Origin of the sequence: Mesorhizobium sp. M1334, from assembly GCF_040317995.1 — a bacterium.
GTDB lineage: Bacteria > Pseudomonadota > Alphaproteobacteria > Rhizobiales > Rhizobiaceae > Mesorhizobium.
The window spans coordinates 1-51,901 of sequence record NZ_JAMYLM010000029.1 but is presented as its reverse complement, the minus strand read 5'-3'; the positions used below and the strand labels follow the sequence as shown (position 1 = coordinate 51,901).

Below are 51,901 nucleotides of genomic sequence, written 5' to 3'. Positions count from 1 at the left end.
TGCCGGGCCAGCGCTTCGATACGGTCGGTGTCGAACCGCTCATCCAAGGCCTCTCCTTCGGCGCTCTGATCGCCGACAAGGCCTTCGACAGCAACACCATCATTGCCGATCTGAACGAGCGTGGCGCCAAGATCGTCATTTCCCAGCATCCGCGCCGAACAAAGCCGATCCCGCTCGATGCCGAGATGTACAAATGGCGTCATCTGATCGAGAATTTCTTCTGCAAACTCAAAGAGTTCAAACGCATCGCCATGCGCGCGCCGACAAAACCGACCAGAGCTTCAATGCCATCATTCATCTCGCTGCTGCCGTCATCAACTCCAAATGAATCTCAACAAGCCCTAATCCGACCGGGCCATCTCGGGAACATCCTTATCCGCTCCGGTATTCAGTCGGTTCTTGCCGATGCTCAGGCGGGCCGTTTCGACCTGGTTCTGTCGGAGGCGCTGGATCGCATCAGTCGCGATCAGGACGTGGCAGGTGTCTTCCGGCGCCTGAGTTTCGCAGGGGTGACGATCGTCACCCTGTCCGAGGGCCAGAAAATGGCGGCGGTCGAAGGGCAGCACGGAATCGCGCGCGTCGAGGGTTCGGCCTGTGTAGCGACGATTTAGCATTCTGGGGTTTTTGGAGGTTGCCCTGTTACTGCCTCGTTTCCCTCTGGCGGGCGCCCGACACTAGCGGAAAGCCCGTATATTCCGGAACAAAGGAGTCTCGCGGATGACCACCACCGTCACCACCGCCGCCGTCTTGAAAAATTTCGGCGCCTATCAGGATGCCGCGGTGCACGACCCGGTCACCAAGAACGGTCGCCCGCACACGGTGCTGCTGGCCTACGAGGATTTTGTCCGGCTGTTGAAGCGCGACCGGCGGGTCGAGCTGACAGCAGAGCTCGGCGCGGACGAGGTCGCCGCGCTCGAAGCCTCTGAAATGGAGCCGGAGTCTTCATCTTCCTGATCTCAGGGAAGCAGACGGGCGGACGCTACATGCAGATGGACATATTCGTGCCTAGCGGCGGCTCGCCGCCGCAACCGGCGCGACTTCGAGGAATGTTACTTCAGCAGTTTGATCAGCACTGCGAAAGCCGCGTCAATGTCGGCGCGAACCGCCGCCCGAACCGCTTCCGCATTGCGGTCTCGCAGAGCTGCAAACATCTGCTGATGGTGCTGGTTGGCGGTCGAATAGTTTCCAGAATCGTGCAGCATGTTGAAATAGGGGCTGATCTGCAGCCACAGGTTCTCGATGATGCTGAGCATGTTTTCCGAGCCCGCGGCCCGGTAGATGGAAAAGTGAAAAGCGTAATTGGCCCTGAGATAGGATTTTACGTCTCCGGCGGCATTGGCCTGCTCGAGTGCCTCCAGATGCTGGCCCAGCAGCATCACGCCGTGATCGTCAATGCGTTCTGCGGCCCATGCGGCGGCGATCGCCTCGATTTCAAACCTGACGTTTCTGAGATCGATGAGTCGCGCACGACTTAATGCCGGGATACCGATCGAACGGCCCGAAACCACCATCAGGGCGTTGGCGGCGCTCAGACGCCGCAGTGCCTCCCGAACCGGCATCGGGCTGACGCCAAAAGCGTCGGCAAGGCTCTGCACCGTCACCATTTCACCTGGAACGATACTGCCATCGAGGATCAACTCGGTAACGTGCCGGTAGACCCTGTCCTGCAGGGTTTCCCTGGAAAGTGGCGTGATTTCGACGCCCGGCTTCCTGAATGCCGCCCCAGCCATTTCTGTTAACCTTCCCCCATTCGGGCGACGCTCTTGTCATACCCGGCGCCTGTGCCCGGAATGCAAGGTTCGAATTGCCGCGTCAAGCGCCCGCGTGTCCAGCTTTGCCTCTCAGGCATTTCATCATTGATCTTTGATCAAATAATGATACGGTCAGCCGCATCGAATGACAAGGCGTACGTCTCGTGCCCTTGGGAGGCATTCGGTCGTCTGAACTGGGAGGAGTTTCGAATGGGTATCGGATGGAAAGCCCGGCGGCTTGCGCTGCTTGCCGGCATGGCTGTTTGCGCTTTTGGGATGTCCGGCGCAGAAGCGGCCGGAAAGCACAAGATATTTCTCAGCATGAGCTTCATCGGCAATGATTGGCAGGCCGAGGCCGCCAACATGGTCAAGGCAATGGCCTCGCACAAGAGCATGGTCGACAAGGTAGACCTTCAGGTCCAGGTGGCGGGGCCGAACGCACAGCGCCAGATCCAGCAGATCAATGCCATGGTCCAGGCCGGCGCCGAAGCCATCGTGATCTTCCCGATTTCGCCGACAGCCCTCAACCAGGTGGTGAAGAACGCCTGCGATAAGGGCGTGAAGGTGTTTGCCTATGATGCCGAGATCACGGAGCCTTGCGCCTACAATGTCCATATCGACCAGGAGGAGGCTGGCCGCGTAACGGCGGAGTGGCTGGTCAAGAAGCTCAATGGCAAGGGCAACATCATCGCGGTAACCGGCGTTCCTGGCACCTCGGTCGATGATCTGCGCACCAAGGCCGCGAAGGAGGTGTTTGCCAAGCACCCCGACATCAAGATCGTCGGCGAGGCTGTCGGCATGTGGAGCCAGGCGGTGGCGCGTACCGAACTTTCCAAGATATTGGCGACGCGCAGCTGGGACGACATCAACGGGTTATGGATGCAGGTCGGCTGCTTCACCGCCAATTCCATGCAGCTCGAGGCCGGCAAGAAGAGCAGCGAACTCCTGCCTTGCGCAGGCGAGGGTTCGAATGGCGGGCGTATCCAGATGCTGCCGGAGGGCACGGAGGTCGAGGGCGCGACCTCTCCCTATGCGCCGCTCGGCGCGTCGCGCATCTCCTACGCCTCGCCGCCATATTCCGGGGCGCTCGCTCTCAAGCTTGCCGTCGAAGCACTTGAAGGCAAGGACGTTGCCAAGAAGACGATCCTGCCGCTGCCGGTCGTCACCAACGAGACGATAAAGCTTTGCGACGAGGGCACCTGGGCGGAGATGAAGGCGGGTTGCAACGCGTTCAAACCGTCGCTGGTCTCGAACCCAGGCTGGTTCGCCTCGATCTTCTCCGATCAGACACCTGAAATCGGTCTCGCAGCAGCCCTTGTAGGCCAGCCTGAGGAGTAGGCACTCCGAAAGTGGGGGTGGGGTGCTTTCGAGGCGCTCCACGCACCTTTCATGCAGGCCGGGACTGGGATCATGATGTCAGCGCATTCGACAGCTGTCGGCATAGAGGGCGTCCGCAAGGCGTTTGGCGCAACAGTCGCCCTTGATGGCGTTTCCTTCGAGATCGCTTCCGGCAGCGTGCATGCCTTGCTTGGCGAGAACGGTGCGGGCAAGTCCACGCTCGTCAAGCTGCTGTCGGGGCTAGTGCGGCCCGACGACGGGCAAATCACCCTGTCAGGCGAACCGGCGCCACTGGGTTCGCCGCGGGCCGCGCATGCCAAAGGCGTCCAGACAGCCTTCCAGGAAATGACCTTGGTACGCGATCTCAGCGTTCTCGATAACATGTTGCTGCCTTACGCGCCCGTTGGCCCAGTCGGCCTGATAAGGCGGTTGAGCGCGCGTAGGGCAGTGCGCAAGCACATCTCCGATCTGGGGTTTACGGTCGATCTCGATGCCGAAGTAGCGACTCTCGATCTCGCCATCCGCCAGAAGATCGAAATCGCGCGCGCGCTCTATCGCAAGCCGCGCATCCTACTGCTCGACGAGCCGACCTCGACGCTGTCGGGTGGCGATGTCGAGTGGCTTGCCGCGATCATCGCGCGGTTGAAAGCGGCCGGTACCACGGTCGTGTTCATCACCCATCGCATGCGCGAGGTGCGGGCTTTCTGCGACACGCTGACCATTCTCAGGAACGGCCACCACATCGTCACCGCGCCGGTTGCCGACGTTTCGGATGGTGAGGTGATTGAAAAAATCATCGGCCGCAGCATCGCCCAGACCTTCCCGCCGAAACCAGAAAGCGAGGCCGCCTTTGGTCCGCCGGTGCTCGGCGTGCGCGATCTCAAAGCCGGGAGGAAGCTCGACGGCATCGATTTCGACCTGCGCAAGGGCGAGATCCTCGGCGTTGCCGGATTGCAGGGCATGGGTCAGCTCGACCTGTTCCTCGCCTGTTTCGGCATGGCCGAGATCGAGCGCGGCCACATCCTGGTCGACGGGCGCCAAGTGTGGCTCGGCTCGCCCGCGGATGCGCTCAAGCCCAATATGGCAATCGGGCTGGTGCCGGAGGACCGCAAAACCGAAGGCCTGTTCCTGAAACTCTCGGGCCGGCAGAATGCATCGCTGCCGGTCGTCGCGCGCTTCACCCGTTATGGCCTGATCAGAACAGACGAGGAGGCAAGGGCCGTACAGTCCGCCTTCTCGACCGTGGAGGTCGACCGCAGTGCCTTGTGGACAAGGGCAGGGGCCTTCTCGGGCGGCAACCAGCAAAAGATAGCCATTGCCAAATGGCTCGTCGCCGAAAGCCGGATCCTGCTGCTTTTCGATCCGACCCGGGGCATTGACGTGGGGACCAAGCACGAGCTCTACGTGATGATGCGCGACTATGTGGCGGCCGGCGGCTCGATCCTTCTGCATTCAACCGAAATTCCCGAGCTGGTCCATCAATGCGACCGGGTGCTCGTCCTCTATGACGGCCATCTGGTGGCTGAGCTTGCCGGCGACGAGATCACCGAAGGCGCGATCATGCGGCCGGCGCTTGGCCAGCGGGACGTGGTTCGGGAGGCGGCGGAATGAGTGTGACGAGCTCGGCCGCCGCGGCACCGACCGCGACATTGGCGCGGCTCCTCGCGCGGCATCACGGCGCCATCATCGCGGCGATCGTCTTTGCCCTGCTCCTGCTGATCGTCGATCTGGTCAGTGCCGGGCGGCTCACCTATTTCGACATTTCGTTCCTGTCGAGCGGCGGCGCCACTTCCGCATTGGCGGCGATCGGCCAGACCCTCGTCATCCTGTCCGGCGGTTTCGACCTGTCCGCCGGCGCGGTGATCTCGCTGGTCAATGTCGTCCTGGCAAACGGCATGGATCCGATGGCGACCGGCACGAGTGTCGCGCTGTGGACTTTGGCCGGAATTGGGGTCGGCATGCTGGTCGGCGCCTTCAACGGCTTCTTCATTGCCGTCCTGCGCATGCAGCCTATCGTCGTCACGCTGTCGACCATGTTCATCCTGCAGGGGGTAACGCTGCTGGTCATGGACAAGCCCGGCGGCTTCGTCTCGCCCGATCTTGGCGCCTTCTATCTCGGTGATGCTATCGCCGGCTGGCTACCGATGCCGCTGGTGGTCATCGGCGTGGTCCTGCTCGGCTGGTTCTGGCTCGAAGGCACACGCTTCGGGACGGCGCTTTATGCCGTCGGCAGCGATCCGGACGCAGCCGCGTCGGTCGGCGTGCGGGTCGTTCTCGTACGCTTCCTGGTCTATGTCATTGCCGGCGGCTGCTATGGGCTTGCCGGCGTTTTCATCAGCGCCCAGACGGGCAGCGGCGATCCGCTGGTCGGCAACCCGTTGTTGCTGTCGATGTTCGCGGCGGTCGTCGTCGGCGGTACAAGGCTGGGCGGCGGTCAAGGTGGGCCCGTCGGCACTGTCTTCGGGGCCTACATCCTGATGATGGTCGTCAATATCCTGCTCGTGCTCAACGTCTCGGCCTACTATTCGACGATTGCCGAAGGCACGATCCTGATCCTTGCCGTGCTTGCCGGCTCGCTGTCGCATGGCTCCATGCTTGCCCGTCAACTGCGTGCGCTGCGGGCGCGGCTCGCCGCGTGGCGGGCCGGAATGCTGCCCTCACAGATCGATCGCACCGACCGGCGACTGCGAATTGCGCGGGGCAGCGCCGGCGGGCAGCAGGCGCCGCAGCCGGCCTTCCATGTCCGTAACGCAGAGACGCTGCGCTATGCGCTGCCGGCCTATGTCTGTCTTGCCATTGTCGTGATCGTCACCCAGATCTGGCTCGGACGCGCCATCGTCAATTTTGGCTACTGGAATTCGCTGTTCGTGCTGTCGAGCTTCCTTGCCATCCTGGCGCTTGGGCAAGGCAGCGTGATTCTTACCGGCGGACTTGACTTGTCAGTGCCGTGGACGATCGGCCTGTCGGGAATCCTGCTTGCCGGTATGGTCAACGGATCCGACGCTGCACTTGCCTATGCGCTGCCGGCGGTGCTCGCTGTCGCTTGCCTGATCGGTCTCGCCAACGGCATCGGTATCGTTTTTCTCGGCATCTCGCCAATTGTTATGACGCTGGGCACCAACGGCATTCTGCAAGGTTTCGCTTTGCTCTACTCGCAAGGCACGCCGGCCGGCTTCTCCTCGCCGATGCTGCGCTGGTTCATGACAGGCAAGGTATTCGCCATCACGCCGGTGGTGCTGTTCATGATCGCCTTCGTCGTCTTTGCCGTGCTGCTGCTCGGCCGCACCGCTTTCGGCCGCCGCGTCTACGGCATCGGCAACAGCCTGCGCGCAGCCCAGCTCTCCGGCATAGCGGTCGGTCGCACGCTCATCCTCGTCTATGTGCTGTCGGCAGTCTGCGCGGCACTGGTCGGCATCATGCTGACCGGCTTTTCCGGCCAGGCCAGCCTCGGCATGGGCGACGATTATCTGCTGCCCTCCATCGCCGTCGTCGTGGTCGGCGGTGCGCTGATCACCGGCGGGCGCGGCCATTATCTCGGCATGCTGGGCGGGGTGCTGCTCCTGACCGCGTTGCAGATGCTGCTCGCCGGCACGACGCTGCCTTATGCGACGCGGGCGATCCTGTTCGGGCTGGTGGTGCTCGGTGCCGTCATGGCGCTGCGTGAAAGGCGGATTCAGTGAAAGGGATGGAACAATGAGCTCAAGCGCACCGGCATCGGCGGACGAATTCCTGACCGGGCTCAAAGGCCAGCGCGTGCTGGTCACGGCGGGCGCCGGCGGCATCGGCTTTGCCATTGCAGAGACACTGTCGCGGCTCGGCGCGCGTGTCGTGATCTGCGATATTTCGGACGAGGCATTGGCGTCCGCTCCGAAAAGGATTGCCCTTGCCGCTGCGGTCAAGGCCGACGTTTCGCGCGACGACGATGTCGACCGGCTGTTCGAGACTATCAAGGAGAAGCTCGGCGGGCTCGACGCCCTGATCAACAATGCCGGCATTGCCGGGCCGACCGGCGGCGTCGATGAGATCGATCCGGCAGACTGGCGGCGTTGCATAGATATCTGCCTGACCGGCCAGTTCCTGTGCGCGCGTCGTGCCGTGCCGCTGATCAAGGCGGCGGGCGGCGGCTCGATCGTCTCGATGTCTTCGGCCGCCGGCCGCCATGGCTACGCGTTCCGAACGCCGTACTCGGCTGCCAAGTTCGGCGTTGTCGGCCTGACCCAGAGTCTTGCAAAGGAACTCGGACCGCATGGGATCAGGGTCAATGCCATCTTGCCCGGCATCATCGAAGGGCCGCGCATCGACAAGGTCATTGCCGACCGGGCAAAGCAGCTCGGCGTTTCAAACGAGGAGATGACACAACGCTATCTGCAGAACATCTCGCTGCGCCGCATGACCAGCCCATACGATGTCGCGGCGATGGTGGCCTTCCTGCTTTCCGAGGCGGGCATCAACATTTCCGGCCAGTCGCTCGGCGTCGACGGCAACGTCGAGACACTCTGAGGGGGAGATCATGGCGAAGGTAGCAATTGTCGGAAGCGGCTTCATCGGGCGAGCGTGGGCGATCAGCTTCGCTCGTGCCGGCCATGATGTGCGCATGTGGGACCAGGCGCCGGCCGCGGCCAGCGGTGCGCAGGACTATATCGCCAGCGTGCTCGGCGACCTTGCCGCCAACGATTTGCTGCGGGGACAGGCGGCCGATGCCGTGCTTGGCCGCATCACTATTGTGGCGGAGCTTGGCGAGGCCTTGGCCGATGCCGTCCACGTCCAGGAGAACACGCCGGAAAACCTCGAGGTGAAGCGGGAAGTGTTCTCCCGGATCGACGCCGTTGCCGGTCCGCAGGCGGTGCTCGCTAGTTCCACCTCGGCGCTGTTGCCGTCGAAATTCACCGATCATCTTCAGGGGCGCCATCGCTGCCTCGTCGTGCACCCGATCAATCCGCCCTATCTCATCCCGGCAGCGGAAGTCGTGCCGGCGCCGTGGACCTCCGCCGAAACGTTGGAAAGGACGCGTGCATTTCTTGTCGAGGCGGGCCACGCGCCGCTGGTGATGAAGCGCGAACTCGACGGCTTCATCATGAACCGCTTGCAGGGTGCGCTGTTGGAGGAGGCGTTCCGGCTCGTCGCCGACGGCTATGCCAGCGTCGAGGACGTCGACATGGGCCTGCGCGAGGGGCTGGCGCTGCGCTGGTCGTTCATGGGTCCGTTCGAAACGATCGACCTCAACGCGCCTGGTGGCGTGCGCGACTATGTAGAGCGCTACCAGACGATCTATTCCAACATCTTCCCGCAGATGCTGCGTCGGGTCGACTGGGCCGGCGAAGTCATGGAGACGGTCGAGGCCGAGCGCCGCAACCGGCTGCCGCGGGAAGAACTTGGCGAGCGGCAGGTCTGGCGCGACCGCCGACTGATGGCGCTGGCGGCGCACAAGAAAAAAGCGGATCAGGAGTTTGGACGATGACGGAAACAAGCCGCAAGCCCGGCGCCCAGCAAGCCAAGAAGGTCATCATCACCTGTGCGGTGACGGGGGCAATCCATACGCCGACCATGTCGCCCTATCTGCCGATCACGCCGGACCAGATCGCCTCGGAGGCGATTGCGGCGGCCGAGGCCGGTGCAGCGATCCTGCATCTGCATGCCCGCGACCCCGAGACCGGCAAGCCCGACCAGACGCCGGAGGCGTTCGGGCGTTTCCTGCCGCGCGTCAAACAAGGCACCAATGCCGCCATCAACATCACCACCGGCGGCAGTCCCTACATGAAGCTCGAGGAGCGTGTGCGCCCCGCCGCGCAGTTCAAGCCGGAAGTCGCCTCGCTCAACATGGGATCGATCAATTTCGGGCTCTATCACCTCGTAGACAAATACGAAACGTTCAAGTTCGACTGGGAAAGGCCGCACCTGGAAGCGACGCGTGACCTGGTCTTCCGCAACTCGTTCAAAGACATCGAGTACATACTGGAGACCTGTTACGACAACGGCACGCGCTTCGAGTTCGAGTGCTACGACATTGCCCATCTCTATAACCTCTCCCATTTCGCCGATCGCGGGCTGGTGAAACCACCGTTCTTCGTGCAGTCGGTGTTCGGTCTGCTCGGCGGCATCGGCACGCATCCGGAAGACGTGGCCCATATGAAGCGCACCGCCGACCGGCTGTTCGGCGAGCAGTACCGCTGGTCGGTGCTGGGGGCTGGCGCCAGCCAGTTGCGCATCGCTGCACAATCGGCAGCGCTTGGCGGCAACATCCGCGTCGGGCTTGAAGACAGTCTTTGGGCCGGCAAGGGCAAGCTTGCCAAGTCGAACGCCGAGCAGGTGGTGCTTGCCCGCAAGATCATCGAAGGACTCGGGATGGAAGTGGCGACGCCCGACGAGGCCCGCGAAATCCTGTCATTGAAGGGCGGCGACCAGGTCGCGTTCTGACCGGTTTCTGCAAGTTCGAACAGAGGAGGACGGAATGAAGATCGAGGTCGTGGTGGACGTGAAGACCACGCTGGGCGAGGGACCGCTGTGGGACGTTGAACAGGAGCGCCTCTACTGGATCGACAGTTTCGACGGGCGCGTGTTTCGGGCGACCGCCGACGGCCGCGAGATCCGTTGCTGGGACGTGCCGATGAAGATCGGTTCGATGGCATTGCGCAAGGACGGCGGTGGCGCGGTGGTGTCGCTGCAGCGCGGCTTCCATCTGCTGGATTTCGCCACCGGCGAGGTGACGCTGATCCACGATCCAGAGCCGGACAGGCCGATGAACCGGCTCAATGACGGCAAGGTCGATCGGCGAGGCCGCTTCTTCGCCGGCTCAATGGACACCATGGAAGAGGGACCCTCCGGCGGGCTCTACCGGCTCGATCCGGATTTCTCGGTGACCCGAATAGATTCCGGCATCATCTGCTCCAACGGTCCCTGCTGGAGCCCCGACGATCGCACTTTCTATTTCGCCGACACCTGGACCGGTGAGATCTGGGCATACGACTACGACATCGCAACCGGTGCCGCCGCCAACCGGCGCACTTTCACGCGTGTCGATACCAGCCGGGGAGGGGCGGCCGACGGCTCGACTGTCGATGCCGAAGGATTCCTTTGGAACGCGCTGGTCTATGATGGCAGGCTGGTCCGCTACGCGCCTGACGGCAGCGTCGACCGTGTTATCGACATGCCCGTCAAGAAGATCACCAGCGTCATGTTCGGCGGGCCAAAGCTCGACATCCTGTACGTTACATCGATGGCCAAACCGCCGCTGCCGCGCTTTCCGGGCGACGGAGTTTTACGCGGCAGCCTTTTTGCCATCACCGGCCTCGGCGTGACGGGAGTTCCCGAGCCAAGATTTGCCGCGTAAAACGGTGCGTAGTGGCGGTCATCCTTCCCGCCTGCTTGGTGCCAACCCCAACGTCCCGCCGCAGGGCAACCGGCGCTGGAACCTCGTGCCGGGCGGTTCTGATGGAACCCACAATGACAGGCTTGGGGCGCTTCGTCTGAAGTGTGCGCGAACATGTCCCTGGAAACCATCAACCGAGCCTTGGAGACCTGCTCGGAACAAGAAATCCATCCATTAGCAACTCCAATGCCTCGAGTGCCTCTTCGTCCCGCAAATTGGTCAGAGCTACGCCGTCCACGAAGACGACCTTTTCATCGTCTATGTCGTAGACCTCCCAAAGCCCGTCCTTGATCCTTCGGATGGCGTGCCGACGCTCCATAAGCAAAATCTGATACTTGAGTCTCGGCGACGTTGGGCAGAAGATTCGGGCACGAGCCGATCAAAATAGTGGAAAACCCCAAGCCTCTGACGATGCTCTTGAAAGTTCTCGGCGACTTCCGCCGTCGGCACACTGCGGCAGTCGCTCGCGCGCTGTTTACTTGCACGAAGCAAACCTCGGCGACTGATTAACGCTTGGCACTCTCGCTCTCCGTCTCGGCCCGCGCCAGGAACTGCTCGGTTGTCGAGGGAATATGGCTTTTCAGCCAGTCCGCCATCGCGACTTCCTCTTGCAGGTTCTGCTCGCAAACCTGCGCGACCTCCGTTTCACCGACCGATTTAGCAGCGGCGATAAGGATCGTGTAGGAGGCGATTTCCATGTGCTCGAACGTGTAGCTCGCAAGTGATCCTTTCATCACCTCGTCGCCAGCGAAGACACCGCTCAGCGACTGCGCCATCGCGGTCAGCTTGCCGCCGGCATCCTTCAACGTCGAGGACCCTTGCCCGATGCGGTCGAGACAGGTTTTAAGCCGAGCCGCCTGCTGCCTGGTCTCATCGAGATGCTGCCGGATTCGGTCGCTCAATTCAGGATAGTTCTCAATACGGTTCAACTGCCCACTCAGCATAGTCTCGGCCTGCTCCTCCATGGCGTGAGCATCCCTGAGCCACTGGACAAGCCATTCACGTGATTCTGACATTTCACTATCTCCTTGATGATCTTCCAGAACTTTCAAAAGAAGATATTGTTCCTCGTTGGTTTTGGCTGCGGAAGAGACATAACAGCCAGCCGCCAGCTTTATGTTGGCGGGCTTTTGCTCGTCCACACTGCCTTTCAACGAGACAGGCCGGGACCGCAAGACAGCGCGCGGCAAGCCTCACCGGTTGCGTCAGACGGGGCATCGCCGGCGATGACCATCGTTGCATATGTTCTCCAAATCGCCGGGCACCCTATGCGTGCTTGGTGCTGTCGCTCACGAGGCGGGCCAACCCGCAAAGATCAAGATACGGGTCGAACTGGTACTGGCCCGAAAAGCGGAGTGCTCCGGTGGGCCCCCGGGCAGGTCCGCATCGGACAAGAATTCGGCGCGATCCAAGAGACGCGCCGGCGTCGGCCTTACGGCGGAACTTCTCCGCCTGTTGTTTGTCTTCAGCGTGGACAAAGGCAGGTTTCGCTTCCAGGTTCGCCCTATCCGCCATGGCCGAGCAAAGCGCTGCGATTTTCTCTTTCGCCTTTTCATTCGCGGCCGCGTACAGCTTCGCGCCTTCCTGGCAGAAATTGCGAATGAGGGAAGCGTATTCGAAGCCATGCTGGGATGTGACCTTGGCGGTAGAGCGGCCGCAGGCCTGCAGGCCGATCTGGCGCGCCTCAAGAACCGCGACCCTCAGACCCGAAGCTACGCAGCAGAGAAAGGCCGCCTGCAGTCCCGCAATGCCTGCGCCGACGATCGCGACTTCGAAGTCATGATTGCCCTGCAAGGCACCAAATGAAACCTCACGCTCTCGATCGAGCCAAAATGGGATTGGCTTCATCGGCCCGGCCCTCTCTCGCGCCTTTCCAAGGCTGAAACTTTGGCATCCGAAGGTCTGCCGAACGCTTCGGATTCGGCGGCTTCCAACTCGTTGAGAGATTTTGCGAGCGCGGTACCCCAGACCATATGCACGGCGATCATAAGCAGATTTCGCTGTGCAGGATGACGCCATGCGGGAGCAAGAATTCGCGCTGCAGGAATCCAGCCCAGATAGCTCGCGGCCCACACTCCGAGGCCATAAAGCGTCCCGCTGCCGCGACGCCGTGGCAAAAGTGCGAAAATAGCACCTGTGATGGCGCCGAACCCAAAGTGTGCCAACAGAGTATTCGTTCGCGCCTGCCGTTCATCGCCGTGCATGTCCAGGTGATCGACAATTTCGCGGGGCGGCAACGGGTAGCGGCTCGTCTCGTTCAGCAACGTCTGGAGCTGTCGCATGGCGCCGGTCATCGCCATCGTTGCCGCTAGGCCGGCCAGAGCTCCCAAAATCATCCGCCGCACAACAGCCTCCTGAGGCAATCTTGCCCAACAGGGCTGCGGGTCGATTGTTCCGTGGAGCGCTATTCGAGCTTGGCGGTGTAACCTCTCCGGCAACATCTTGCAGACCGATAGGATGGCAAAAAAGCCACGCGGCACGCCTTTCCACCGCAGCGACACGGTAGCCGCTGTCACCAAGGTCATCGAGCATGCGCCGCGTGCTGCCGGGTAATGGGGTAGCTCCAACGTCGGGAAGTTCGACGGTCTTGCCTCGTCCATCTTATTGGTTGCTGACCACCCGGACAAACTCGGCCGCAGGCTCACGCCGGCCGGCTTTTGCTTGAGCCGGAGTATCGTCGTCCCAACGAGTCGCCGCTCTACCCATGATCCCTCCAAGCCTCTGGCTCACTCCCACCGCAAGGTGGCGAACCTCTTTGTCTCTGCTTCTAAGGCATCCATGGAGTTCGCTGATGGGCGATATCAACCGGACCGCATGACACCAGGCTCCTCGGCAGGCGGTTCATCTCGTCTCGGCTGAAGTTCCGGATATTCCCTCATTACGTCAGCGAAATTGACCGTCGCGATCAGATAGCCAGCTTCATCGTAGACCTTAGTCGTGGACCCGGATTGATCGACGGCGTCCGGAAGGCCCGCGACCAGCGCAGTTCGCACTCTTTCAATGGCTTTTTGGTTGGCTGCTTCGACGCTGGCGAGTTCGATCTCGAAGGCGTTCGTCTGTCCGAATTCAGTATTCTCGAAGCGAAATCTGGGCATGGGCACCTCCTGCTACCCGGAGCAATGCTCACTGGGTAATTCCGTTCCGAGGAACACGGCCCGAGAGTACGTCACTGCCCGATGGGTAGCAGCCGCAGAGCGTACCAACCGCTCTTTTTCGACCGGTGGGTCCGCGCAAAGCGCCACGGATGAAGCGTTCGCGTTTGAGCGCAGGGACGGCTACGCTCCTATTTCTGCTCCCGCCTCGCTTTCGCGGCTTCTGTCATGCGGGCACAGTCGAGTGGAGAGGACGGCGATCCATTCGCCATCCCCGGCACGGCTGCTATTCCTCTTAAGAGCGAGGGCCGGCGCGGCAGGATTGGTATCCGTGACCATCGAAGTGGGCGGGCGCCAGTATGGAGACGTAGCCAAACACACCAGACGCTTGGCCCCGATCCGGCTTTTTCGAAGCCTGGGAACAAAGATTGGGCCCAGGAGTTGGGCCAAGTCCACGCCACAGGCGCTTAGACTTTCTTGTCGGGAGGGGATATGTCACGTGTCTTCAACTTCGGTTTACCGGTCTTTCTTGGTGCTGCGGCGTTGACGCTTAACGTTGCTTCGGACCCGCTGCCGCCGGATCTGACCTATCGTCCATTGCCAAGCCTGCCCTTTTCTGCGGTGAAGGAGAATGACCAAGCGCAAAAACCCGCCGTGATCGAGCGGCAGCGCAAGTTGCTCGAGAGCCGTTACAACCTGGCGGACCGGCCGATGCGGGGCGTCATGATGTCGGGCGGCCGGAAACTGGTGCAGGAGGGCGTCAGGGTCAAACTCCCGGCAGGTGAGACCTGGGACAGCCTGGCCGCCAAAACTCCCCAAGAAATCCGCGACCGCGGTTTGTTGCCGAACGGCTTCCTGCCGCTGCCGCACGTCAAGCAGGCGACCGGAGGCCAGGTCTTTCCGGAAAACCAGATCAGAGAGATCGGCGCCGATGAAGGGCGCGATCTGCGGCGCTTCGACGTCGATTTCGACCTGCCCGATTATCTTACGCCGGAATTCCCACCTCCGATATTCCTCAGCACCCACCCCGAACTGGGGGATGTGTCGCGCGGGGATCTGCTGACGATCCGCAACTTCTACGAATATATGAACGGCATCATCACACCCGTACAGATGGAAGGACTGCGTCTGCTGCTGACGCCCTTCCCACAGGAGGAATTCAATCAGACCGAGGATAGAAAGGTCGCGATGCAAAGCATGGGTGTGGCATGCCTCGACTGCCACGCGAATTTCCATACCAACGCAGCCTTTCACCTGACGCCGGACGTCCGGCCGCAAGCCGAGCGCTTTCGGCTCGACACAACCAGCCTGCGCGGCCTGTTCAATCAGCAGATTCATGGCTCCAAACGCTCGCTGCGCTCAGTCGAGGACTTCACGGAATTCGAGCAGCGTACCGCCTACTTCAACGGCGATCACGTGAGCGCCACCCGCAAAGGGGTGAATCTGCCGGACCGCACGAACCAGGTGGCGATGATGGCGCAGATGCAGAACATCATCGATTTTCCGCCGGCGCCGAAGCTCGACCCGTTCGGGCGGCTTGACCCGGCCACCGCAAGTGCGCAGGAGCTCAAGGGCGAGCAGGTGTTCATGGGCAAGGGCCGCTGCGCCGAGTGTCATGTTCCAGGGTTGTCATTCATGGACAACAACATGCACGACCTGAAGCTCGAGCGGTTCTACAAGATCGGTAAGACCTTCAACGACCAGGTCGCCATACCGGATGGGCCGATCAAGACCTTCACACTGCGCGGGATCAAGGATTCTCCGCCCTATCTGCATGACGGCCGCCTGATGACGCTTGGCGATACGGTTGAGTTCTTCAACTTGGTGCTCGGAACGAAGCTTGACCAGCCGGAAAAGGATTCACTCGTGGCTTACCTGCTCACTCTCTGAGCGAGCGAAAAAGCCGCTGCCGGGGGGCCCGCCTTCGGCGCAGAATGGAGGACATCATGCGTGCTGCCGCAATCACCTTCGCCCTGGCGCTGTCGCCTTGTTGTGCGTTGGCGCAGATCGGCAATCCGGCCGGCCTTGCTCCCGACACGAGGATGGAGAAGCCTGGAGTTCCAGCGCCGAACCAGACGAATTATCAGGATCGGCTTTTCGCCCAGCTGGTCACGGCTGGCGGCAGGGCCGAGGTGGAGCTGGGTCGGCTCGCGGCTGGAAAGACAAGCCATGATGGGGTGAGGGAATTTGCAAATCGAATGGTCGAAGACCACGACAAGGCAAATAAACAGCTGAAATCCATCGCGGACAAGAGCGAGATTCCGCTTCCCGAAGAGCTCGACCCCGATCATAAGAAAATCCGCGCCGATCTCGAAAAACTGGACGGCGCTGCATTCGAGCTGGATTATCTGGCCGCGCAGATCGTCGACCACCAGAAGGCGGCGCAGCTTCTGGTCTGGGAGATTGGCTCCGGCGAGGATGCAGAGCTTCAGCAGTTCGCCTCCGACAAGCTGCCGACGGTGCTGGAACATCTCGACATGGCTCGCACGTTGCACGCGGATCTGGCAGGGAAAGCTTCGCTTGGACCGGAGTCGCAAAAGAATAAATAACGCCGCCCATTTCCAACGCAGCCCCTGAAAGTTCGTGGCTGCCGTCGCCCGGAACTCGACGGGGCGAGAAGCGCGTCGGGTCGCGGAAAGATCAATCCCCCTGCTGATTGGAAAAGTGACGCGATAGCGGAACTGCGGCTCGCCGCCGCGCTTAGTTTGGCGAAGGAGCTATCGCATGAGCGCGACCAAAGAGTTTTTTGAAGCCTGGCTACAGGAGAATGTCAGCACCCTTCCCGGTGAAGAGGAAGTGAGTGTCGCCGTGCTCGCGCAGCAGTTCGAGCAGGATGCCGAAGCGGCCGGCTATGGTCGCGAGGTACGTGAGGACGAGCTCGGAAATACCGAAGATGCGATCGGGCAAGCGCTGAAGAATTCCGTGCCAAGTGTGCATACCGTCCGCGCCGAACAGAGCGATCTGGGACCTGTCATGGATGCGCTGGAGGTCGATGATTCCAAGAGCGGGCCATAGCTTCAGGATATACGCCCTATCCAGCTGTCAGAGTTTGCCCGAGGAAACCGTATGGAGCAGTTTCGCAAGGACATCGCCGCGTTGCTACACAGCATCACGCCTGAACTCGCCAATCTGCGGCTTGCGACGTCAATGTCGTGTACTTCGGTGTGCCTGTGGCCGCGATCACAATTGGTGCTGATCGATGCCGCGGTGCCAAATGTCCGGAAAACATCATCGATGTCGCCGAGAGACCTTTTGGCAGTGGCGCCCGACCGGCTGCCATCCTGTTGACCCACGGCCATTTCGGACAGGGGCGACGGCAGAGAAGGAGGACAGGGGTAGTGCCGGTCAATCATCACGTCGGTTCTGGCCGGCAGATGTCGACCTCTCTGTCCGCGCAAGGCCCCGCACGGCGGCCACTCCGCGTGGGAAGCCGCTGCGGTTGCTAAAATCCCGCGGTTGCGCGCGGCCGCGAGCGTGGCGGGCGCTTACCTTTTGGGCGCTCAACCAATCGACGAGCGTCACACTGGCGACGAGGACCAGAGCAAGGCCGACATTGTCACGCTTTGGATTGCTGCGCCGGAACGCCGGCAAGAGTGTTGCTATGTCGAGCGCGTCACCGCCCAAACGGCTCCAAAGCCCTGCCTGTTTGTCTACCGACAAGGAGAGAATGCCGCTGCTGACCTCCCGCGCCCCGTAGGCACGGATGATGCTCTCCTTGCCGCGCATGCCGAGTGCGCGGGCGATCCGCTCGGAGGCCACAAGCTCGGCGACACCTAGCGCTATGCTGAACCAGCCCAGTCTGCGGGTAAGCATATCGGAGGCTGCCAGCGCAGTCGGGCCAGACTTTACGACCTTGGGGTCGCTTGGCGATCTGCTGAGATTCCCGAATTTGGTAAGCATGTTGATGGCTCTCCTAGGGCTTCAGTACGACTTTGACGCAGCTATCCTGCTTGTCGCGGAATACCCTGTACATCTCGGGTCCTCGTTCGATCCCGACCGTGTGGGTGATGACGAAGGAGGGGTCGATCTGACCTTCTTCGATGCGGCGCAGCAGGTCGTCGGCCCAGCGATTCACATGCGTCTGGCCCATCCTGAAAGTCAGGCCCTTGTTCATGGCTTGGCCCATCGGGAGCTTGTCGACGAACCCGCTATACACGCCCGGGATTGAGATGACGCCGGCTGGCCTGCAGACATAGATCATCTCCCGCAGCACGTGTGGGCGATCGTTTTCCATCAGCATCATCTGTTTCGCGCGGTCGTAGAGAGTGTCTGGTTGCCCAAGTGACACATGGCTTTCCATCCCGATGGCATCGATGCATTTATCGGGCCCTTTGCCACCTGTAAGCTCATTCAGCGTCTCGATAACCCTCGCGTCCTTGAAGTTGATTGTGATGGCGCCGGCTGCCGCGGCCATGGAAAGGCGTTCCGGCAGGCAGTCGATCGCCACAACCTGCGCGGCCCCGATGAGGACCGCGCTGCGTATGGCCATCTGCCCCACCGGGCCACAGCCCCAGATCGCGACCGTGTCGGACGGCTCGATGTCGCACTGAACAGCAGCCTGCCAGCCGGTTGGAAAGATGTCGCCGAGGAAGAGGACCTGCTCATCGGAGAGGCCGTCCGGAACCTTGATATGCGTGGCGTCGGCAAACGGCACGCGAACATATTCGGCTTGTCCGCCCGGGTAACCGCCGGTGAGATGGGTATAGCCAAACAGCCCGGCCGTGGTGTGCCCGAATGCTTTGTCGGCGATATTCTTGTTGCGGTTGGTGCGTTCGCAAACCGAGAAATTCTTGCGCTTGCACTGCTCGCATTCACCGCAAATGATTGTGAAGGGAACAACGATGCGATCTCCGTTCTTGAGGGCGCCGTTTACGCCGGATCCAACTTCCACCACCTCTCCCATCATCTCGTGGCCCATGATGTCGCCAGGCAGCATCGCCGGGATGAAGTTGTGATAGAGGTGCAGATCCGAGCCGCAGATCGCGCAGCTGGTCACCTTGACAATGGCGTCGCGCGGATCCTCGATTTCGGGATCGGTAACCTCGTCGCAACGTATATCTTCTTTTCCATGCCAAACGAGAGCCCGCATGCTTCATCTCCTGTGGATGCCCGTCTGCAGCGCCGCCGGCAACGCCCTCGGCCGAACTGACGTCGCGCAAACGGGTGCTGAGAACGGCTGCTTCCTTCATTCCGGAGCCAACCCCGGCCGCTTTCCTTCGGACTATGGAGTTTCTTGCGCCGAACCCGTGAGGCAGCATCGATGTTCCCGCATCTTTAAAAAACTCCGGTCCCGCACTATCAGAAGGGTCGGCTGACAATTTTCGCAGAGGCACCAGGGTCTTTTCACAGCCGTCGCTGCCCGGTCGGAACATGGACTCCGGCTCAGCGGTTTGTTTCACCGGGTGTTCGGCTTCAGGCCGAAGGCCTTGCCCTGATGCCGCCGAATAAGGGTCAATGGTCTGCCGGGACGTCAGTGATCTTCTCCTATGTACCCACAGGACCAGGCAGGCCCATCTGACCTTCACATCCAGCAATCACAGTTAGGGTCAGGACTCATTGATCCAGAAGATGAAGGCTGCAGCGAAGGCGATCGCCGACAAGAAGGTGTGAGCACATCGGTCGTATCTGGTGTGGATGCGTCGCCAGTCTTTGAGGCGTGCGAACATGTTCTCGATCCTGTGGCGTTGTCGGTATAGGACAGGATCGTAGCTGTGCTGAACACGATGCTTGGCATGGGGTGGGATGCATGGCGTGATACCGCGCTCGACGAGCGCCTGGCGGAAGGCCGCTGAACTGTAGGCCCGATCGGCGAGCAGGGATTTGGCGGCGGGCAAATCCTCGATCACTGCCGCAGCAGTCTTGTGATCATTGGCCTGCCCTTCGCTCAGATGCAGCAGCCGCGGACGTCCCTTGCCGTCACAGACCACTTGCAGCTTGGTGGTCAGTCCGCCTCGGCTGCGTCCGATACATCGGGATAGAGCCCCTTTTTAAGGAGGCTGGCGGCAGTGCGATGCGCTTTGAGATGGGTGGCATCGATCATCAGATTGTCCGTTTCGCCGCCCTGCGCGGCCAGTTCCGCCAGGATGCGGTTGAACACACCCAGCCGACTCCAGCGGATGAAGCGGTTGTAGATAGTCTTGTGCGGACCGTAGTCGGAAGGGACATCTCGCCAGCGAAGACCATTGCGGATCACGAACAGGATGCCGCTCAGCACCCGGCGGTCATCTACACGCGGCACACCATGCGACAAAAGGAAAATAGGGCTCGATCCGGCGCATCTGCTCCGGCGCTCGCGGGACAGCGAGTTGCGAGCCATAGTGAAGGAACAACAAGGCACTGGCCTCGTTAGAGCCGTACATCCATCGATAGCTCAACAGGAGATCAGAATGGCGACGACGAGAAGATCACAGGGCAGTTCCAAGGGCTTGGAAGACCTTTTCTACGATGGTCTGAAGGACATCTACTACGCCGAACGGAAGATTCTGACCGCCTTAAAGAAAATGGCAAAGGGCGCAGAGTCCGAAGAGCTGAAGGCCGCGTTCGAAAAGCATCGAGACGAGACAGAAGGTCAAATCGATCGCCTGCAGCAGGTTTTCGACGCGTTCGGCAGGAGGGCGCAGGGCAAGACCTGCCCAGCAATCGATGGCATGATTGAGGAGGGGCAGGAGATCTTGGAGGAATTCGGGGACGCTCCAGCATTGGACGCAGGGCTCGTGGCTGCAGCCCAGGCCGTCGAGCATTATGAAATCGCGCGCTACGGCACTCTTGTGACGTGGGCGGGCTTGCTCGGCCTAAGAGACGCAGTCCCACTTCTGGAACAGACTCTCGAGGAAGAAAAAGCGACCGATGAAGCGCTCACCCAACTCGGCGAAACTGGCGTCAATGAACGGGCAATGCAGCAGGCCGCGTAAGGTCGCGTATTGCTGGGGTGGCCAATCCGAAATTTGCATCTTCTTGAGCAGCGCAATGAGCGAATTCGGATTTGGCCATTTCCTCTGTCGCTTGCCTGTCGAGCACCCGTGTTTTGGCACCAACCGCATTGTACTACTGCGCGCATCCAATGTGGGCGCGCCGGTTACGCTCAGCGAAAACACCAACCCCACCGCACGCGCCTATATCGACGCGGCAAGAAGACTCGAGGGCGAGGACCTGCCGGTCATTCTGCCTTTCGAACGGAGGGGCCTCCTCGACCGGCTGTTGGGAAGGAGGGCAGCATGAACCTGCTCGATATCTCAAGCGCCGCGGCAGCGCGCCCGTGGCGCGCGAGCGCTTGCAACTGCTGTTGGCTTACGAGCGTCGAAGCCGCAACCAGCCCGATCTCGTCTCCGTGTTGCGCGAGGAGATCATGGCGGTGATCGCCAGGCAACGCCAACACGTTGACGTGATGGCAGCCGAGTGCAAATCGAAGAGGCGACCGAACCTGGCAAGGGGCGATCGCCGAACGCAAGTGCTTGCGCCATCCCTGGCCGACAGGATGCCGGTATGAACGAGGAACCGGCTCGTCGGCCTGCGGCAGATCCCTCTGGCATCGACAGCTTTTTCATGGCTGGTTTCGAGTGTTCCTCGCATCGTCGTGCCGACGGGGTGCGCCTTGATCTGATCCGTGCGACCTCACATGACACCCATGCATCCGGCGACTATCGCCGCTGTGCCGAGCTTGGGCTTCGCACGATCCGCGACGGCTTGCGCTGGCACTTGATCGAAACAGCGCCGGGAGTCTTTGACTGGTCGAGCTGGATGTCGGTGATCGAAGCAGCCCAAGCGGCCGGGGTGCAGGTCATCTGGGATATCTTCCACTATGGTTCGCCAGACCACGTCGAGCAAGGTGGCCCCGGCTTTTTCGAGGCCTATGTCCGTTTCGCCGCGGAAGCTGTTCGGGTTCATCGCTTAGCCACCGGAGTGGCTCCCCTGGTATGTCCGATCAACGAAATTTCGTTCTTTGCGTGGGCGGTGGAGGTCGGCTATTTCCCGCGCGTCGGGCAGAACAAGCGCGGATGGTTCAAACGCCACCTTGTCAGGGCAGCGATCGCCGGGATCAGAGCAATGCGGGAGGCCGAACCCGGTTGCAGGTTCATCTGGGCTGAGCCGCTCATCCATATTGCTCCTCGTGACCGCACTCGCGCCGAGCGGCGGCGCGCCGAAAATGCTCGTCAGGGCCAGTTCGAGGCTTACGACATGCTGGTCGGGCGCGCTGAGCCGGAGTTGGGTGGCAGCGAGGACCTTGTCGACGTCATAGGCCTCAACTTCTACCCGCACAACCAGTGGTACTTGAATGGGCCAACGATACCGATGGGGCACCACGAATACCGGGCGCTTTCGGAAATGTTGGTCGAGGTCGATGAGCGCTATAGGAAGCCAATGTTCATTGCCGAGACTGGCGCCGAGGGGTCGGGACGGCCGGCTTGGCTCCATTATGTTTGCGACGAAGTGCGCGATGCGATGAGCCTCGGCGCACCTATTCAGGGCATATGCCTGTACCCGGTGACGGCCTACCCCGGTTGGGACAATTCGCGCCACGCCGAAGTAGGCTTGTTCTCCACCATTCATGCGGACGGCTCGCGCACTCTTCACAGGCCGCTTGCCGACGAGTTGGAGCGCCAGCGCCGATTGTTCGAGGCCTTCGAAAACGAGCCAGCAGGCGCGGTATAGCCCTGTCGATAGCGCGCCGCGCTTTAACTGCATCGGCAACGCGGTAAGCCTATATGTGTCTGCGAGAAAGATCCTGCCGTCCTTGGCCGCAGCGATGAACGCCTCGCGTGCGACCCTTGGCGCTTTCCGCCGCGGATCACGGCAAGGCACGCCCCGATTGTTGCGAGTCTCGACTTGCAAGCCAGCTCCGGGCTTCAGCAGAACCTCGGCCGCGTCCGTTACCGACACAACAACCCTTGTCGCGATCGATCCGGCCGGGTTGAACGACTATCGGCTTTGTGAAACGCCTCGTACGCACGACCCCTCCAACGGCATATTAGGTTCCCTTGATCTTTGCGCCATCTCAAATGTTAATGCTCGCCGCGACCGCAGCTTAATCCCGGCGCATCGTTCACTCCGCCGCCTCGCGCTGCGTCGGCCTCTGCCCGATGCCGTTTGCCGGCATGCTCTTTTGAATGCGCGCGAACGTCGCCAACGCCTGCCCGACGACCTGATCCATATTGTAATAGCGATATGTCGCCAGACGTCCGACGAACCAGACCTGTGGGCACGCCGCTGCCAACGCTTCGTAGCTTTTGTACAACGCCTCGTTTTCGGGCCGCGGCACCGGGTAATAGGGATCTCCGATGTCCGAGGGGTATTCGTAGGTCAGGCTGGTCTTCGGACTCTTCTGTCCGGTCAGATGCTTGTACTCGGTGATGCGGGTATAGTTTTCCGTCTGCGGATAGTTGACGACAGCGACCGGCTGAAACTCCTCGCAATCAAGCGTCACGTGCTCAAAGCGCAGCGAGCGGTAGGGCAAGCGACCCAGCTTCCAATCGAAAAATTCGTCGATTGGCCCGGTGTAGATCATCCGCTGAAACGGAATCTTGTCACGAATCTCGCGATAATCGGTCTGCAGCATGATCTTGATCTTGGGATTATCCAGCATGCGCTGGAACATGCGCGTATACCCGCCTGCCGGCATTTTCTGGAAAGTGTCGCCAAAGTAGCGATCATCCCGATCGGTCCGCGTTGGCACCCGCGCTGTGACTGATTTGCTCAACTGGGAAGGGTCAACACCCCACTGCTTCCTGGTGTAGCCGCGGAAGAATTTCTCGTAGAGCTCCCTGCCCACGGTGCTCACGACGACGTCTTCGGCTGTGCGGACTTCTTCCACCGTCTCTCGCCGGGAAGCGAAGAACTCCTGCAACTGCTCGGATGTCAGCTTAAGGCCGTAAAGGCGATTTATGGTGTCTAGATTGATCGGTATCGGCAGCAGCTTTCCGTCGACCAGCGACAGCACGCGGTGTTCGTAAGACCGCCATTCGGTGAACTGCGACAGGTAGTCCATGATCGATTGGGCGTTGGTGTGGAATATGTGCGGCCCATAGCGGTGGATCAGGATCCCTGCCTCGTCATAACAGTCATACGCATTGCCGCCGACGTGATTTCGTCTGTCGACGATCAGGACGCTTTCTTGTCGTTGCGATGCCATGCGTTCCGCCAGCACGCTGCCGGCGAAGCCGGCGCCGACGATCAGCCAGTTGAACATGCTCACGCTCCCCTCGGCAACGGGACGACGCTCTTCATCGCGTGGGCGCGCTGGATGTGGGCCGCCATCGCATTCCAGGTCTTCTCCCAGGACATGTCGGCGAGGTAAGCGTCGGCTTTCTCGACCAGGAAATTGCGGGGACGCGCCAGGATGGATCGAAGCTTCGCTTCGACATCCTCTGCGTCGACAATGTCGACCAGGCCTTCGGCGCCGTAGGTGCGCACGACGTCGACGATCGCTGTGGAAACCACCGGCAGTCCAGCCGCCAGGAATTCAGGAGTCTTTGTCGGACTGATGTAGCGTGTCGCCTCATTGAGCTTGAAAGGCATCCAGCCGGCACTCCAATGCCGGAGGTAGCGTGGCAGGTCGGCATAGGACTTGCCGCCCAGCCAATGCAGGTTGCTTGCCGTGGGCAGCCTCGCCGGATCAATCTTGACCACAGGGCCGAGCATGACGAATTGCACGTCCGGCATTGCCCCAGCCGTCTGCGCTACCAATTCGACGTCGAGCCGCTCGTCAATGACCCCGAAATACCCCACTCTCGGGTGAGGTATGTTGGCCTGGTCGAGTGGGTCCTCCCCCGGCTCTCTCGCCTGATGGAAATGTGCAACGTCGATGCTGCTTGGAAAAGGAAAGATCGAACGATGCAGGCTTCGCTTGGCCTCGTAAAGGCTCTGCCCGCCCGTGAAGACGATATCGGCACGTTGGAACAGCGCCTTCTCCAGCTGTTTCAACTCTGCCGGTGCGTTCTTGAACGCGGAGAGTTCATCCATGCAGTCGTAGACGCAGACGTCAAAGGTGAGATGGTCGCTGAAACGTAGCGCCATGGGCGTGTAATACCACGCGGTCAGCCGTTCATGCGGCGTCGAGGCGACGATCTGGTCGACGAATCTGCGCTGGAGCGCATCCGCCTTGGTGGCGGACGCGCCGACTGGAATAACCGGAGTCACAATTTTGATCGTAGGTGAAACGTCGTTCACCCGCATCGAAGCGTGGCGCCTTTCCTCGAAGATCGGCTCTTCGAAATAAATTAGCTGCTGCTGTTTCGAGGCGAGCGTCAGAATCTGTTGCGGTCTTTGGAATACAAAATTCCATCGGAGGTGGGAAAAGCAAAGTAAAATTGACGATTGTACGGCGGTATTTGGTGCTGTGGAGGTGCCCGCCGCCATTTCCATGTAGAAATCCTTCGTTGCAGTTAGAAATTTCCTCGATTAGCATACGTTAATCGAGGCAGCTTCGAACGAAATTCGCAGCCATCTATATAACTTTCATCCCAGTAAGTTGTTCCATAGTTCCAAACTGTCTCGGGCGAGGCCAGCGGTCCGCTCCATTCCGGCCATGGCTCAACAGAGAAGGTCAAGCCGGACGACCTACATCCGGCTGACATGATGGCCGCTCCAGAAGCTGAAGCCCCGCGCCGTGCGTGACCCAAAATGTGGCGCATTGCCACAGAACGGTTGAAATCGTTCAATCGTTCAACAACCGTTCATGGGCGGAGTTATAAATGAGGCCTGCGAATCGACTCATTCGAGTCGCGCAGGTGGTTCATTGGGTTGGGCCCGCGAGGAATCGAGGGATGGTTGGCGAAATGAAGATTGACTTTGAAACCAACGTGTTCCCGTTGTTTCACCCGCAGGTCGTGGATGATCTGAAGGACCCTTGTCCGGTGTTCGACGGCACGCTCTGGCACGTCTTCGGCTCCAGCGGCACCGTCACAACAGAGAGCTGGAAAATCCTCCACGCCACAGCGCCGGATCTTTATGGACCCTGGACAGAGCACGAGGCGATCGTTTTGCCGGTAACCGGATCGGGCATTGCGGCGCCCGGCGTCATTCATGAGTGCGGCGTCTTCCACATGTTTATCCAGACCGAATTCATGAAGTCCGGCGGACGTTGCGAGCACGCGGTGTCCAATGACGGCTTTCATTGGGTGGTGCTCAATGCGGCGATATTGTCGCTGCCCGACACCGATGAGGACGGCATCTACGATCCCCACCCCGCAATCATCGGAGGCAAGCGCTATATCGTCTATTCAGGCATGCCCAAATTCACCAGAGTGCCTCAGCCTGATGTCTATCTGGCGCGCAGCCAATCCGATTCTTGGTTCGGTCCATGGAAACGTCTCGGCAAGATACTCGATCATCTCGACGTGCCGCATCACAATGCGCGCGAGCACCCCGATTACGAGTGGGGGATAGAAGGGGCGCAACTGGTTGAATTGCCGGATGGCCGCGTGCTTCTCAACGCTACCTGCTTCCTCCCCGACGGCCCCCGTGGAAGCCGTCAACGCGTTTTCTTTGCTATCGCCGATAGGGTAGAGGGTCCTTATGTCTCGGTCGGCCCCGTCCTTGATCCTGGCGAGCCAGGAGAGAATGGCCATTCGACCGTAATGATCGAAGGCCGGCAATTGACTTTGTTCTACCAGAGCAGACGCGAGACGACGAACCACCGCTGGCGATATGGTCTGGCCAAGTGCGACTTGGATCGGCACATACTTTCCAGAGTTGCCTAGGAGACGTGATCCAATCGTAGCCGCTGGGCTATCCACCTCGTCCAGGTCGCATTGCCCGACGGACGCCGACAAAAAACCAAGAAAAGCACAGATTAAGCTCGGGTGTTGCCAGTCGCCGTTTCTGATCGATGGCCGTCAAGTGATAGCTGATGGCTATGATGTCCCAGGCTGATGACATAGCCAGTCGCCGAAGCCTGCGACGAGGCAGGTTGAGAGTATAAAATGCATCCAGGTAAGCTGGTCGCGTCAGATAAATATTTAAATTCTCTCTTCGAACTCCTCGGTGAGACCAGTCGTGCCAATCGGTTTCTGAGCGCCGGTGACAAGATAGCCGCAAGTCTAACAATTGGATGCCGAGTTGGCTAAATAAAAGGAAGCAGCTGAAATTGGTTCATATTTTTCAAACCGGGGTTGATGGTATCAACCAGTTTTGATCCTGAGCAGGATGTCCTGATCGTAGTTTCCAAAGCCCTTGCCGAAAATGTTGATCCCGCCGGGGCGCTCGGCGTCGTCCTTGACGCCGATACGGACGCGGATTGAATGATGGCTCTTCAGATCGAGTGCGGCGAGGCCGGTTTCGGAAATCCTGAGACCGTCGACATAGGTGCCGTCATTGGCAATTCGCCAGTTCTTCAGCTTGCCGTATTGCGAGCCCTTGAGCTTCCACCAGGAGGGCGTGAAGACGCCGCGCTTGTCGCCGAAATCCCCCGGCGACGTCCAGGTGCCGACATCGACACCATTGATCGTCAGCGTGATGTCCGAGGGCCAATCGGCGCTGGTGCCCGGCACTTCCGAAGACAGCTCTATCGCCACTTCGAGTCCGGTGATCTCGGCATTGGCGAGCTTGGCATTGTTGGGGAACTGGTATTCGACAAAACCGCGCGTGAACCACAGCAAACCGGCCTTCATGCGATCCGGATCAAGGAAAGTGTTCGGCACATCGAGCAAGCCGATGATGCCGTCCGGCGAACAAAGGCCACAGGGCGCGGTAACCTCAAAGCCGGTGTAAAGCCCGATCGGCATCGACACTTCGATCGCGTCGGTCTTGACCGCACGATATTCGCCCTTGAACACGACGAGCATTTCTTCGGCGGTCGGAAAACAGATTTTCTGATTGCCTTTCTTCGCCTTCCGGTTCTCGGTGCGGATCAGGCCCGCATCCTCCAGCACCTGGATGTTTGTCGAGACGGTCGATTGAGGCAGCGACAGCATGGCGGCGATTTCGTTGACATTCATCGGCCCCTTTTCATGCAGCAGTTTCAGCATCGAGATCCGCGCCGAGGAGGCAAGCCCCTTGAGCACGGCAATGCCTTCCTCAGGTTCGATCACCAGAAAATTGCGACTCATGAAATTGCCAGTCTATACTCCTAGAAGAAGCTATCGCCTCGCTAATTCGTGTTCTGTAACCTTGCGTTGGTGGCGGGACCGTTGCAACGGCGTTGAAGGAAACGCCGAGCCGGCAATTTGGTTACATGCAAGCGGCTACACGTTCGGTACGCATTTGAAGCCACACCGCAACAAGGATGTTTGGCTCAGGTCTAAGATTGTTCGCCGCGCAATATGTTTGGCGTGCGGGATGGACGCCCTACGCGCGAGGCTCTGGCTGCAGCTGAGGCGGTGGGAGTATTCGCGTCCAGGTTCGCTGATGAACTGACAGCTTTCAGGACGCGGCTATCTGCCTAGCTCCGTTCTGCGCCCCAGCGCGTCCCAGCCAGGCAAATGCCGGCCGTGCCGCCGACGCTACCCCTTGACCGCTGAGCCGACGATCGAATCCACGAAGAAGCGCTGCAGGAAGACGAAGAGCACCAATGGCGGCAGCACAGCAAGTGTGGCGCCAGCCATGACCAGTCCGGTGTTGAGGGCACCTCGGTTGTAGCTGAGCAGGCGGCTCAGGCTGATTACGATCGGATAGTCCTCTGCATTGCCCTGCAACACGGTGAGCGGCCACAGATAGCTGTTCCAGTGGTAGACGAAGGCAAACAGCGCCAGTGCCGCGATTGCGGGTGCCACGCTCGGCGCGACGATCTTGAACAGGATCAGGAGTTCCGACGCTCCGTCCATCCGCGCCGCGTCGATCAAATCATCCGGCACGCCGGCAATGAACTGGCGCATCAGAAAAATGCCGAAAGCGTTGGCGAGGTTGGGCACGATGATGCCGGCAAGGCTGGCATTCAGGCCGATCGATCCGACGAGACGATAAAGCGGGATCAACGTAACGATCGGCGGCAGGAACATGGTGGCGATCAGCAGCGAAAACAGCAGCGAGCGGCCGGGAAAGTGGTGCTTGGCGAAGGCGTAGCCAGCCATCATGCTGGTGACCAGAATGCCGGCGGTGGTGATGGTGGCGATCACCAGCGAATTCCACATCGAGCGGCCGACATTGATCACGCCGGACACTTTCTCGTAGGCTTCGAGGCTCGGCGTGCGCGGTATCCATACCGGCGGCACCTGCATGGTTTCGGCCGGCGTCTTCAGGCTGGAAAGTATCATCCATAACAGCGGGAAGGCAGAGGCACGGCAACCAGCAGCATCAGCGTCGCGAGCAGCGCCCTGCGGCTCGCCGGGCGTTTGCGCGCCAACCGGCTCGACAATCGCGAACGGCCCGGCGAGCTCATCCGTCGTCCTTCCGGTTGGCATAGGCGAACAGCGCGCACACGACGACGATCAGCGCCAGCATCAGCATCACTGCCATGGCCGAGCCCAGCCCGCCTTGTGCGCGCTCGATGCCGACTCGGCGGATATGATAGGTCAGCACATTGGTCGAGCCGACCGGCCCGCCTTGGGTGATCAGCGCTACCGGCTCGAACACCTGCACGGCGTTGATGATGGCGATGACGGCGCTGAACAGGAGCGTGCGGCGTAGCAGCGGCAAGGTGATGAAGCGGAACTGTTCGCGTCGGTTGGCGCCGTCCAGAGTCGCCGCCTCGTAAAGACTGCCCGGGATCTGGGTCAGCCCGGCAACGGCCAGCACCGTAAAATAGCCGATCTGCTGCCAGACATTGAGCACGACGATCGAGATCAACGCCGATCTTGGCGAGGACAGCCAGGGTTGCGGGCCGATGCCGGCGAGGCCGAGCATCTGGTTGAGCGGCCCTTCGCTCGGCGAATAGAGCTTCGACCAGACCAGCGTCACGGCGATCATCGGCACCATGTAGGTGGAAAACAACACGGTCCGCAGCGCCGTGCCGCCTGCGACATCGCGCTGGTAGACCATCAGCCCGAACGCTACCGAAAGGGGCAGGATGAGCAACACCGATAATGCCGTGTAGATCGCGGTGTTGAGCAGTGCTCGCTTGAAATCCCGTCCGACCGAGGTCGGTCCGAATATTTCGCGAAAATTGTCGAAGCCGATGAAGCTCGCACTGGAAAAAGGTGTTTGCGTCGACCACTCCTGGAATGACAGCCAGATGGTGAGCAGCATCGGCAGCAGGATGAAAACGCCGATCAATGTCACGGCGGGCGCCAGCATGATGCCCGCCGAGGCACGATAGGTCTTGATCATCGCTCTGCTTCCAAAGCGTCGGGCTCTCGAAACAGCGCCTTCGCTATTTGACGGCACGCTCCAGGATCGAGACGGCATCGGCCTGCGCGTTCGCCTGTGCATCCTTGGCCGAGAGCTGCCCATACTGCAACGCCTCGAGCGTCTGCTGGAGCGATTCGCTGAACTCCTGGCCCCCCGGCACGACAGGGAAGGGCTTGGCGTCGGCAAGCACGCTGACATAGCCGGACAGGAACTCGGAACCGAGCTTCTCCTTATGGGCTTCGATGTCGGAGGTCCGCGTCGGCAGGATGCCCATCGACATCAGAATATCCGACATTGCCGAGGCGCCGTTTTTGCCGGACTTCGGACTGTTCAGCCATGCCAGGAAATCCCATGCCGCTTTTTGTTCGGCCTGACCGGCATTGGCGTTGACGACGGTCATCCATGAGTAAGAGATCGAGTGCGGCTTGTCGCCGCTCGGACCGACCGGGATGGGTGCGGTGGCGATATTGGAGAACTTGTCGCCCATGCCGCTCTTCAAAGCGCTTTCCCACCAGTTGGCCATGATGATCATTCCGGTCTTGCCGGAGACGAAATTGTCGAGGAAAGGGCCGGTGGTGTTGGCGTCGGCCGTGGCCATCGCCGGATCGCTGGCGCCGGACTTGATCAGATCCTCGTAGATTTGGAAAGTCTCGCCGGCTTGAGGACTGTCGAGCATCGGTTTGCCGTCCTTGACCAGCTCGCCGCCATTGGAGACCAGCAGCGAGGCGAAGGGATGGACGACGCCCGCCGCCCAGGAATTGATCATGCCGAAACCTTGCTGGCCGGCATCTTTCCTGGTCAGCTTCTGGGCCGCATCCTTCAATTCGGACCAGGTCTTCGGCGCCGCCGCAATGCCTGCCTGCCTGAACAGCTCCTTGTTGTAGTTCAGCGCATAGACGTCGATCTCGTTTGGAATGCCGTAGAGCGTGCCACCAACGGAGGCTGCACTGACGACACCAGCCGGCCATGCGCTCTTGACCTCGCCGGCAACCGCATCGGGGGCCGGCGCGACCAGTTTGTCCCGCGCCAGTTCGGGCAGCCACAAATCATAGATGCCGCCGATCGTCGGCCCATCGGAACTGCCACCCTGGGAACGTAGTGTCGTCAGGAGGTCGCCGAAGGGAACGGAGGACGGTGACGGTCACATCCGGATTGGTCTTGGCGTAGTCCTTGGCCGCAGTGTCCAGCAAAGCGACCGTCTCCGGCGACCAGTGGGTCAGATAGGAGATGCTGACCGATTGCGCCCATCCCGCGGTGGGCGAGGCCAGCACTGCAGCCAGTGCGAGTTTCGAAATCCAAGCCCAAGACATCCGGATCCTCCGCGTAGGCCATAGCGATGCCTATGAGGTTATGACAACATGAAGCGCTGACGCAAGTGCTATCTTTGTGACGAGCTGCTGCCGCGGAAGCGGGAGCCTTCGGCCCTTGGACGAATCAAAGACACATTCATATTTGAAAACAAAAAGTTGTTAGAAGAAGCTCGAGGTTTTTCTTCATGCGCCCGTCCAAATACTGTGGCAAGGCTCTTGCGATCGAGATCATGTCGTTATAATGACATGGACAAGCGAACGACTGTCTGCCGGCTTTTGAGCCGGGGGGAGGGCAACCTCGAGAAGAATGGGAGACTGAGCATGTTTTCAATTCATCGACGCGCCGCGCTCGGCCTGATCGGCGGCTTTGCTGCCGCGTGCACCGCGGTCGTTGCCGCACTGCCGGCCAGAGCCGACGACACCGTGACCTTGTGGAGCTGGCGCACCGAGGACCAGGCTGCGATGCGCCGCATCTTCGATGCCTTCGAGGCCAAGACCCCAGGCATCAAGGTCAACGTCCAGTTTACCCCGGATGCCGACTACCAGAACCGGCTGAGCACGGCACTGCGCGGCGGCCGCGGGCCTGACATCGCCCAACTCAAGGCATACGGGGAACTGCAATCTTTCATCGAGGGTGGTTATCTCGATGCGCTCGACGACAGCGTGCCGGAGCTGAGGAACATGGCTGATGCCGCCCTCGGCGGCGCTCGTGGCCGCGCCGACGGCAAGATCTACGGCGTGCCCTATTCGGTGCCGATGGTGGGCGTCTTCTATAACCAGGACATTTTTGCCGCCCAGGGCATCGAGATCCCCAAGACCTACAAGGATTTCGTCGCCGCCTGCGAGAAGCTGAAAGCGGCGGGCATAACACCGATTGCCGCCGGCGGTGCCAACGGCTCCGCCTGGGCACTGGAGATCGGCGTGGGTGTCGTCGGCCCGACCATCTATGGTCCGGGCTTCTACGACGAGATGATGAGCGGCAAGGCGACGTTCGAGGATCCGCGCTACGTGGCTGCCCTGAAACGCTTTGCCGAGTTGAAGCCGTATTTCTCCGACGGCTTTGCCGGCGTCGATTACACCACCTCGACACAGCAATTCATCGGCGGCAAGGCGGCCATGTTCTTCGGCGGCTCGTTCGAGAACGGCAGCTTCAAGGCGCAGAACCCCAAGCTGAAATTCTCGATCTTCCCATTCCCCGCCGATGACCCGGCAACCAAGCTCTACACCTCGGCCTTTTCAGACGGCTCCTATGGCCTGGTCTCTGAAAGCGCCAACAAGGAGGCGGCGACCAAGGTGCTCAACTTCATGGCCTCGGCCGAGTTCGCGCAGCTCTTCGCCGACGAGTTGGGCTGGCCGCCGGCCCGCACCGACGTCACCGTCCAAGACCCGGTGCTCGCCAAGATGATGGAAATGTCGAAGAATTCCACACCCTATCTGACGCTTGTCGGCTTCCGCTGGCAGACGCCGACGGCCTCCTCGATCCTTCAGTCCGAGATCATCGACATGGTCGAAGGCAACATTACGCCGCAGAAGCTGGCGGCCGACATGCAGGCAGCCGTCAGCAGCTGGTTCAAGCCGAACCAGTAGGCCGTCACACCTGCGCAAGAACAGCACATGATCGACCGTCGCCGCAAAAGCAGCCTCCAGCGCACCCAGCAGCGCATGGCCGTGCTGTTCATCCTGCCGGCATTGGCCGTCTATTCGCTGTTTGTCCTTTATCCGTTGCTGATGTCGCTGTGGGGCAGCTTCTTCGTCTGGAAGGGCCTACGCATGCTGGAGTACGCCGGCATGTCGAATTTTACCCGCCTGTTCGTTTTCCCGAGCGGCGGACGGCTCTACGGAGCGCTCTGGCACAACGTCGCCTGGTTCTTCGGCATCATGCTGTTTCAGAACGGCCTTGGCCTGCTGTTCGCCTGGCTGCTGTTCCTGCGCGCCAAAGGGGCGGCCTTCTTCCAGTCGGTCTTCTTCTTCCCGGCAGTGCTGAGCCCAGTCATCGTCGGCGCCCTGTGGCGCCTGCTGCTGGCGCCCGGCGGCACCATCGAATGGATGCTCAACGGCCTTGGCCTGCATCAAGGCAGCCTGACGGTTCTCGGCAACAGCCACACGGCACTCGTGATGCTGATCGCCGTCGACGCCTGGAACTGGATGGGCCTGCCGGTGCTGATCTACACGGCCGGCCTCAGACAGATTTCCGGCCAGATATTCGAGGCTGCCAGGCTGGACGGGGCCGGCAGCGGCCGCATGCTGGTCTCGATTGCCCTGCCTTTGCTGATGCCGGCCATCGGCACGCTGACGACGCTGTCGTTCATCAACACCTTCAACCAGTTCGACATCGTCTATGTCATGCAAGGCGTGCAGGGCAATCCAAGCTATTCGACCGACACGCTGGTAACCTATTTCTACCGGCTCGCCTTCGGCGCCGAAGGCGCGGTCGGCATCACGGATATAGGCCTGGCGCTTGCGCTGGGAGCGCTGCTGTTCCTCATCCTCAGCATCGGCACGCTTCTGATGCTGCGCTTCTTCGACCGTCGCACGGTGCAATTGTGAACACGTTCGCCATCCCTCAACAGCTCGCACGGCTGCCGGGCTGGACGGCGCTGGTCCTGTGGACCGCAGCGGTGCTCTTGCCGCTCTATATTCTCGTCGTCTCCTGTTTCAAGACCACGGCGGAGATCTACGACAACAGGCTCGGCCTGCCGCAAAGCTTTGCCTTCGACAATTTCGTTGCGGCCTGGACGCGCGCCGATCTCGGCCAGAATTTCATCAACAGCCTGATCGTCACCGGCGGTGCGGTGATCCTGACCATCTTCGTGTCGGCAATGGCCGCCTTTCCGCTGAGCCGCTATCGGCTGGGCTGGAACGGCATCATGCTCGGCGTGTTCCTGTCCGGCATCATGCTGCCGATCCGGCTTGCCTCGGTGGAGCTGTTCACGCTGATGCGCAACCTTGGCCTGCTCGATTCGCTGACCGGCCTGATCCTCGTCTATTCCGCTATCCGCATTCCCTTCGCCGTCTTCATCTTCGCAAATTTCATGCGAGTGCTGCCGTCCGAACTCGACGAGGCGGCGCGCATGGACGGGGCCGGCGAGGCGCGCATCCTGTTCCAGATCGTGCTGCCGATGGTGAAGCCCGCAATATCGATCGTCGCCATCTTCACAGCTATCGCCGTCTGGAACGACTTCTTCTTCCCACTGATCTTCATCTTCGATGACCGCTACAAGACCGTGCCGCTGGCCATCAGCGTCTTTGTCGGCCAGTTCCGCACGGATTGGGGCCTGGTGTTCGCCTCGCTTGCGATCTCCATGGCGCCCATCCTGATCATGTACTGTCTGCTCGCCCGCCAGATTCGCGAAGGCGTCGGCACCGGGGGAGGCGTGAAATGATCGAGGACAAGGTCTATGCCGCACGCTCGATCCTGGTCGTCGGAGCGCACGCCTTCGATGCCGAGGTGATTGCCGGTCCGCTGGCGGCGGCGGCAGTGCAAGGTGGCGCCGAAGTCACCTTCCTGCATCTCACCATGGGCGAACAGGGCCATCCAAGCCTCATCCCCGAGCACTATTGCGTCCAGAAGCAGGAGGAGGCCGCAAAGGCCGCAGCCAGGCTCGGCGTTGCCATGCGCAGTCTCGGGCTGCACGACGCCTTCTTGCCTTGCGACGACGAGACGGCGCTCAAGGTGTGCGACGTTGTGCGCGAGTTGAAGCCCGAAATCGTTATCACCCACTGGCATGGCAGCTGGCACAAGGACCATCGCGCCGCCGCCCGGCTGACGCAGACCGGCATCTTCTTTGCGGCATTGCCGACGCTGAAACGCGACCATGCCGCGCACACACCGCAACTGCTGCTGTTCGGCGAGAACTGGGAGGACGACGAGGGCTTTCGTGCCGAGCATCTCGTCGATGTCAGTGACGGCTTCGACGCCTGGAGCGAGGCGCTGCAGGAATACGAACTTGCACGTGGCCTGAGCAGTTTCCCGTATGTCGATTATTACAGCGCACTTTATCGGCTGCGCGGCTGTCTGCGCGGCACGCGCTACGCGCAGGGTTTTGTGGCAGCGTCGCAATCCTGGCATGCCGGCAGCGGGCTGTTCGCGCCGGCTGCCAGTCGGAGCCGCTCTCGATGACACGCGTTCTCGCCATCGATCTTGGCGGCACCAACTTGCGCGCCGCTATCCATTCCGGGGATGTTCGCTGGCTGGAGATGCTCAGCCGCGAGCCCGCACCAGCAAGTCTTGATGCCTTCGTCGCCCGCGTCGGTGCGTTGCGCGCCGAGGCCGGTCCGGTCGACGCCCTTGGCCTGGCGGTGCCGGGGCTTGTCGAAGGCTCGGTCTGCCACTGGGTTCCGAACCTGCCCTATCTCGACGGTATTGATGTCGCGACCTTGTTTCCTCGTCTGCCTGTTGCCATTGGCAATGACGCGCAGATCGCCATGCTTGGCGAGGCGGTCGAAGGTGCAGCAAAAGGCTTGTCCGATGCCATCCTGCTGGCGATCGGCACCGGCATCGGCTCCGCCGTTCTGGCCAATAATCGCATCGTCGCCGGCGCACGTGGCGGCGCCTGCTCATTCGGCTGGGCCTGCGCCGAGATCGAGGATGAAGGCGAGGACCGCAGTGGCTGGCTGGAGCGCTTCGCTTCCGGTCGGGCATTCGATGCCGCGGCGCGCCAGATCGGGCTGGCCAATGGCGGCAGGCTGGTCGAGGCCGCCCGGGCCGGCAAGACGGCCGCATTTGATGCTTTGGAGCTGCCGGCGCGCCGGCTGGGCACTGCCTTGGCGGGTGCGGTCGCGCTGCTCGATCCCCAGGCAGTCCTGATTTCCGGCGGCCTTGCCGATGCGCTGGACGTGGTAGGGCCGCCGCTGCTTGCGGCATTGCGGCGTCAGCTGCCGCCGCATCTGCGCGGCGTCGTTCTGCGGTCCGGCGAATTCGGCTCCCGCGCCGGTCTCGTCGGCGCCTCGCTGGCCGGTCTCGCCGGAGCACAGTGGAGGCAGATAAGATGAGCGAGCCGAGCTTTCAGCAACCGGACCGCAAAAGGCCCGAGCCGCTCTGGTATCAGGTGGAAGAGGCCATCCGCGCCATCGTCAAGAGTGGCGAGTGGGCGACTGGCGACCAGATTCCGGCCGAAGACAGACTGTGCGCCCTGTTCGGCGTGAGCCGGATCACCCTGCGCCACGCGCTGCGCAATCTGGAGGAGCACGGGCTGCTCAGGCGCGAACATGGCCGTGGCACCTTCGTGCGCTCCACCACGCTGGTCGCTGGCACCCGCGAACTCACCAGCTTCACCCAGGAAATGGGCAATATGGGCGTGGTGGCCGGATCCCGCTTGCTCGACTGCAGCCTGACCACCGCCAATGCCGCGGCGGCTGGAGCGTTGGAGATCGAGGAGGGTGATCCGGTGGTGCGCATCCGGCGGCTCAGGCTCGGCAACAACGAGCCGATCGGCATCCAGACGGCGCAGCTCTCGGCCGCGCGCGTGCCCGGCTTTCTCGATGCCGGCCTGCTGCAGGGCTCGCTCTACGAAGCGCTGGAGCGCCATTACGGCATCGTGCCGGTCGCGGCTCGCGAAAACTACCGTGTTGGCGCTGTCGGGGCGGCGGATGCCGAGTTGCTCGATCTGGCTGCGGGGAGTCCCGCTTTCGTGGTCGAGCGCATCACCACCGACGAGCGTGGCCCATTCGAATTCACCGTCTCCGTGATGCGGGGCGACCGCTACGAAATCCGCTCGACGCTGCGTGCCGGTCGCGCCGCGCCAACCGCAAGAAGCTGAGCCATTACTCAAGCCGACCCATAACAGGAGTACTGACGTGTCCGATCTTTACATACCTCGTCTTGCCGCCCTCATCCAACAGGCCTCGAAAGCCAATGCCGAAGCCTTTGGCGAGGCGGCCAGCCGCTTTGCCGACACGCTCGAGAGCGGCGGGTTGGTTCATCTTTACGGCTCGGGCCACTCGGTGTTGCCGGTCCAGGAAGTGTTTCCGCGCTACGGCAGCTATGTCGGCTTCAATCCGCTCACCGACCCGCGTGTCATGTGGCATAACGTGCTCGGCGCCGGCGGCGTGCGCGAACTTCTGTGGCTGGAGCGGACCGAGAAATACGCCGAGAAATTCCTCGACCACCAGCCGCTGAACAAAGGCGATTCGATCATCATCTTTGGCCACAGCGGCCGCAATTCGTCCGGCATCGACACCGCGCTTTATGCGAAAAAACGCGGCATCTTCGTCGTTGCGATAACTAGCAAGAACAATCTCGACAAGCCGGCGACGCACTCTTCCGGCAAACGGCTTGCCGATGCCGCCGACCTTGTCATCGACACCTGCTCGCCGATCGAGGATGCCATCGTGCCGGTCGAGGGCTGGAGCCGGCCGGTCTCCGGTTCGTCGACCGTGCTTGCCATGATCCTGGCGCATGAGCTGATCGCCCGCACCGCCGAGGCGCTTTCGAAACGCGGCATCGAACTGCCGGTTTTTGCCTCGCCGACAATTGCCGGCGTCACACTGCACGACACCGACGTCATCTATGGCGTCTATCGCGAGAGAATGCTCGAGGCGCAGAAGAAGCACCTGCCGACGTTCCAGGCGACCATGCGCGGCGAATGACAACCGGGCAGGGCACGCAAAACGCTAGGACGCAGACTCATCACCGTGTAGCCAGATGCGAGTTGACACGAGTTTCAGGGCGGCAAGATAGTTCTCAGACAGCTTGTCGTATCGGGTTGCGATGCGACGGAACTGCTTGGCCTTGTTGAAGAAGCGTTCGACGAGGTTGCGGGCCTTGCAGAGGAAGGGGCTGAAGCACATCGGGTCCTTGCGGTTGGCCTTGGGCGGGATGTTGGCCCATGCCTTTTGCTCGGTGACGGCATTGCGCAAGGCGTTGGCATCATAGCCCTTGTCGGCGAGCAGCATGGCACCCTCGGGCAAATCCTTGATCAAGTCCGCTGCGTAGGCCCTTACGCCAGATCAGTTTGTGAAAAGTCATTGCCCTTGTAAAGCAGGGCAAGCCGGTGAGCCTTCGCGCAAGCGTAGGCAAAACAATCGCCGAAATTGAGATCGGCTTTGTGCCCGACTGCTTTGCCGTATTTCATGCTGGCTTCGATCGCCCGGTCGCCGATGTCGCCGGATATCATGATTTCCTTGCCGGCGATCTCGATCAAAAAGGCGTCGACGGTATCACGGGCTTGCGCCAGCATGTTGGCCGTGGGCTTGGCGTTCTTTTTGATGGCTTCGGCCGACGCTCGCGCGAGACCCTGGACTGCCTCGAACCGGACGAGCGGGGAGACATACAGCGGCTTGGTCGCGGCCGCGAGCCGCTTTTCCAGTTCTTCCGCGCCACGTTCCTCATTCAGGATGGCAACGATCACCGAGGCATCGACGAACATCAGTCGTCGCTCCACATTTCGTCGGTGAATTTCTTCATATCGAAATCAGGGTTGGCCGGCCCGATCCGCCGCGCCATTTCCTTGACTTTGGCAAGTCTCTCGCGCAGCGGGACGCTGCCGCGGTTGCGCTCGATCTCGTGGCGCAAGGCGGTTCTGACGGCCTCGGTCTTGCTGCGCGCGTTGGTAATGTGCTGCAGCTCGACGGCCATGGCGTCGACGTCGGGATCGCGAATGAAGAGCGGCATTTTGTATATCCTCATGAGTTATATATGTATATCATACCGGAGATATACTCGCCAGCGAATTCGCGAGCGGCGGTTTTGATAAGGATGGGAGGGAGGAATGCAGCTCGCGAAAATCCGTCGGGAGGTTCGGTTCTGGTGCTCAGTCCTTGGAATCGCTCGGCGTCTGAAACACGTCGCTCCGGCCATGTCACTGTCAACGCCCGCATGCCCAAGGCGTATCGACGCTACGTGCGCCGACGCATGCGCATCCCAACATCCGCGGACCGATTGATGTCGATAGACCGCCCACGCGCCCAACGAGGCCAGCGCCAGCTGCATCGATTGCGTCAGGTTCATAACGGCCATAATCCCGGCCCAGCGAACTCTCTCGTTAGGGCAGCTCGGGGTGCTACGGCTGGATGTTCTTGGGAACATCCCGAGCGCATGATCCGGCGGCGAGGATAAACAATCTGAACCACGCGCTGCCTCCACATGATGGCGCCGGCGAACTCAACGAAGCCGTGCTGTTATTCGTGGTGAACTGGATAACGCGGCCTATCTTCTCGCTCGAAAATTCGGCGGCCTCGACAATCATTGCCGGGGTTACCTCGACGGATCCCTTCGCCGTCTATACGCGTCTCATCGGCTGTCGCGCTGATCCGAATTGACAGCCACCCGCAATTAAAGGGCCGTCTGATGACACCTAGGCCTCCCCAGCAGTATTAGTTCACAAAGCAGGTCGGCACCCCTGCGATCCGCTGGATCCGGTCAGCGTGTGCTTCGGGTTAGGGGTGCAAGATCAGGCGGTGCCATTTGCACGGATGGCGGCGAACCAACCACCACGGCAGGGGCGCCAGATTGCTCACCACGTTGGCTCTCTACTTCGCGGCTCATACTTTGGTGAGCAGCCTGCATCTCCGGAACGGTGAAAACCGGCACCTCGCCCTTGAAACCCTGGAGCTCAAAGGCGCCCGCCTGAACGACTGGCATCGATGCTCCCTTCGCAAAGCCGGGACCAAGCACCAGGGGGATGCCCAGCTTCTTGGTCGTCGACTCGAGCCGTGCCGTGCGGTTCACCGGCGAGCCGATCGCGGTGTAATCGAAGCGCCGTTCGGAGCCGAAATTGCCTACCGAGCAAATGCCGGTCTCGATGGCGACGCCGATTGCGATGGAGGGGTGGCCATCCGCGGTGAAGGCGGCGTCTTCACGCTTTACCCGTTCTATCAGGGCTAGCCCCGCTGCGAGCGCGCGCTCGCGATGGTCCGGCTGATCAAGCGGCGCGTTCCAGAAGGCGAGCACCGCGTCGCCCATGAATTTGTCGATGGTGCCGTCGCGCTTAAGGATCTCATCGGTCGCAATGCCGAGGAAGTGGTTGACCACCTTTGCGATTTCCTGGGTATCGAGTTGTTCGCTCATCGTCGTGAAGCCGCGTATGTCGCTGAGCAGGATTGTGATCTCGCGCTTCTCGCCGGACAGGATCGCTTCGGTGTCCGAGCTTGCGAGGCGCTGCACGACGGAAGGCGACAGATACTGGGAGAACTGCCGTGCCAGGGTGGACCGTCGCTGCTCGCTGCGCCTGTAGAGGACATAGCCTTCGAAGCCGGCTACCAGGATCGTCGCAAGCGCCGGCTGCAGGGGGTCATAGAGTGCACCCTGCATGTTGTATTCGAGAGCGCCGAACACGAAGGGCGTGACGGCCAGCAGCGCGAGAGCCAGGGCACCAAGCACGACACGCTCGGCGAGCACTCCGGAAAGCCCGATGAACATGAGGGCAGTGAGGACAAACCAGAGCCGCTCCACCGTGCGCGCGTGCGTTGGCTCTGCCAGGTAGCGCCCGGCAAGCAACTGGCCGATTGCATCGGCGTGGATGTCCGCGCCTGGTCGCGCTGGACGTGTCGGGGTGGGCAGGTACTGCGTCAGTCCCACGGCCGACAGATCGACAATGACAATGGCATCCCGCAGCCGCTGATCACTGTCGCCAGAAAGGATAGTGCTGGCAGATATGCGTGGCGTATCGGTGCTGGTTTCCCAGAGGCGGATGCTCCCCTCCGGGTCGAGCGGCACGATGGCGCCGGCCATCCTGAGTGCATCGAACCCGGCGGCATTCAGGCGGGCTATGTAGCCGTCCTGCCCGGCATAAAGGCGCAGGAGCTCGAGTGCGAAGGACGGCCACAGCTGCACGCCCTGAGCGGTATTGCGAAGCCACAGCAGCGGCACATGGCGCAGTACGCCGTCGGGATCGGGCAAGGTGCGAATGACGCCGAGGCCCGCGGCGGCGTTCGAGAATTGGGCAAGCGAGCCGGTCAGGCCGGTGAAGCCGGGAAGTGTGTGGGGTACTTGCCCGACGATCGACCAGCCGGCCTTGGGCTCTGCTTCTGAAACCGTCGCCTCGTTACCCAGGCTGACGGCAAGCGCCGTTCGGGTTTTCGCCAGCGCCGCTGCCAGGCGCTTGTCTCCGGCGATGCCCTCAGGCGAGGTGTCGGCCTCGGGCAGTACCAGCGCAAGCCCGATGACCGCGGGGCCGGACTTGGTGATGCCATCGACCAGATCAGCCAAGAGGCCACGGTTCCAGGGCCATCGCCCATGTGCCTTGAGGCTGGCGTCGTCTATCGAGACGATCACGACAGGATTGCTCGTCGCCTGGCGCGGAGCGAGAAACTGGTAGAAGTCGTACGTGCGTTCGCGCAGGCGCGACAACGGCCCGTCAAAAGCCAAATGGCAAGCGAGCAGCAGGAGCACGACCGCAAGGCCGGATACTTTGCGCCTGCCAGCTTGCCGCCAATCAGCCCAGCGCCAACCGACCAAGAGGCTCATGTCGTGCGGCCAGGCCTATTCGCAGTAGTAGCAGCAACCCTCACCCTCACACTCGCCCTTATTCACGCCGCCGCCCACGGGTGGCGTTGGGGTGTCGGGGAACTCCATGACCACTCCTGGCAATGCGCCGTCGGTGGAGTCGCAGACTTTGAGCGAGCCGCCGAGTGCCGACGCACAAAGTGCGCTTACGTCCAATCCCGGACCCAGTGCGCCTGGCAGGCCGGTGCCGGCAATCCGGTCGATGCTGTCCAATATCGGGAAGGTGTCGATTCCGCCGTAGCCGGTCAGCAGCTTGCCATCTTCCGATGTGCAGGCGTAGCCCGGGTTTGTGATGACCAGCCGTTTGCCATTGATCGTGCAGGTCATGCGGCCGGCGCGCAGTATGCCGACGGTCTGGCCGGCTGCCACCAGCACTTCGATGATGCCGCCTCTTGCCCCGAGCACCATGTGCGGCGTCGCAACCTGCATGACGCCGCCTTTCGAAACCTGGCCGCCATAAAAACGGGCGAGGCCGCTGTTCATCCCGATGTCGATCTTTCCAGATACCGAGCCCGGATTGTAGACGAATTCATCGATCGTCAGGCTGGTGTTCGGACCAATCTTGGCGCTCGATTCGTCCCGGAACACCAGCATTCCAAGACCAGTGGGATCGCTGCGCAACTGATCGCCGAGTTCGACGCCGGCACCGACGTTCATTGTCCCGCCGTTGTTGCGGACGATGTTGGTCTGGTAGGCCGTCATCGACCCGATCGTTTCAGCGGCGGATGGTGCCGCGAAGGCAAGGCAGGCGACAAAAATGGCGATCTGACGGTACGGGGTCCTCATCGCGGCCTCTTTCAATTGAGCGTCAACGTGTAGCTCATGAGCATTTCGAACGATTTTCGGTCGCGGTTGGCGATGTCGAAGTTGGTTTCGCGATAGGCGAGATCGACGCTGATCTTCTGCGACTCTGTCAGCTGAAAATCGCTTTCCGAGGCAATGCGCCAGAAGTCGCTCTTGATATTTGTGCCGATGCCAACGGACAGATCGGGGGTGTTGCTGTGGCCGGCCGAGAACGCGACCTGGTGCGACCATGCGAAAAGATCCGGTACGGTCATCAACAGGCCGCCATAGCGGATCTCGCCCGTGTAGCTGTGTCCGATTTCGCCAGATCCGGAGGCGAAGTCATTCGACCCGACAAAGCGCAGTCCGAGCGCCTGGCCATTGCGGAAGCGGTAGCTGCCGCCTGCCTCATAGAAAACCCTGCTATCGGCGAAAATGCCTTGCGAGGCGCTTAGATCGATGTAGCCGCCGCCTGCAAAAAGCGTCGTCTCGACCGTCGGGCGCACAAGAAAGCGTCCACTGAGGCCGATGCCGGTTTCTTGGATGTCGCTATCGAAACGATCTGTAACGGTAAACGCCGAAAGTAACAGGCGCAGCGAATCGATCCCACTATTGGGCAGCCCCTTGTCCCAGGTGATAGCGGCGTTGCCGTGGACGAAAGTCTCCTTGCTACCCGGAACCGACAGGTCTTCCGTGAAAAAGCGCTGTGTCGCAGTCAACGACCCCGAAAGGACGAGGGCGTCGGCACTTGGCGTGCCGAGGTCCCATCGCACAAAGCCTTCCGCCCGCCCATAGGGCGAGACGAAGCTGTCGTCGTCCTGCGCCCCACCCGGCTCAAAATCGGTGAATGCGCTGAACACGCCGCCGGTCAGGGCGAGTTCCCAGGTGACGCCACGCAACGCGCGCTCGATGCGGGCAAGCAGGCGAGCAGCTTCCTGCTGCTCAGCCGCGGACAGCCCCCCAACCTCGATGCCGTACTGCACCTGCCGTCGGGCCAATTCGTAGGAGCCGACATGATAGTACAACCGGCTGGCCGCCAGCCGGGCGCGCGCATCGCGGGGATATTTGATCAGATACTGCTCGATCGAGGAGATCGCCTGATCGTATTGTCCCGCGTTGACGGCAACCGTGACGAACTGGGCGAGCGTTCCGTTGTCGGCCGGACTGGCGATGCGGGCTGAAAAAGCATCGTCATAGGCCGAAAAAAGACCCTGCGCGCCGGCCGGCAATACGCCGCTACAAAGCAGCGCCGCGGCGCAGCCGACGATTGTTCGAAACGAAGATTGCATGCCGAGAACCACCCCAAACCCGACCAGTGCGAAGGACTTAGCACGATCACAAGAAAAAAGGCGACTGAACTTTGGCGAAATCGTCCGAGTTTTCAACAGCTGTTGCAGCCGCGCAACAAACTATCGGGTCCATTCGTATTTCGGCTGCGCTGGTTGCAAAAACATCTTCTCGGCGTTGCTGTATTGATCGAAATATTCGGTCGCGATACAAACTAACAAAACTCATCACGCGATAGCGAACCTGGCTTGCTTCAAGATCAATATAGTTCGCGTGATTCTGCACGTATTTGGTCGCGGCCTGATCCATCAATGTCACATATGGCTCATCCGAAGGTCTTCCGTCGCATTGCGGAGGCGATCGGAGAGCTGGCGGGCAATGCTTCTCAACACGGCTTGCGCGATATGCGGCTTGGCCTTTGATATCTTGTTGGCGGCCGACGAGGTCAGCTCATAGGCAACAACGTCCTCGTCCGCGATCACGTCGGTCGAGCGCGGTCGCTCGGTCAGGAACCCCATTTCCCCCACAGTGCATCCAGCCCCGATGCTCGCCAGCCGGCGCCGTCCGCCAGGCGCATCCACCCAGACACTGATACAGCCGCGCGTCAGCATCCACAGTCGGTCGGCCTGATCGCCAGCGCGGCACAGCACTGTGCCTCGGGGGAACTCGACGCGGTCGAGATAACTCATCAGCACTTTCAGATCTTCTGGTGCCATGGTCATGCCGAAATCGGTGCGCCCAAGCGGCACCTCTATCACCGAGCGGGCAGAACTGTCCGTGCGCTCAACAATTTCCTCTTCGAAGCGCTCCAGCGCCGCCTCGAGATCGGGGTAGATGTTGGGCTTATCGCTTTGTGACGTAAACTCCTCCAGGGCCTCGGCGTCCCTGAGATCACTGAAGAACAATCGCTGACCGCGCCGGGCGCAGCGAGCGGAGATCTGCTGCAACGTCAACGCGCCGGAGGCGTCGACGTCGCTGACGGCGCGGAAATCGAGAATGATCACCCGCACTACGCTGGGCAGCCGGTCAATTTCCTCCGCGAGCTCATCGGCATTGCCAAAAAACAGCACGCCCTGCAGCTCGAGGACTGCCAGCTCCCGCTCGTGAATCGCCAGCAATTCGGTCTGAGCAGTGGAGCGGATGCGCCTGGAGCGCGTCTTGCCGACGATCTCCTTGCGCCGCACCACAGGCCGGTTCATTTCGATCATGAAGACGATGCAGGCCAGCGCCACGCCGACCACGGCGCCGACAACGGGTTGGCCAAGGACTGTAGCGAGCGCCACAGCGGCGACCACGGCCATATTACGCCGTGCCTGGGTTCGGCCCGCCGCGCTGTTGCCGAGAAGCGCTTGCCGCGCGGTCCGCAGCGCCCAACGGTCGATGGTATTGATGCCGACGAAGACCAGAATGGCGGACAGCACAACCAGCGGCATTGAGAAGATCAGATCCGGGAACGAAAGGATGGCAGCCAGCAGCACCGCCCGGCTCGCAAGCGTCGACGTGCGCATGCGCCCGCCGGCACGGTAGTTGGCAACGGTCAGCGTGGCCGACGTGGATACGAACAGCCCGCCCATAAGGGGAGAGGCAAGATTGGCGATTCCCAGCCCGACGAGGGCGCGGTCCTGGCCGACCTGAACGTCGGCCAGATTGCGCGCAGTGCGCAGGGTAAAGACGGTGTCGAGAGTTCCCACGATCGCCAGGGTCAACGAGCCGGCAATCAGGGTCCACCAGATATGTTTCAGCCCCAGCCGGAGCGTTGAGGCAGCCTCGATCATGCTTACCGGTGCCCAGCCCTCTATATCGATCGAGCCGATAACGGGGCCGAGCTCAAGGTCGGGCGCCCACAGGAGGGCTGCGTGGTAGATCACGTAGCCGATGATCAGGCCGGCAAGCAGCGCCGGAATCTTGGGCGCAAGCCGCGTGATCATCGCCATGGCCCCGATCAGCGCAAGACCGAAGGGTAGTCTTGTGATCGTCGCCAGGCTGAAATCCGCCGCCACGATGCCGCTCCAGGAGGAGACCGCGAGAAGCATCGGCGTCTGGCTCTTGATGACCAGGATGCCGACGCCCGAGACGAACCCGGCGACAACCGGATGGGGGGCAAGCTTGACGATCCGGGCGAGACCGGTTGCGCCGATGAGGATCATCCACAGGCCGGTCAACATCACGCAACCGACGAAGGCAAGCAGCGCTTGGGTTGTGTTGCCGTCGAGAGCGACGAGCAGGGATCCCAGCAGGCTGGCCTGGATCAGCGAGTTGCTGGGCATGGTCGTCACGAAGAACGACCGTTGAAATGCGGACGCGACAACGCCGCCGACAATAGCAGCGATGACGCCGGCAAGCGCGCCTTCCGCCACCCGATCGGCACCGAGCGGCGATAGCGCAAGGACGCCGGAGGAGACGCACATCGGCAGCGCTACGCCTGCGGTCGTCACACCCGCGGTGAGTTCCTGGGCCAGAAAGCCCATCCGTGCGCTTAAACGACGCGCAAAGTCCGTCTGTACCGCAACCTGCTCAGTCACGGCGGTTCAAAGCCCCAAAAATCCCACGGTGGTGATCCCGCCGACCGCGTCCTTTTGTAGGACGCGCATCGGCGGACGCGCCAAAACTACAGCACGAGCATGGTGGCGAGCCCCAGCATCAGGCCCATGCCTACGATATCGGTGACGGTGGTAAGAAAGATCGCTGAAGCTACGGCCGGATCGGCGCCGACCCGCCGCAGGCCCAATGGGATCAGCACGCCGGAGATTCCGGACATGAGGCATGATCCGGACATGGCGAGCAGGATGACAAGTGCCAGCATGGGCGCCTGGGCTGCCGACTCCGGTTGGCGCGAGGCGTAGAACCACATGGCCGCAGCCGCCACAAGACCGACGAGCACGCCGTTGGCGATCCCGAGCGCGCCCTCCCTCATCACCAGGTGCAGTTTCGGTCGCTTATCCACATCGCCCAGGGCAAGGCCACGCAGCGTCATAGCCAGTGCCTGGCAGCCGGTGTTTCCGCTCTGCCCCGCCAAGACCGGGAGGAATGCCGCCAGGGCGACGATCTTCTCGATTGTGCCTGTGAATGAACTGACCACGAAAGCAGCCATGAACGCCGTCAGCAGGTTGAGCTGTAGCCAAGGATGACGCTTCAGGAAGGCTGAAAACAGCGGCGTAAAAGAACGCTCCTCCTTCTGGACACCCACCATCTGGCCCGACTGGGCAGAAATCTCGATGATTTGCTGCTCGAACAAGCGCCAGCCGCGGACCTGCCCCAGCAGCCGGTCCTCCGCGTCCACCACGGGATACACCGGATAGTGGCGGCGTACCGCAGCTTTGCAGGCGCCGCTCAAGGACAGATCGACGGGGAGGGCGAACGGTTTTGGCAGCATGATCTGATCTACCGTGGTGTCCGCTTCGCTCAGCATCAGATCGCGCAGGACCACGAGGCCAACCAGTTTATCGCCATCGTCCGTGACGTAGAGATAAGTGAGCTCGGTCGGCACCTCTGCGCGTCTGACGGCCTCCACTGCGGCGGCTACCGTGGTCCCGACAGGAACGCTGGCGGGAATCGGGTCCATCAGCTCAACGAGCGACTCGGGGATCGCGAGGCCCTTGCCATCGCCATGAGGCTTGATAGGCCGCATATGCGGTGGCAAATGCTCCGCCACCTTACGGGCGTGCCCGTCCGGCAACAACTTTAGTGTGTCCCGGATAAACTCGGGAGACTCTCGGGCCAGCAATTCCGCCGCGTCATCAGGTGCTCGAGCACGCAGCGTGCGCACCAGCTTCTCAACGTCGCTCTCTTTCTTCATCTGTTCCCCAATTGCTAGTGTCCTGCCTCTGACGGTATGACACGAATCTGATCGCTCTGCCCTGGCGCTGTGTCCAAGCACCTCGATCCGGGAATGTTCGCCTCTCGGGCACCGATCGGACCGAACCCAGACAGATCGGAGCCGTTGCGGGGTGCATACAGGCGGCCTGTAACGTCTACGTGTCGCCGAGAATTCAACGTGTTGCGAACTTCACCGATCTTTTCCTTGGCTTTGCGAGCACGCCCCACCATGAAACTTAAACCCGGAAACCCCCGCAGAGGGGGCCTCCGGCGGTCGAATTGATTTGCCTCATGCGGCGCATCTTGCCAGTTCCACCAGCTCTGGGGCCGACGAATTCGCCAGGATGACAAGGTTGAAACCGTATAGTTTAGCCTGGGGAAAAAGGCATTCTCTGCATGAAGTCTAGCAGGACACGAGAGGTGCTCTTGAGAGCTTGCACGATCGGGGGCGGGCAGTCTACTTTGTGAGGATCGAGGTCGTTTTTGGTCCGATCCGAGTTAATGTAGGCCCACTGACTATGCCGGTAGACCGCTCGATCGCACCTGGGGAGCGAACGAAGACCCGTTTCGAGAGTGGCGTTGGTTCGCGAAAACGCGAAGCCCTGTTCGAGCTCGCCGAATTCTGCAAACCCCATGGTGTCCTTCCTGGCGAACTCCTCGAGCTTATCGCGCAGCATTTGAACGCGGCCGAGCTTGACGATCTCGCCATCAAGCAACGACACGACCTCGGTGTATGTCCATGCCGATAATACGCACGGTTCCCTCCAATGTTGGTCACGAACAGGGAGCCCAGCGGGCAACACGACAAATACGGATCCGCGCTCGCAGCGCATCCGGGCGAGTCGTAGGGGCGGCCAGATAATGTGCGCGAACTCGCAGTTCATCTGCATACGACGGCCTGCCCGCACTTGCGTGCCCCCGGTGCCCCGTGGCCCGGATGCGCCAAGCTTAACGAAACCTGACGACCGAACAAACGATGGCACCGAGAACAACATGCCGGATAATGGCTTCATCGAGAGCTTCAACGGCCGACTGCGTGATGAACTGCTCAACGAGACGCTGTTTACCTCGCTGGCTCAGGCGCGTCATGGAAATCGGACCCCGCTATCGCCGTAAGCAGCCCGATTGCCTGGCCCGGGCCAAAAACCTCCTCGCCCTGAACAATCGTGCTGAACGCGGCGCGGCGGAGTAAGTCGGGAATGGGCCGCCGCGGTCCTGCGCCTGTACGGTCAGAGCTGCCGAACTCGTGGCAGCGAGCGGTTTCTCACTCGCCAAATTGGCTTTGGAGCGACATGTGATTGGCCGGCCTTGGTGGCGCAGCGCGGCAGCGGCCGGAAGCCTGCCAGTAGCCTACCCATTGGCTAGTAAGCCTCGGCTGATTGTGTTCTTTGCGCTCACATGCCGACTCGGAGTTCAGGTTCGCGAGGCGCTCCTGCATGTCCTACACGATAGAGGCATCCCTGTCCCACTATATTCGTGAGATCAGTCGGTTGCGAGAGATTCGCGGTTGGTTCAAGTGTGCCGGGCTGCCGCACTGATTCATTTGTCGTCAGATCGGCGGCCGAGCCGGAGGCCAGGCCCGCCGCCATTCTCTGGGATGAACTGGATGCCAGCGGCCTCGAGGGCACCGCGTATTGCATCAAGGTTGTTTCGATGTGGAATGCGCGCCCCACGTTCGAAATCAACGACGGTTGCTCTGGAAACGCCGGCCGCCGTTGCAAGTTCGCTCTGGCTCCAATCCAGCATTGCCCTGGCTCCCCTGCATTGTTCCACGGAAATTAAGCTCATCGGGTGAAGTCAGTCTTTTTGGTTGACTTTCGCCTGAGAAATCAGGCTAAATGGGAGACGCTAGGCAAATGTATACGTTAAGACGGCTGAGCAGGTGTTGCTGCACCTGCCCAGCCTGACCACAACCCAAGCTGATAGGAGCTCGGATCATGGCTGATTCCGACAATACCACGACTCTGCCTTCCGTCACCCGCAGGCGAGTGCTTGCGGGAACGGTTGTGGCTACCACCGCGTGGACGCTCGAAGCTAGCGCCCCTGCAGGTGGAGCCGGAAGTATGAATCTGCGTCCTGATCCTGCCCTGGGGCTTTGGCGGGAATGGCAGAAGACCCACAAAGAGCTCAAGCGGCTTTGCCGGAAGCAGCAACGCCTGGAGACAAGACTTGTCGAGAGCATCGGCTTTCCTTTTGTGACCGTCCGCCTGTCTGCAGGCGAGGAAGTGAAGGTCCGTTCGCTCGGGGCACTCGACGACGTGCTCGGCAACGGGCCAGACACAGCAGGTCTCCGCGAAAAGGCCGAAACTGATTTCGCACTGCATCAAGCACGGTGGGACGCGGCTGCCGACGAGACCGGTTACACCGCCGCGCTCGCGGCCGAGCGCGAGGCTGGCGACCAGACGAGGGATTTTCTCGAAGCATTTGCAACCACCCCTGCTACGACGCTCGCCGGTGTGGCGGGCAAGCTCGATGCCGTGTTGCGGGAAGGTGAAGCCTGGGAGGAGTGTTCCGAGTTCCCCTGGCCGCAAATCCGCTCAGCGCTCTGTGATCTGGTGCGCATCACTGAAGGATTTGATGCTGACCGGGTGCCGCGCCCACGTATGCGGCATGACCAGGCTGAACCTCACCGCCAATCCCGATAACCGGCGAGTCAAGATTGGGTTGAACTTCTCGGAGCTGTCCATCGCGATCTCGTGGCCTATGCTGAATTGCTCGGCCGCGAAACCGGAGGGATAATGGCCGATCCAGCAAAGCCGATATCGCCGATGCTGTTCTGGTTCATGACAGCAAAAAGAAAGCTTGCGAGAGCCCGTCGAAGGCTGGGGTTACTATTCGATCCATTCCGGTCGAACGGCGGTCACGACGGATACTGATCACGCAGGGACGCGATGAAGACCGGCAAGGCAGGATTGGCATTATCCCCGCGCCAGCGAGCAAAATTGGATATTTGGACCGGCTTAACCCGATCCGCAACTTCCGGCAGACGGCCCTTCAGGAAGGTTGTTGACATCGCCATCATGGATCAGAGCGACACCAAGGGCATTCCCGACAAGGCGCAGAAGGACGCCCGCACTGACGTGATGTTCGACGATAGTGGGAAGCGGCACGTCGCAGCCAACAGCGTCGCCGAGCAGGAATGCTTCGCCCCTGCGCACCAGTAACGTTTCTTGGCCTAGGTCCGCCCACCCGATCACGGAATTGCTTGCGAGAGGATGATTTGAAGCAAGGACGACGGCTAGGGCGTCGTTCCACAATCTCAACTCAAATGCGCCGCCAGTAGATCGGAAGGAGAAAGTGACGGTGATGTCGACCTCTGCACTGCCCAAGCCAACCCCGAATTCAGGGTAAGACCCTTCGGTCAAGCTCACGTTCACATTTGGATGACATTGCCCGAACTCGATGATCGCATCCACCGCTCGCCCGGCAAGGATGAGCCCGTGGAGCCGATGGAAGTCTTTGTTGTTCGTCTTTGAAGCCGGTCCTAGCCAGCGTGAGAGTATTGTCCAGTCCAAGCAGCAGCAAGCGTGGACGACCTAGAAAACGTCGCCGGCCGGGTTTGGTCAACGTCGCGCGCATGGCGACGAAATATGCTCGTTCCCGTGGCGTATTCGAGATCGCGTATGCGCCGGCTGAGCGCTGTGTGATCGATCCCAGCGCGCCGCACTGCTCTCAGAAAGCTGCCCTCTTCCGCGACCACGATCGCATAATTGAGGTCGCGAGTTGAATGGAGCTCCGCATCTCCGCTTGACGTCTGGGTAGACAAATCGCAGACGTTTTGAGCGCTCTTGGGGCCGCAGGCAATCACAAAATCTCGGCATTGACACTGAAGAGACAATCCGTGCCGCTTTGCAACGGGTACAAGGGCGTCAGATGGTCAGATGGCTCGCAGCTTCTCGCGATGACAGGAACGAGCTCGGAGTGCTCATCGGAGGAGACGAACCCGACTGTCTTTGGTTTTAGCCTGTCCTGAAGACAACCTTTATCCTTAAGTAGCTCTCATGTTTAGCCAGCGCGGCTCGCTCGGCTTTTCGCTCACCTTATGGAATGGCACCCAGCTAGATTAAGAGATCAAGATTAGCTCGGTGGGGTGGCCCTTGGCTAAAGCTGGCACCCGCTTTGGAAAAATCCGGTGCTTGAACAAAGACGGAACGGCGGACCGGCTCGAGCAGAAGGTCCGCCGTTCCGGGTCGTTCAGATCACAAGAAACGAACCTGCCGCAAGCGACAGACCTGGAGAGAGCGTGGCGAACTGTATTTGAGCTGCGCCACCGATCCCGTCGCTGTCGAAAGAGAGTGCTCCGGTTGAGTTGTTGTAGATGATATGATCGGAGCTATCATGTGCGGCCGCACCCGCAAAGAAAGCATCGGATGAAAGGCCTCCCAGCTTAAGTCCGGCAAAAACCGCGTCGTCGAGCTGGATCTTGTCCTGGAGCTTGTTGAAGTCGGTGATCCTGTCGATATTACCGGCTCCAAGAGCGCTGTTGAACACGAAGG

Annotated in this window: 53 protein-coding genes and 7 pseudogenes; 31 read left to right on the top strand and 29 right to left on the bottom strand. The window is 61.0% G+C overall.

Translation table 11 applies throughout. The features are described from left to right. The 3 genes and pseudogenes from NKH17_RS29545 to NKH17_RS29535 form a co-directional block, all read left to right on the top strand. Nucleotides 1–328, top strand: a pseudogene (locus tag NKH17_RS29545) (transposase); the annotation flags it as partial. After that, complete coding sequence (locus NKH17_RS29540) at nt 285–611, top strand: recombinase family protein (protein WP_352902792.1); 327 nt, start codon at nt 285–287, stop codon at nt 609–611. The pseudogene NKH17_RS29545 and the gene NKH17_RS29540, both read left to right, overlap by 44 nt. Nucleotides 612–717: 106 nt before the next feature. After that, on the top strand, nt 718–954 hold the full coding sequence (locus tag NKH17_RS29535; RefSeq protein WP_352507630.1) for a type II toxin-antitoxin system Phd/YefM family antitoxin: 237 nt from the start codon (nt 718–720) through the stop codon (nt 952–954). Between the two features lie 95 nt (nt 955–1,049). Here the strand turns inward: NKH17_RS29535 and NKH17_RS29530 are convergent, their stop codons facing one another. After that, entirely contained in the window at nt 1,050–1,730 is a 681-nt protein-coding gene (locus tag NKH17_RS29530; protein ID WP_254820088.1) for a GntR family transcriptional regulator, read from the bottom strand. 231 nt (nt 1,731–1,961) lie between these two features. On the opposite strand from NKH17_RS29530, the gene NKH17_RS29525 reads away from it, so the two are divergent. From NKH17_RS29525 to NKH17_RS29495, 7 genes are all read left to right on the top strand, one after another. After that, on the top strand, nt 1,962–3,089 hold the full coding sequence (locus tag NKH17_RS29525; RefSeq protein ID WP_352806450.1) for a sugar ABC transporter substrate-binding protein: 1,128 nt from the start codon (nt 1,962–1,964) through the stop codon (nt 3,087–3,089). A gap of 72 nt (nt 3,090–3,161) precedes the next feature. Continuing rightward, nucleotides 3,162–4,700: a sugar ABC transporter ATP-binding protein gene (locus NKH17_RS29520; protein WP_502910637.1), complete on the top strand. Its 1,539-nt coding sequence runs from the start codon at nt 3,162–3,164 to the stop codon at nt 4,698–4,700. Then, on the top strand, nt 4,697–6,769 hold the full coding sequence (locus tag NKH17_RS29515; RefSeq protein WP_352902795.1) for an ABC transporter permease: 2,073 nt from the start codon (nt 4,697–4,699) through the stop codon (nt 6,767–6,769). Before NKH17_RS29520 ends, NKH17_RS29515 begins: the two co-directional genes overlap by 4 nt. A 13-nt stretch (nt 6,770–6,782) precedes the next feature. Continuing rightward, nucleotides 6,783–7,589 (top strand): SDR family oxidoreductase, encoded by an 807-nt coding sequence (locus NKH17_RS29510; RefSeq protein ID WP_352806444.1) that lies wholly within the window; start codon nt 6,783–6,785, stop codon nt 7,587–7,589. 10 nt (nt 7,590–7,599) lie between these two features. Continuing rightward, nucleotides 7,600–8,547, top strand: coding sequence for a 3-hydroxyacyl-CoA dehydrogenase (locus NKH17_RS29505; RefSeq protein WP_352806442.1), 948 nt, complete (start codon nt 7,600–7,602; stop codon nt 8,545–8,547). Continuing rightward, nucleotides 8,544–9,503: a 3,5-dioxohexanoate:acetyl-CoA acetone transferase gene (gene kce, locus NKH17_RS29500; protein ID WP_352806440.1), complete on the top strand. Its 960-nt coding sequence runs from the start codon at nt 8,544–8,546 to the stop codon at nt 9,501–9,503. Before NKH17_RS29505 ends, kce begins: the two co-directional genes overlap by 4 nt. Nucleotides 9,504–9,537: 34 nt before the next feature. Beyond that, nucleotides 9,538–10,416 (top strand): SMP-30/gluconolactonase/LRE family protein, encoded by an 879-nt coding sequence (locus NKH17_RS29495; protein ID WP_352806437.1) that lies wholly within the window; start codon nt 9,538–9,540, stop codon nt 10,414–10,416. A 545-nt stretch (nt 10,417–10,961) separates the two neighbouring features. On the opposite strand, the gene NKH17_RS29490 is transcribed toward NKH17_RS29495, so the two are convergent. The 4 genes from NKH17_RS29490 to NKH17_RS29475 form a co-directional block, all read right to left on the bottom strand. Next, a complete protein-coding gene (locus tag NKH17_RS29490) occupies nt 10,962–11,471 on the bottom strand; it encodes a ferritin-like domain-containing protein (protein ID WP_352806619.1) in 510 nt (169 codons plus the stop codon). Nucleotides 11,472–11,721: 250 nt separating this feature from the next. Then, the gene (locus tag NKH17_RS29485) at nt 11,722–12,303 is read right to left on the bottom strand and encodes an FAD-dependent oxidoreductase (RefSeq protein ID WP_352902799.1); all 582 of its coding nucleotides are present in this window, start codon (nt 12,301–12,303) and stop codon (nt 11,722–11,724) included. Next, nucleotides 12,300–12,980, bottom strand: a complete 681-nt coding sequence (locus NKH17_RS29480) for a hypothetical protein (protein WP_352806431.1) — start codon at nt 12,978–12,980, stop codon at nt 12,300–12,302. The genes NKH17_RS29485 and NKH17_RS29480 overlap by 4 nt, the downstream gene beginning before the upstream one ends. Nucleotides 12,981–13,256: 276 nt before the next feature. Next, nucleotides 13,257–13,550, bottom strand: coding sequence for a DUF6894 family protein (locus NKH17_RS29475; protein WP_352902801.1), 294 nt, complete (start codon nt 13,548–13,550; stop codon nt 13,257–13,259). 489 nt (nt 13,551–14,039) lie between these two features. Here NKH17_RS29475 and NKH17_RS29470 point away from each other — a divergent pair, with 489 nt between their 5' ends. The 4 genes from NKH17_RS29470 to NKH17_RS29455 all read left to right on the top strand — a co-directional run bounded on the left by NKH17_RS29470 (nt 14,040) and on the right by NKH17_RS29455 (nt 16,835). Continuing rightward, nucleotides 14,040–15,437, top strand: coding sequence for a cytochrome B6 (locus NKH17_RS29470; protein ID WP_352902803.1), 1,398 nt, complete (start codon nt 14,040–14,042; stop codon nt 15,435–15,437). 44 nt (nt 15,438–15,481) lie between these two features. After that, nucleotides 15,482–16,096 (top strand): DUF4142 domain-containing protein, encoded by a 615-nt coding sequence (locus tag NKH17_RS29465; protein ID WP_352806423.1) that lies wholly within the window; start codon nt 15,482–15,484, stop codon nt 16,094–16,096. Between the two features lie 175 nt (nt 16,097–16,271). Beyond that, nucleotides 16,272–16,562, top strand: coding sequence for a hypothetical protein (locus tag NKH17_RS29460; RefSeq protein WP_352806420.1), 291 nt, complete (start codon nt 16,272–16,274; stop codon nt 16,560–16,562). A gap of 51 nt (nt 16,563–16,613) precedes the next feature. Beyond that, nucleotides 16,614–16,835 (top strand): hypothetical protein, encoded by a 222-nt coding sequence (locus NKH17_RS29455; RefSeq protein WP_352902807.1) that lies wholly within the window; start codon nt 16,614–16,616, stop codon nt 16,833–16,835. A 57-nt stretch (nt 16,836–16,892) separates the two neighbouring features. Here the strand turns inward: NKH17_RS29455 and NKH17_RS29450 are convergent, their stop codons facing one another. The 3 genes and pseudogenes from NKH17_RS29450 to NKH17_RS29440 all read right to left on the bottom strand — a co-directional run bounded on the left by NKH17_RS29450 (nt 16,893) and on the right by NKH17_RS29440 (nt 19,825). Continuing rightward, on the bottom strand, nt 16,893–17,447 hold the full coding sequence (locus NKH17_RS29450) for a hypothetical protein (protein ID WP_352806418.1): 555 nt from the start codon (nt 17,445–17,447) through the stop codon (nt 16,893–16,895). Between the two features lie 13 nt (nt 17,448–17,460). Further along, nucleotides 17,461–18,636 carry a zinc-dependent alcohol dehydrogenase gene (locus tag NKH17_RS29445; RefSeq protein ID WP_352806414.1) on the bottom strand — a complete coding sequence of 392 codons (1,176 nt, stop codon included), beginning with the start codon at nt 18,634–18,636 and terminating at the stop codon, nt 17,461–17,463. A gap of 457 nt (nt 18,637–19,093) precedes the next feature. Beyond that, nucleotides 19,094–19,825, bottom strand: a pseudogene (locus NKH17_RS29440) (IS5 family transposase). A gap of 108 nt (nt 19,826–19,933) precedes the next feature. On the opposite strand from NKH17_RS29440, the gene NKH17_RS29435 reads away from it, so the two are divergent. From NKH17_RS29435 to NKH17_RS29420, 4 genes and pseudogenes are all read left to right on the top strand, one after another. Beyond that, nucleotides 19,934–20,458 carry a YciE/YciF ferroxidase family protein gene (locus tag NKH17_RS29435; protein WP_352806412.1) on the top strand — a complete coding sequence of 175 codons (525 nt, stop codon included), beginning with the start codon at nt 19,934–19,936 and terminating at the stop codon, nt 20,456–20,458. A gap of 133 nt (nt 20,459–20,591) precedes the next feature. Beyond that, a pseudogene (locus NKH17_RS29430) lies at nt 20,592–20,765 on the top strand (septum site-determining protein MinD); the annotation flags it as partial. Next, nucleotides 20,762–20,919: pseudogene (locus tag NKH17_RS33525) on the top strand (cell division topological specificity factor MinE); the annotation flags it as partial. The pseudogenes NKH17_RS29430 and NKH17_RS33525, both read left to right, overlap by 4 nt. A 110-nt stretch (nt 20,920–21,029) precedes the next feature. Continuing rightward, entirely contained in the window at nt 21,030–22,196 is a 1,167-nt protein-coding gene (locus NKH17_RS29420; RefSeq protein WP_352902358.1) for a beta-glucosidase, read from the top strand. A gap of 391 nt (nt 22,197–22,587) precedes the next feature. On the opposite strand, the gene glf is transcribed toward NKH17_RS29420, so the two are convergent. After that, on the bottom strand, nt 22,588–23,730 hold the full coding sequence (gene glf, locus NKH17_RS29415; protein ID WP_352902355.1) for a UDP-galactopyranose mutase: 1,143 nt from the start codon (nt 23,728–23,730) through the stop codon (nt 22,588–22,590). Between the two features lie 2 nt (nt 23,731–23,732). Further along, entirely contained in the window at nt 23,733–24,680 is a 948-nt protein-coding gene (locus tag NKH17_RS29410) for a glycosyltransferase family protein (protein WP_352902352.1), read from the bottom strand. Between the two features lie 626 nt (nt 24,681–25,306). Here NKH17_RS29410 and NKH17_RS29405 point away from each other — a divergent pair. Then, the gene (locus tag NKH17_RS29405) at nt 25,307–26,242 is read left to right on the top strand and encodes a glycoside hydrolase family protein (protein WP_352902349.1); all 936 of its coding nucleotides are present in this window, start codon (nt 25,307–25,309) and stop codon (nt 26,240–26,242) included. 420 nt (nt 26,243–26,662) lie between these two features. On the opposite strand, the gene NKH17_RS29400 is transcribed toward NKH17_RS29405, so the two are convergent. The 5 genes from NKH17_RS29400 to NKH17_RS29380 form a co-directional block, all read right to left on the bottom strand. Beyond that, nucleotides 26,663–27,589, bottom strand: coding sequence for an ArsR/SmtB family transcription factor (locus tag NKH17_RS29400; RefSeq protein WP_352902346.1), 927 nt, complete (start codon nt 27,587–27,589; stop codon nt 26,663–26,665). A gap of 393 nt (nt 27,590–27,982) precedes the next feature. Continuing rightward, nucleotides 27,983–28,732 (bottom strand): carbohydrate ABC transporter permease, encoded by a 750-nt coding sequence (locus tag NKH17_RS29395; RefSeq protein ID WP_352902343.1) that lies wholly within the window; start codon nt 28,730–28,732, stop codon nt 27,983–27,985. A 121-nt stretch (nt 28,733–28,853) separates the two neighbouring features. Then, the gene (locus tag NKH17_RS29390) at nt 28,854–29,744 is read right to left on the bottom strand and encodes a carbohydrate ABC transporter permease (RefSeq protein ID WP_352902340.1); all 891 of its coding nucleotides are present in this window, start codon (nt 29,742–29,744) and stop codon (nt 28,854–28,856) included. Nucleotides 29,745–29,787: 43 nt separating this feature from the next. Continuing rightward, nucleotides 29,788–30,873 (bottom strand): ABC transporter substrate-binding protein, encoded by a 1,086-nt coding sequence (locus NKH17_RS29385; protein WP_352902366.1) that lies wholly within the window; start codon nt 30,871–30,873, stop codon nt 29,788–29,790. After that, nucleotides 30,812–31,075 (bottom strand): hypothetical protein, encoded by a 264-nt coding sequence (locus NKH17_RS29380; RefSeq protein ID WP_352902337.1) that lies wholly within the window; start codon nt 31,073–31,075, stop codon nt 30,812–30,814. The genes NKH17_RS29385 and NKH17_RS29380 overlap by 62 nt, the downstream gene beginning before the upstream one ends. 321 nt (nt 31,076–31,396) lie before the next feature. Between NKH17_RS29380 and NKH17_RS29375 the strand changes: the two genes are divergently transcribed. From NKH17_RS29375 to NKH17_RS29345, 7 genes are read left to right on the top strand one after another with little or no spacing between them, the layout of a single operon-like run. Beyond that, nucleotides 31,397–32,662 (top strand): extracellular solute-binding protein, encoded by a 1,266-nt coding sequence (locus tag NKH17_RS29375; protein ID WP_352902334.1) that lies wholly within the window; start codon nt 31,397–31,399, stop codon nt 32,660–32,662. 27 nt (nt 32,663–32,689) lie between these two features. Continuing rightward, a complete protein-coding gene (locus NKH17_RS29370) occupies nt 32,690–33,622 on the top strand; it encodes a carbohydrate ABC transporter permease (RefSeq protein WP_352902332.1) in 933 nt (310 codons plus the stop codon). After that, nucleotides 33,619–34,458 carry a carbohydrate ABC transporter permease gene (locus NKH17_RS29365; RefSeq protein ID WP_352902329.1) on the top strand — a complete coding sequence of 280 codons (840 nt, stop codon included), beginning with the start codon at nt 33,619–33,621 and terminating at the stop codon, nt 34,456–34,458. The genes NKH17_RS29370 and NKH17_RS29365 overlap by 4 nt, the downstream gene beginning before the upstream one ends. Next, a complete protein-coding gene (locus tag NKH17_RS29360; RefSeq protein ID WP_352902326.1) occupies nt 34,455–35,195 on the top strand; it encodes a PIG-L deacetylase family protein in 741 nt (246 codons plus the stop codon). The genes NKH17_RS29365 and NKH17_RS29360 overlap by 4 nt, the downstream gene beginning before the upstream one ends. Beyond that, entirely contained in the window at nt 35,192–36,067 is an 876-nt protein-coding gene (locus tag NKH17_RS29355; protein WP_352902323.1) for an ROK family protein, read from the top strand. Before NKH17_RS29360 ends, NKH17_RS29355 begins: the two co-directional genes overlap by 4 nt. After that, a complete protein-coding gene (locus NKH17_RS29350) occupies nt 36,064–36,834 on the top strand; it encodes a GntR family transcriptional regulator (RefSeq protein ID WP_352902320.1) in 771 nt (256 codons plus the stop codon). Before NKH17_RS29355 ends, NKH17_RS29350 begins: the two co-directional genes overlap by 4 nt. A gap of 37 nt (nt 36,835–36,871) precedes the next feature. Further along, on the top strand, nt 36,872–37,663 hold the full coding sequence (locus NKH17_RS29345) for a sugar isomerase domain-containing protein (protein WP_352806372.1): 792 nt from the start codon (nt 36,872–36,874) through the stop codon (nt 37,661–37,663). Between the two features lie 24 nt (nt 37,664–37,687). Here the strand turns inward: NKH17_RS29345 and NKH17_RS29340 are convergent. The 3 genes and pseudogenes from NKH17_RS29340 to NKH17_RS29330 form a co-directional block, all read right to left on the bottom strand. Continuing rightward, a pseudogene (locus NKH17_RS29340) lies at nt 37,688–38,005 on the bottom strand (transposase); the annotation flags it as partial. Between the two features lie 8 nt (nt 38,006–38,013). Then, nucleotides 38,014–38,442 carry a type II toxin-antitoxin system VapC family toxin gene (locus NKH17_RS29335; protein ID WP_352689880.1) on the bottom strand — a complete coding sequence of 143 codons (429 nt, stop codon included), beginning with the start codon at nt 38,440–38,442 and terminating at the stop codon, nt 38,014–38,016. Further along, entirely contained in the window at nt 38,442–38,687 is a 246-nt protein-coding gene (locus tag NKH17_RS29330; RefSeq protein WP_352685438.1) for a type II toxin-antitoxin system VapB family antitoxin, read from the bottom strand. The genes NKH17_RS29335 and NKH17_RS29330 overlap by 1 nt, the downstream gene beginning before the upstream one ends. A gap of 404 nt (nt 38,688–39,091) precedes the next feature. On the opposite strand from NKH17_RS29330, the gene NKH17_RS29325 reads away from it, so the two are divergent. Continuing rightward, nucleotides 39,092–39,334 carry a hypothetical protein gene (locus NKH17_RS29325; RefSeq protein ID WP_352973129.1) on the top strand — a complete coding sequence of 81 codons (243 nt, stop codon included), beginning with the start codon at nt 39,092–39,094 and terminating at the stop codon, nt 39,332–39,334. A gap of 100 nt (nt 39,335–39,434) precedes the next feature. Here the strand turns inward: NKH17_RS29325 and NKH17_RS29320 are convergent, their stop codons facing one another. The 3 genes from NKH17_RS29320 to NKH17_RS29310 are packed head-to-tail and all read right to left on the bottom strand — an operon-like array spanning nt 39,435 to nt 43,285. Beyond that, a complete protein-coding gene (locus NKH17_RS29320; RefSeq protein ID WP_352902316.1) occupies nt 39,435–41,480 on the bottom strand; it encodes a CHASE2 domain-containing protein in 2,046 nt (681 codons plus the stop codon). 15 nt (nt 41,481–41,495) lie between these two features. Next, the gene (locus NKH17_RS29315; protein ID WP_352902314.1) at nt 41,496–42,305 is read right to left on the bottom strand and encodes a FecR family protein; all 810 of its coding nucleotides are present in this window, start codon (nt 42,303–42,305) and stop codon (nt 41,496–41,498) included. Between the two features lie 11 nt (nt 42,306–42,316). Next, nucleotides 42,317–43,285, bottom strand: coding sequence for a hypothetical protein (locus NKH17_RS29310; RefSeq protein ID WP_352701525.1), 969 nt, complete (start codon nt 43,283–43,285; stop codon nt 42,317–42,319). A 30-nt stretch (nt 43,286–43,315) separates the two neighbouring features. Here NKH17_RS29310 and NKH17_RS29305 point away from each other — a divergent pair, with 30 nt between their 5' ends. Then, the gene (locus NKH17_RS29305; protein WP_352973126.1) at nt 43,316–43,483 is read left to right on the top strand and encodes a hypothetical protein; all 168 of its coding nucleotides are present in this window, start codon (nt 43,316–43,318) and stop codon (nt 43,481–43,483) included. A 154-nt stretch (nt 43,484–43,637) separates the two neighbouring features. On the opposite strand, the gene NKH17_RS29300 is transcribed toward NKH17_RS29305, so the two are convergent. The 4 genes from NKH17_RS29300 to NKH17_RS29285 all read right to left on the bottom strand — a co-directional run bounded on the left by NKH17_RS29300 (nt 43,638) and on the right by NKH17_RS29285 (nt 48,121). After that, nucleotides 43,638–43,898, bottom strand: coding sequence for a hypothetical protein (locus NKH17_RS29300; protein ID WP_352902308.1), 261 nt, complete (start codon nt 43,896–43,898; stop codon nt 43,638–43,640). A gap of 5 nt (nt 43,899–43,903) precedes the next feature. After that, nucleotides 43,904–46,057 (bottom strand): SulP family inorganic anion transporter, encoded by a 2,154-nt coding sequence (locus NKH17_RS29295; RefSeq protein WP_352902305.1) that lies wholly within the window; start codon nt 46,055–46,057, stop codon nt 43,904–43,906. A 140-nt stretch (nt 46,058–46,197) separates the two neighbouring features. Then, nucleotides 46,198–47,385 carry a magnesium transporter gene (locus NKH17_RS29290; RefSeq protein ID WP_352902302.1) on the bottom strand — a complete coding sequence of 396 codons (1,188 nt, stop codon included), beginning with the start codon at nt 47,383–47,385 and terminating at the stop codon, nt 46,198–46,200. A 388-nt stretch (nt 47,386–47,773) separates the two neighbouring features. Continuing rightward, nucleotides 47,774–48,121 (bottom strand): hypothetical protein, encoded by a 348-nt coding sequence (locus tag NKH17_RS29285; RefSeq protein WP_352902299.1) that lies wholly within the window; start codon nt 48,119–48,121, stop codon nt 47,774–47,776. Nucleotides 48,122–48,407: 286 nt separating this feature from the next. Here NKH17_RS29285 and NKH17_RS29280 point away from each other — a divergent pair. After that, nucleotides 48,408–48,491: pseudogene (locus NKH17_RS29280) on the top strand (integrase core domain-containing protein); the annotation flags it as partial. Nucleotides 48,492–48,944: 453 nt separating this feature from the next. Here NKH17_RS29280 and NKH17_RS29275 read toward each other — a convergent pair. Next, nucleotides 48,945–49,151: a helix-turn-helix domain-containing protein gene (locus NKH17_RS29275; protein WP_352902296.1), complete on the bottom strand. Its 207-nt coding sequence runs from the start codon at nt 49,149–49,151 to the stop codon at nt 48,945–48,947. A 317-nt stretch (nt 49,152–49,468) separates the two neighbouring features. On the opposite strand from NKH17_RS29275, the gene NKH17_RS29270 reads away from it, so the two are divergent. Together NKH17_RS29270 and NKH17_RS29265 are read left to right on the top strand one after the other, a co-directional pair. Next, nucleotides 49,469–50,050 (top strand): hypothetical protein, encoded by a 582-nt coding sequence (locus tag NKH17_RS29270; RefSeq protein WP_352902294.1) that lies wholly within the window; start codon nt 49,469–49,471, stop codon nt 50,048–50,050. Nucleotides 50,051–50,101: 51 nt separating this feature from the next. Beyond that, a complete protein-coding gene (locus NKH17_RS29265) occupies nt 50,102–50,281 on the top strand; it encodes a DUF2274 domain-containing protein (protein ID WP_352902292.1) in 180 nt (59 codons plus the stop codon). 84 nt (nt 50,282–50,365) lie between these two features. Here NKH17_RS29265 and NKH17_RS29260 read toward each other — a convergent pair whose 3' ends face one another. The 3 genes and pseudogenes from NKH17_RS29260 to NKH17_RS29250 all read right to left on the bottom strand — a co-directional run. After that, nucleotides 50,366–50,776 carry a LysR substrate-binding domain-containing protein gene (locus NKH17_RS29260; RefSeq protein WP_352902363.1) on the bottom strand — a complete coding sequence of 137 codons (411 nt, stop codon included), beginning with the start codon at nt 50,774–50,776 and terminating at the stop codon, nt 50,366–50,368. 113 nt (nt 50,777–50,889) lie between these two features. Continuing rightward, nucleotides 50,890–51,213, bottom strand: a complete 324-nt coding sequence (locus NKH17_RS29255) for a helix-turn-helix domain-containing protein (protein ID WP_352902289.1) — start codon at nt 51,211–51,213, stop codon at nt 50,890–50,892. Between the two features lie 386 nt (nt 51,214–51,599). Next, nucleotides 51,600–51,901, bottom strand: a pseudogene (locus tag NKH17_RS29250) (calcium-binding protein); the annotation flags it as partial.

What these genes read in the sequence shown, in the direction of transcription:
- NKH17_RS29390 (WP_352902340.1), bottom strand. Translation starts at nt 29,744, where the DNA reads ATGATCAAGACCTATCGTGCCTCGGCGGGCATCATGCTGGCGCCCGCC.
- NKH17_RS29470 (WP_352902803.1), top strand. Translation starts at nt 14,040, where the DNA reads ATGTCACGTGTCTTCAACTTCGGTTTACCGGTCTTTCTTGGTGCTGCG.
- NKH17_RS29530 (WP_254820088.1), bottom strand. Translation starts at nt 1,730, where the DNA reads ATGGCTGGGGCGGCATTCAGGAAGCCGGGCGTCGAAATCACGCCACTT.
- NKH17_RS29525 (WP_352806450.1), top strand. Translation starts at nt 1,962, where the DNA reads ATGGGTATCGGATGGAAAGCCCGGCGGCTTGCGCTGCTTGCCGGCATG.
- NKH17_RS29370 (WP_352902332.1), top strand. Translation starts at nt 32,690, where the DNA reads ATGATCGACCGTCGCCGCAAAAGCAGCCTCCAGCGCACCCAGCAGCGC.
- NKH17_RS29480 (WP_352806431.1), bottom strand. Translation starts at nt 12,980, where the DNA reads ATGACCTTGGTGACAGCGGCTACCGTGTCGCTGCGGTGGAAAGGCGTG.
- NKH17_RS29320 (WP_352902316.1), bottom strand. Translation starts at nt 41,480, where the DNA reads ATGAGCCTCTTGGTCGGTTGGCGCTGGGCTGATTGGCGGCAAGCTGGC.
- NKH17_RS29445 (WP_352806414.1), bottom strand. Translation starts at nt 18,636, where the DNA reads ATGCGGGCTCTCGTTTGGCATGGAAAAGAAGATATACGTTGCGACGAG.
- NKH17_RS29380 (WP_352902337.1), bottom strand. Translation starts at nt 31,075, where the DNA reads ATGTCTTGGGCTTGGATTTCGAAACTCGCACTGGCTGCAGTGCTGGCC.
- NKH17_RS29395 (WP_352902343.1), bottom strand. Translation starts at nt 28,732, where the DNA reads ATGATACTTTCCAGCCTGAAGACGCCGGCCGAAACCATGCAGGTGCCG.
- glf (WP_352902355.1), bottom strand. Translation starts at nt 23,730, where the DNA reads ATGTTCAACTGGCTGATCGTCGGCGCCGGCTTCGCCGGCAGCGTGCTG.
- NKH17_RS29400 (WP_352902346.1), bottom strand. Translation starts at nt 27,589, where the DNA reads ATGAGTCGCAATTTTCTGGTGATCGAACCTGAGGAAGGCATTGCCGTG.
- NKH17_RS29305 (WP_352973126.1), top strand. Translation starts at nt 43,316, where the DNA reads ATGATAGTACAACCGGCTGGCCGCCAGCCGGGCGCGCGCATCGCGGGG.
- NKH17_RS29535 (WP_352507630.1), top strand. Translation starts at nt 718, where the DNA reads ATGACCACCACCGTCACCACCGCCGCCGTCTTGAAAAATTTCGGCGCC.
- NKH17_RS29460 (WP_352806420.1), top strand. Translation starts at nt 16,272, where the DNA reads ATGAGCGCGACCAAAGAGTTTTTTGAAGCCTGGCTACAGGAGAATGTC.
- NKH17_RS29360 (WP_352902326.1), top strand. Translation starts at nt 34,455, where the DNA reads ATGATCGAGGACAAGGTCTATGCCGCACGCTCGATCCTGGTCGTCGGA.
- NKH17_RS29450 (WP_352806418.1), bottom strand. Translation starts at nt 17,447, where the DNA reads ATGCTTACCAAATTCGGGAATCTCAGCAGATCGCCAAGCGACCCCAAG.
- NKH17_RS29330 (WP_352685438.1), bottom strand. Translation starts at nt 38,687, where the DNA reads ATGCCGCTCTTCATTCGCGATCCCGACGTCGACGCCATGGCCGTCGAG.
- NKH17_RS29315 (WP_352902314.1), bottom strand. Translation starts at nt 42,305, where the DNA reads ATGAGGACCCCGTACCGTCAGATCGCCATTTTTGTCGCCTGCCTTGCC.
- NKH17_RS29475 (WP_352902801.1), bottom strand. Translation starts at nt 13,550, where the DNA reads ATGCCCAGATTTCGCTTCGAGAATACTGAATTCGGACAGACGAACGCC.
- NKH17_RS29295 (WP_352902305.1), bottom strand. Translation starts at nt 46,057, where the DNA reads ATGGGCTTTCTGGCCCAGGAACTCACCGCGGGTGTGACGACCGCAGGC.
- NKH17_RS29435 (WP_352806412.1), top strand. Translation starts at nt 19,934, where the DNA reads ATGGCGACGACGAGAAGATCACAGGGCAGTTCCAAGGGCTTGGAAGAC.
- NKH17_RS29420 (WP_352902358.1), top strand. Translation starts at nt 21,030, where the DNA reads ATGAACGAGGAACCGGCTCGTCGGCCTGCGGCAGATCCCTCTGGCATC.
- NKH17_RS29505 (WP_352806442.1), top strand. Translation starts at nt 7,600, where the DNA reads ATGGCGAAGGTAGCAATTGTCGGAAGCGGCTTCATCGGGCGAGCGTGG.
- NKH17_RS29290 (WP_352902302.1), bottom strand. Translation starts at nt 47,385, where the DNA reads ATGAAGAAAGAGAGCGACGTTGAGAAGCTGGTGCGCACGCTGCGTGCT.
- NKH17_RS29355 (WP_352902323.1), top strand. Translation starts at nt 35,192, where the DNA reads ATGACACGCGTTCTCGCCATCGATCTTGGCGGCACCAACTTGCGCGCC.
- NKH17_RS29495 (WP_352806437.1), top strand. Translation starts at nt 9,538, where the DNA reads ATGAAGATCGAGGTCGTGGTGGACGTGAAGACCACGCTGGGCGAGGGA.
- NKH17_RS29405 (WP_352902349.1), top strand. Translation starts at nt 25,307, where the DNA reads ATGGTTGGCGAAATGAAGATTGACTTTGAAACCAACGTGTTCCCGTTG.
- NKH17_RS29510 (WP_352806444.1), top strand. Translation starts at nt 6,783, where the DNA reads ATGAGCTCAAGCGCACCGGCATCGGCGGACGAATTCCTGACCGGGCTC.
- kce (WP_352806440.1), top strand. Translation starts at nt 8,544, where the DNA reads ATGACGGAAACAAGCCGCAAGCCCGGCGCCCAGCAAGCCAAGAAGGTC.
- NKH17_RS29490 (WP_352806619.1), bottom strand. Translation starts at nt 11,471, where the DNA reads ATGTCAGAATCACGTGAATGGCTTGTCCAGTGGCTCAGGGATGCTCAC.
- NKH17_RS29335 (WP_352689880.1), bottom strand. Translation starts at nt 38,442, where the DNA reads ATGTTCGTCGATGCCTCGGTGATCGTTGCCATCCTGAATGAGGAACGT.
- NKH17_RS29455 (WP_352902807.1), top strand. Translation starts at nt 16,614, where the DNA reads ATGGAGCAGTTTCGCAAGGACATCGCCGCGTTGCTACACAGCATCACG.
- NKH17_RS29275 (WP_352902296.1), bottom strand. Translation starts at nt 49,151, where the DNA reads ATGCTGGATTGGAGCCAGAGCGAACTTGCAACGGCGGCCGGCGTTTCC.
- NKH17_RS29540 (WP_352902792.1), top strand. Translation starts at nt 285, where the DNA reads ATGCCATCATTCATCTCGCTGCTGCCGTCATCAACTCCAAATGAATCT.
- NKH17_RS29300 (WP_352902308.1), bottom strand. Translation starts at nt 43,898, where the DNA reads ATGGATCAGGCCGCGACCAAATACGTGCAGAATCACGCGAACTATATT.
- NKH17_RS29515 (WP_352902795.1), top strand. Translation starts at nt 4,697, where the DNA reads ATGAGTGTGACGAGCTCGGCCGCCGCGGCACCGACCGCGACATTGGCG.
- NKH17_RS29350 (WP_352902320.1), top strand. Translation starts at nt 36,064, where the DNA reads ATGAGCGAGCCGAGCTTTCAGCAACCGGACCGCAAAAGGCCCGAGCCG.
- NKH17_RS29375 (WP_352902334.1), top strand. Translation starts at nt 31,397, where the DNA reads ATGTTTTCAATTCATCGACGCGCCGCGCTCGGCCTGATCGGCGGCTTT.
- NKH17_RS29485 (WP_352902799.1), bottom strand. Translation starts at nt 12,303, where the DNA reads ATGAAGCCAATCCCATTTTGGCTCGATCGAGAGCGTGAGGTTTCATTT.
- NKH17_RS29465 (WP_352806423.1), top strand. Translation starts at nt 15,482, where the DNA reads ATGGAGGACATCATGCGTGCTGCCGCAATCACCTTCGCCCTGGCGCTG.
- NKH17_RS29270 (WP_352902294.1), top strand. Translation starts at nt 49,469, where the DNA reads ATGAATCTGCGTCCTGATCCTGCCCTGGGGCTTTGGCGGGAATGGCAG.
- NKH17_RS29520 (WP_502910637.1), top strand. Translation starts at nt 3,162, where the DNA reads ATGATGTCAGCGCATTCGACAGCTGTCGGCATAGAGGGCGTCCGCAAG.